The sequence below is a fragment of the Streptomyces sp. ITFR-16 genome (genome assembly GCF_031844705.1).
Taxonomy (GTDB): Bacteria; Actinomycetota; Actinomycetes; order Streptomycetales; family Streptomycetaceae; genus Streptomyces.
The window spans coordinates 622,058-677,290 of record NZ_CP134609.1 but is presented as its reverse complement, the minus strand read 5'-3'; the positions used below and the strand labels follow the sequence as shown (position 1 = coordinate 677,290).

The 55,233-nt window shown below is 72.6% G+C and carries 54 protein-coding genes and 1 pseudogene (2 of these 55 only partly in view); 26 read left to right on the top strand and 29 right to left on the bottom strand.

Going from position 1 to position 55,233, the window contains the following annotated elements:
• Nucleotides 1–60, bottom strand: the 5' end (the start) of a protein-coding gene (locus tag RLT58_RS03155) for a TetR/AcrR family transcriptional regulator (RefSeq protein WP_311308826.1). The gene continues 570 nt to the left of window position 1, outside the view; the window shows 60 of its 630 coding nt (coding positions 1–60); the start codon lies at nt 58–60; its stop codon lies beyond the left edge, outside the window.
• 175 nt (nt 61–235) lie between these two features.
• Here RLT58_RS03155 and RLT58_RS03150 point away from each other — a divergent pair, with 175 nt between their 5' ends.
• Both RLT58_RS03150 and RLT58_RS03145 read left to right on the top strand, forming a co-directional pair.
• Complete coding sequence (locus RLT58_RS03150; RefSeq protein ID WP_399130810.1) at nt 236–1,069, top strand: phosphatase PAP2 family protein; 834 nt, start codon at nt 236–238, stop codon at nt 1,067–1,069.
• Nucleotides 1,066–2,031, top strand: coding sequence for a DMT family protein (locus RLT58_RS03145; protein ID WP_311308824.1), 966 nt, complete (start codon nt 1,066–1,068; stop codon nt 2,029–2,031). Before RLT58_RS03150 ends, RLT58_RS03145 begins: the two co-directional genes overlap by 4 nt.
• Nucleotides 2,032–2,050: 19 nt before the next feature.
• Here RLT58_RS03145 and RLT58_RS03140 read toward each other — a convergent pair whose 3' ends face one another.
• Both RLT58_RS03140 and RLT58_RS03135 read right to left on the bottom strand, forming a co-directional pair.
• A complete protein-coding gene (locus RLT58_RS03140; protein ID WP_311308823.1) occupies nt 2,051–2,593 on the bottom strand; it encodes a PadR family transcriptional regulator in 543 nt (180 codons plus the stop codon).
• 62 nt (nt 2,594–2,655) lie between these two features.
• Nucleotides 2,656–4,671 (bottom strand): FAD-dependent oxidoreductase, encoded by a 2,016-nt coding sequence (locus RLT58_RS03135; protein ID WP_311308821.1) that lies wholly within the window; start codon nt 4,669–4,671, stop codon nt 2,656–2,658.
• A 237-nt stretch (nt 4,672–4,908) separates the two neighbouring features.
• On the opposite strand from RLT58_RS03135, the gene RLT58_RS03130 reads away from it, so the two are divergent.
• Nucleotides 4,909–5,448 carry a DoxX family protein gene (locus RLT58_RS03130; protein ID WP_311308820.1) on the top strand — a complete coding sequence of 180 codons (540 nt, stop codon included), beginning with the start codon at nt 4,909–4,911 and terminating at the stop codon, nt 5,446–5,448.
• Between the two features lie 32 nt (nt 5,449–5,480).
• Here the strand turns inward: RLT58_RS03130 and RLT58_RS03125 are convergent, their stop codons facing one another.
• Together RLT58_RS03125 and RLT58_RS03120 are read right to left on the bottom strand one after the other, a co-directional pair.
• Nucleotides 5,481–7,130: an FAD-dependent oxidoreductase gene (locus RLT58_RS03125; RefSeq protein WP_311308819.1), complete on the bottom strand. Its 1,650-nt coding sequence runs from the start codon at nt 7,128–7,130 to the stop codon at nt 5,481–5,483.
• A gap of 25 nt (nt 7,131–7,155) precedes the next feature.
• The gene (locus RLT58_RS03120; RefSeq protein WP_311308818.1) at nt 7,156–8,070 is read right to left on the bottom strand and encodes an AurF N-oxygenase family protein; all 915 of its coding nucleotides are present in this window, start codon (nt 8,068–8,070) and stop codon (nt 7,156–7,158) included.
• Between the two features lie 417 nt (nt 8,071–8,487).
• Between RLT58_RS03120 and RLT58_RS03115 the strand changes: the two genes are divergently transcribed.
• The 3 genes from RLT58_RS03115 to RLT58_RS03105 are packed head-to-tail and all read left to right on the top strand — an operon-like array spanning nt 8,488 to nt 12,530.
• Complete coding sequence (locus RLT58_RS03115) at nt 8,488–9,411, top strand: ABC transporter ATP-binding protein (protein ID WP_399130807.1); 924 nt, start codon at nt 8,488–8,490, stop codon at nt 9,409–9,411.
• A gap of 6 nt (nt 9,412–9,417) precedes the next feature.
• A complete protein-coding gene (locus RLT58_RS03110; protein WP_311308817.1) occupies nt 9,418–10,395 on the top strand; it encodes an ABC transporter substrate-binding protein in 978 nt (325 codons plus the stop codon).
• 2 nt (nt 10,396–10,397) lie between these two features.
• Nucleotides 10,398–12,530: an iron ABC transporter permease gene (locus RLT58_RS03105; protein WP_311308816.1), complete on the top strand. Its 2,133-nt coding sequence runs from the start codon at nt 10,398–10,400 to the stop codon at nt 12,528–12,530.
• Between the two features lie 144 nt (nt 12,531–12,674).
• On the opposite strand, the gene RLT58_RS03100 is transcribed toward RLT58_RS03105, so the two are convergent.
• Complete coding sequence (locus RLT58_RS03100; RefSeq protein ID WP_311308815.1) at nt 12,675–13,115, bottom strand: hypothetical protein; 441 nt, start codon at nt 13,113–13,115, stop codon at nt 12,675–12,677.
• Between the two features lie 151 nt (nt 13,116–13,266).
• Here RLT58_RS03100 and RLT58_RS03095 point away from each other — a divergent pair, with 151 nt between their 5' ends.
• Both RLT58_RS03095 and RLT58_RS03090 read left to right on the top strand, forming a co-directional pair.
• Entirely contained in the window at nt 13,267–14,523 is a 1,257-nt protein-coding gene (locus RLT58_RS03095; protein WP_311308814.1) for a sensor histidine kinase, read from the top strand.
• A complete protein-coding gene (locus RLT58_RS03090) occupies nt 14,511–15,158 on the top strand; it encodes a response regulator transcription factor (RefSeq protein ID WP_311308813.1) in 648 nt (215 codons plus the stop codon). Before RLT58_RS03095 ends, RLT58_RS03090 begins: the two co-directional genes overlap by 13 nt.
• Before the next feature lie 11 nt (nt 15,159–15,169).
• Here RLT58_RS03090 and RLT58_RS03085 read toward each other — a convergent pair whose 3' ends face one another.
• Complete coding sequence (locus RLT58_RS03085; protein WP_311308812.1) at nt 15,170–16,054, bottom strand: NAD(P)H-binding protein; 885 nt, start codon at nt 16,052–16,054, stop codon at nt 15,170–15,172.
• Nucleotides 16,055–16,195: 141 nt separating this feature from the next.
• On the opposite strand from RLT58_RS03085, the gene RLT58_RS03080 reads away from it, so the two are divergent.
• The gene (locus RLT58_RS03080; RefSeq protein WP_311308811.1) at nt 16,196–16,900 is read left to right on the top strand and encodes a TetR/AcrR family transcriptional regulator; all 705 of its coding nucleotides are present in this window, start codon (nt 16,196–16,198) and stop codon (nt 16,898–16,900) included.
• Between the two features lie 12 nt (nt 16,901–16,912).
• On the opposite strand, the gene RLT58_RS03075 is transcribed toward RLT58_RS03080, so the two are convergent.
• From RLT58_RS03075 to RLT58_RS03065, 3 genes are read right to left on the bottom strand one after another with little or no spacing between them, the layout of a single operon-like run.
• A complete protein-coding gene (locus RLT58_RS03075; RefSeq protein ID WP_311308810.1) occupies nt 16,913–17,164 on the bottom strand; it encodes a DUF6406 domain-containing protein in 252 nt (83 codons plus the stop codon).
• A 5-nt stretch (nt 17,165–17,169) separates the two neighbouring features.
• Complete coding sequence (locus tag RLT58_RS03070) at nt 17,170–18,312, bottom strand: C2 family cysteine protease (protein ID WP_311308809.1); 1,143 nt, start codon at nt 18,310–18,312, stop codon at nt 17,170–17,172.
• Nucleotides 18,309–21,095: an ATP-binding protein gene (locus tag RLT58_RS03065; RefSeq protein WP_311308808.1), complete on the bottom strand. Its 2,787-nt coding sequence runs from the start codon at nt 21,093–21,095 to the stop codon at nt 18,309–18,311. Before RLT58_RS03065 ends, RLT58_RS03070 begins: the two co-directional genes overlap by 4 nt.
• A gap of 536 nt (nt 21,096–21,631) precedes the next feature.
• On the opposite strand from RLT58_RS03065, the gene RLT58_RS03060 reads away from it, so the two are divergent.
• Nucleotides 21,632–22,504 carry a M48 family metalloprotease gene (locus tag RLT58_RS03060; RefSeq protein WP_311308807.1) on the top strand — a complete coding sequence of 291 codons (873 nt, stop codon included), beginning with the start codon at nt 21,632–21,634 and terminating at the stop codon, nt 22,502–22,504.
• Entirely contained in the window at nt 22,501–24,357 is a 1,857-nt protein-coding gene (locus tag RLT58_RS03055; protein ID WP_311308806.1) for a hypothetical protein, read from the top strand. The genes RLT58_RS03060 and RLT58_RS03055 overlap by 4 nt, the downstream gene beginning before the upstream one ends.
• A gap of 45 nt (nt 24,358–24,402) precedes the next feature.
• Here RLT58_RS03055 and RLT58_RS03050 read toward each other — a convergent pair whose 3' ends face one another.
• The 3 genes from RLT58_RS03050 to RLT58_RS03040 form a co-directional block, all read right to left on the bottom strand.
• The gene (locus tag RLT58_RS03050; RefSeq protein WP_311308805.1) at nt 24,403–24,906 is read right to left on the bottom strand and encodes a GNAT family N-acetyltransferase; all 504 of its coding nucleotides are present in this window, start codon (nt 24,904–24,906) and stop codon (nt 24,403–24,405) included.
• A 60-nt stretch (nt 24,907–24,966) separates the two neighbouring features.
• Nucleotides 24,967–26,241 (bottom strand): DUF1266 domain-containing protein, encoded by a 1,275-nt coding sequence (locus tag RLT58_RS03045; RefSeq protein WP_311308804.1) that lies wholly within the window; start codon nt 26,239–26,241, stop codon nt 24,967–24,969.
• A 94-nt stretch (nt 26,242–26,335) separates the two neighbouring features.
• Nucleotides 26,336–27,097 (bottom strand): maleylpyruvate isomerase family mycothiol-dependent enzyme, encoded by a 762-nt coding sequence (locus tag RLT58_RS03040; protein ID WP_311308803.1) that lies wholly within the window; start codon nt 27,095–27,097, stop codon nt 26,336–26,338.
• Nucleotides 27,098–27,347: 250 nt separating this feature from the next.
• Between RLT58_RS03040 and panD the strand changes: the two genes are divergently transcribed.
• From panD to RLT58_RS03025, 3 genes are read left to right on the top strand one after another with little or no spacing between them, the layout of a single operon-like run.
• Nucleotides 27,348–27,773 (top strand): aspartate 1-decarboxylase, encoded by a 426-nt coding sequence (panD, locus tag RLT58_RS03035; RefSeq protein ID WP_311308802.1) that lies wholly within the window; start codon nt 27,348–27,350, stop codon nt 27,771–27,773.
• Between the two features lie 31 nt (nt 27,774–27,804).
• Complete coding sequence (locus tag RLT58_RS03030; protein ID WP_311308801.1) at nt 27,805–28,167, top strand: GNAT family N-acetyltransferase; 363 nt, start codon at nt 27,805–27,807, stop codon at nt 28,165–28,167.
• A gap of 57 nt (nt 28,168–28,224) precedes the next feature.
• Nucleotides 28,225–28,863, top strand: coding sequence for an aspartate/glutamate racemase family protein (locus RLT58_RS03025; RefSeq protein WP_311308800.1), 639 nt, complete (start codon nt 28,225–28,227; stop codon nt 28,861–28,863).
• A gap of 345 nt (nt 28,864–29,208) precedes the next feature.
• Here the strand turns inward: RLT58_RS03025 and RLT58_RS03020 are convergent, their stop codons facing one another.
• The 8 genes from RLT58_RS03020 to RLT58_RS02985 form a co-directional block, all read right to left on the bottom strand.
• On the bottom strand, nt 29,209–29,661 hold the full coding sequence (locus tag RLT58_RS03020) for a winged helix DNA-binding protein (RefSeq protein WP_311308799.1): 453 nt from the start codon (nt 29,659–29,661) through the stop codon (nt 29,209–29,211).
• Entirely contained in the window at nt 29,658–30,143 is a 486-nt protein-coding gene (locus RLT58_RS03015; RefSeq protein WP_311308798.1) for a MarR family winged helix-turn-helix transcriptional regulator, read from the bottom strand. The genes RLT58_RS03020 and RLT58_RS03015 overlap by 4 nt, the downstream gene beginning before the upstream one ends.
• A gap of 36 nt (nt 30,144–30,179) precedes the next feature.
• Complete coding sequence (locus RLT58_RS03010) at nt 30,180–31,568, bottom strand: type III PLP-dependent enzyme domain-containing protein (protein WP_311308797.1); 1,389 nt, start codon at nt 31,566–31,568, stop codon at nt 30,180–30,182.
• Nucleotides 31,569–31,673: 105 nt separating this feature from the next.
• Nucleotides 31,674–33,317: a PucR family transcriptional regulator gene (locus RLT58_RS03005; RefSeq protein WP_311308796.1), complete on the bottom strand. Its 1,644-nt coding sequence runs from the start codon at nt 33,315–33,317 to the stop codon at nt 31,674–31,676.
• Between the two features lie 34 nt (nt 33,318–33,351).
• Nucleotides 33,352–34,149, bottom strand: coding sequence for a family 1 encapsulin nanocompartment shell protein (locus tag RLT58_RS03000; RefSeq protein ID WP_311308795.1), 798 nt, complete (start codon nt 34,147–34,149; stop codon nt 33,352–33,354).
• Nucleotides 34,146–35,219, bottom strand: a complete 1,074-nt coding sequence (locus RLT58_RS02995) for a Dyp-type peroxidase (protein ID WP_311308794.1) — start codon at nt 35,217–35,219, stop codon at nt 34,146–34,148. The genes RLT58_RS03000 and RLT58_RS02995 overlap by 4 nt, the downstream gene beginning before the upstream one ends.
• Nucleotides 35,220–35,380: 161 nt before the next feature.
• Nucleotides 35,381–36,127: an MgtC/SapB family protein gene (locus RLT58_RS02990; RefSeq protein WP_311308793.1), complete on the bottom strand. Its 747-nt coding sequence runs from the start codon at nt 36,125–36,127 to the stop codon at nt 35,381–35,383.
• Nucleotides 36,128–36,269: 142 nt separating this feature from the next.
• Entirely contained in the window at nt 36,270–36,791 is a 522-nt protein-coding gene (locus tag RLT58_RS02985) for a DinB family protein (protein ID WP_311314399.1), read from the bottom strand.
• A 180-nt stretch (nt 36,792–36,971) separates the two neighbouring features.
• On the opposite strand from RLT58_RS02985, the gene RLT58_RS02980 reads away from it, so the two are divergent.
• The gene (locus RLT58_RS02980) at nt 36,972–37,934 is read left to right on the top strand and encodes a MerR family transcriptional regulator (RefSeq protein WP_311308792.1); all 963 of its coding nucleotides are present in this window, start codon (nt 36,972–36,974) and stop codon (nt 37,932–37,934) included.
• Between the two features lie 12 nt (nt 37,935–37,946).
• Here the strand turns inward: RLT58_RS02980 and RLT58_RS02975 are convergent, their stop codons facing one another.
• Nucleotides 37,947–38,906, bottom strand: coding sequence for a LysR family transcriptional regulator (locus tag RLT58_RS02975; RefSeq protein WP_399130797.1), 960 nt, complete (start codon nt 38,904–38,906; stop codon nt 37,947–37,949).
• 143 nt (nt 38,907–39,049) lie between these two features.
• On the opposite strand from RLT58_RS02975, the gene RLT58_RS02970 reads away from it, so the two are divergent.
• Entirely contained in the window at nt 39,050–39,745 is a 696-nt protein-coding gene (locus RLT58_RS02970) for a type 1 glutamine amidotransferase domain-containing protein (RefSeq protein ID WP_311308791.1), read from the top strand.
• A gap of 72 nt (nt 39,746–39,817) precedes the next feature.
• On the opposite strand, the gene RLT58_RS02965 is transcribed toward RLT58_RS02970, so the two are convergent.
• Nucleotides 39,818–40,438, bottom strand: coding sequence for a DUF7691 family protein (locus RLT58_RS02965; protein WP_311308790.1), 621 nt, complete (start codon nt 40,436–40,438; stop codon nt 39,818–39,820).
• A gap of 180 nt (nt 40,439–40,618) precedes the next feature.
• Here RLT58_RS02965 and RLT58_RS02960 point away from each other — a divergent pair, with 180 nt between their 5' ends.
• The 3 genes from RLT58_RS02960 to RLT58_RS02950 all read left to right on the top strand — a co-directional run bounded on the left by RLT58_RS02960 (nt 40,619) and on the right by RLT58_RS02950 (nt 43,763).
• Nucleotides 40,619–41,854, top strand: coding sequence for a chitinase (locus RLT58_RS02960; RefSeq protein ID WP_311308789.1), 1,236 nt, complete (start codon nt 40,619–40,621; stop codon nt 41,852–41,854).
• A 152-nt stretch (nt 41,855–42,006) separates the two neighbouring features.
• Nucleotides 42,007–42,675, top strand: coding sequence for an RNA polymerase sigma factor (locus tag RLT58_RS02955; RefSeq protein ID WP_311308788.1), 669 nt, complete (start codon nt 42,007–42,009; stop codon nt 42,673–42,675).
• Nucleotides 42,672–43,763, top strand: coding sequence for a CU044_5270 family protein (locus RLT58_RS02950; RefSeq protein ID WP_311308787.1), 1,092 nt, complete (start codon nt 42,672–42,674; stop codon nt 43,761–43,763). The genes RLT58_RS02955 and RLT58_RS02950 overlap by 4 nt, the downstream gene beginning before the upstream one ends.
• A 48-nt stretch (nt 43,764–43,811) precedes the next feature.
• Here the strand turns inward: RLT58_RS02950 and RLT58_RS02945 are convergent.
• Together RLT58_RS02945 and RLT58_RS02940 are read right to left on the bottom strand one after the other, a co-directional pair.
• Nucleotides 43,812–44,180: pseudogene (locus RLT58_RS02945) on the bottom strand (VOC family protein); the annotation flags it as partial.
• A gap of 10 nt (nt 44,181–44,190) precedes the next feature.
• Nucleotides 44,191–44,802: a TetR/AcrR family transcriptional regulator gene (locus RLT58_RS02940; RefSeq protein WP_311308786.1), complete on the bottom strand. Its 612-nt coding sequence runs from the start codon at nt 44,800–44,802 to the stop codon at nt 44,191–44,193.
• Between the two features lie 95 nt (nt 44,803–44,897).
• Between RLT58_RS02940 and RLT58_RS02935 the strand changes: the two genes are divergently transcribed.
• The 4 genes from RLT58_RS02935 (at nt 44,898) to RLT58_RS02920 (ending at nt 48,785) form a co-directional block, all read left to right on the top strand.
• Complete coding sequence (locus tag RLT58_RS02935; protein ID WP_311308785.1) at nt 44,898–46,160, top strand: NADH:flavin oxidoreductase/NADH oxidase family protein; 1,263 nt, start codon at nt 44,898–44,900, stop codon at nt 46,158–46,160.
• A gap of 93 nt (nt 46,161–46,253) precedes the next feature.
• Nucleotides 46,254–47,456, top strand: coding sequence for an NAD(P)/FAD-dependent oxidoreductase (locus tag RLT58_RS02930; protein WP_311308784.1), 1,203 nt, complete (start codon nt 46,254–46,256; stop codon nt 47,454–47,456).
• Nucleotides 47,457–47,489: 33 nt separating this feature from the next.
• Nucleotides 47,490–48,389, top strand: a complete 900-nt coding sequence (locus tag RLT58_RS02925) for an RNA polymerase sigma-70 factor (protein ID WP_311308783.1) — start codon at nt 47,490–47,492, stop codon at nt 48,387–48,389.
• 57 nt (nt 48,390–48,446) lie between these two features.
• Nucleotides 48,447–48,785, top strand: coding sequence for a hypothetical protein (locus RLT58_RS02920; protein ID WP_311308782.1), 339 nt, complete (start codon nt 48,447–48,449; stop codon nt 48,783–48,785).
• Here RLT58_RS02920 and RLT58_RS02915 read toward each other — a convergent pair.
• The 3 genes from RLT58_RS02915 to RLT58_RS02905 form a co-directional block, all read right to left on the bottom strand.
• Nucleotides 48,745–50,373, bottom strand: coding sequence for a succinic semialdehyde dehydrogenase (locus RLT58_RS02915; protein WP_311308781.1), 1,629 nt, complete (start codon nt 50,371–50,373; stop codon nt 48,745–48,747). The genes RLT58_RS02920 and RLT58_RS02915 overlap by 41 nt on opposite strands.
• 14 nt (nt 50,374–50,387) lie before the next feature.
• A complete protein-coding gene (locus RLT58_RS02910; RefSeq protein WP_311308780.1) occupies nt 50,388–51,353 on the bottom strand; it encodes an acetoacetate decarboxylase family protein in 966 nt (321 codons plus the stop codon).
• 106 nt (nt 51,354–51,459) lie between these two features.
• Nucleotides 51,460–52,434 (bottom strand): alpha/beta hydrolase, encoded by a 975-nt coding sequence (locus tag RLT58_RS02905; protein WP_311308779.1) that lies wholly within the window; start codon nt 52,432–52,434, stop codon nt 51,460–51,462.
• A gap of 272 nt (nt 52,435–52,706) precedes the next feature.
• On the opposite strand from RLT58_RS02905, the gene RLT58_RS02900 reads away from it, so the two are divergent.
• The gene (locus tag RLT58_RS02900; RefSeq protein WP_311308778.1) at nt 52,707–53,666 is read left to right on the top strand and encodes an NAD(P)H-quinone oxidoreductase; all 960 of its coding nucleotides are present in this window, start codon (nt 52,707–52,709) and stop codon (nt 53,664–53,666) included.
• Nucleotides 53,667–53,700: 34 nt separating this feature from the next.
• Here RLT58_RS02900 and RLT58_RS02895 read toward each other — a convergent pair whose 3' ends face one another.
• The gene (locus tag RLT58_RS02895; protein WP_311308777.1) at nt 53,701–54,279 is read right to left on the bottom strand and encodes a dihydrofolate reductase family protein; all 579 of its coding nucleotides are present in this window, start codon (nt 54,277–54,279) and stop codon (nt 53,701–53,703) included.
• Between the two features lie 249 nt (nt 54,280–54,528).
• On the opposite strand from RLT58_RS02895, the gene RLT58_RS02890 reads away from it, so the two are divergent.
• Nucleotides 54,529–54,867 (top strand): BlaI/MecI/CopY family transcriptional regulator, encoded by a 339-nt coding sequence (locus RLT58_RS02890; protein WP_399130791.1) that lies wholly within the window; start codon nt 54,529–54,531, stop codon nt 54,865–54,867.
• A protein-coding gene (locus tag RLT58_RS02885) for a M56 family metallopeptidase (protein WP_311308775.1) crosses the window boundary here: on the top strand, nt 54,864–55,233 show its 5' portion. Its footprint extends 578 nt past the window's final position; 370 of the gene's 948 nt are visible here — the first part of the coding sequence; its start codon is at nt 54,864–54,866; the stop codon falls past the right edge of the window. Before RLT58_RS02890 ends, RLT58_RS02885 begins: the two co-directional genes overlap by 4 nt.

Sequence of the window (55,233 nt, the reverse complement as noted above, 5' to 3'; positions counted from 1 at the left end):
CGTGATCTTCGAGCGGCGCTGCGCGGGGGCCTGCTCCTGCTCGGTTTCCTGCGACGGCATGCGCTTTCCCTCTCTGCGACTCTGCGACGAGGTCCATCGATACGCCAGTGTACCGATACGCGAGTGTTCCGATACGTTCGCGTATCGGTACACTGGCGTATCGATACGGCACGGAACCGGTCCATGCCGCCGCAACACCGCTTCAACAGCTTCGTCAGCAAAGGGGCACCGGGTGATGTACGCCGGTAGCAAGCCTGCGGACCGGGAGCCGGACACTTCTGCCCGACCGCCCCTCGTCCGCGAGCTTCTTCTTGTCGTGGGTCTCTTCGTGATCTACAAGTTCGGCCGTCAGGCCGCCAACGGTCACGTCGACGAGGCCTTCCACAACGCCACGCACGTCTGGGACCTCGAACGCGCCGTGCACCTGCCCGGCGAGGGCGTCGTCCAGGGGCTGCTGCTCCACAACGAGACGCTGATCCACCTGGCGAACACCTACTACGCGACGGTGCACTTCCCGGCCACCCTGCTCTTCCTCGCCTGGCTGTACTGGCGCCGCCCGCTGCACTACGTCTGGGCCCGCCGCATCCTCGCCGTGCTCACCGGCGCCGCACTCGCCCTGCACCTGCTCTTCCCGCTCGCCCCGCCGCGTCTGCTCGCCGCCACCGGACTGGTCGACACCGGCCAGATCTACGGACCGACGGTGTACGGGGCGACGCCCGCCACCGACTCGATGGCCAACCAGTTCGCCGCGATGCCCTCACTGCACTTCGGCTGGGCCGTCATGGTCGGCGTCGGCCTGGTCGTCGCCACCCGCTCCCGGTGGCGCTGGCTGTGGCTGCTGCACCCCGCGGTCACGCTGCTCGTCATAGTCGGCACCGCCAACCACTACTGGCTGGACTCGATCGTGGTGGCCGCCCTGCTCTCCGTCGCCTTCGCCGCGCTCCGGCTGCCGCGCACGGAACCGGTCCGCGCCCACCTCCCGTGGCCGTCCACCGCCCCCGCGTACGGGACCGCCGTCCCGGCCCCCGCCCGCTCCTCGTCGTACGCCTCCTCCGGGGCCGGACGATGACCGCCACCCTGATCGCCGTCGCGCTGTCCCTCGTCTCGGCGGCCGCCTACGCCTCGGCTGCCGTGGCACAGGCCCGGCTCGCCGGGCGCACCGCACCGGGCACCGGCACGCTCCGGCTGCTGGGGCGCGCCGCCTGGTGGTCCGCCGTCGGGCTGAACGCCGGCGGCGCGCTGCTCCATGTCGCCGCGCTCAAGTACGGCCCGCTCACCCTCGTCCAGCCGCTCGGCGCCCTCACCCTGGTCGCCGCCGTCCCGCTGGGCGCCCGGGCCGCGGGACGCAAGGTCACCACGACCGAGTGGCGCGGCACCCTGCTCACCCTGCTCGGCCTCGGGGCGCTGCTGACGACCGCCGTCGGCTCGGCCCCGCACGAGACCCTGAGCCTGGCGGAGGCGCTGGCCGTCGGCGCCGGGACCATGGCCGTCGTCGCGGGCCTCGGCCGCCCCGGCGCCCGTCCGGGGCTCCGGCACGCCGCCGCCTCCGGCATCACCTCCGGGGTCGCGTCCGCGCTCACCCAGACCCTGACCGTCGCCGTCACCGACCACACGACGGGCCCGCTGCTCACCTGGCGGCTGGTCGTCGTCGCCGTGCTGGTCTCCGCCTTCGCGATGGGCGGGCTGCTGCTCTCGCAGACCGCCTACCAAGGGGGTCTGGGCGCCCCGCTCGCCGTCGTCACACTCGCCAACCCGGTGGCCGCCGCCGCCATCGGCCTGGCGCTGCTGGGGGAGCGGCTCCAGGGCGGCACCGGCGCCCTGATTCCGGCCCTGCTGGGGACGGCGGCCGCCGCGCGGGGCGTGATCCTGCTCAGCCGCGCCCAGGCCGGGACCGCGCCCGCCGTCGAGGCCGTCGTGGCAGGACCGCGTCCCGCCGCCACCCCGTCCCGGGTGGTCATCAGGAGCCCGCGGGCCCTCCAGCAGGAACACGGCCACGGACACCTGCGACGGATCAGGGCCGGGCGCTCCTGACGGTCCCCGGTCCGCCGCTTCACCCCTCCGTCGCGGCCGGGCGGTCCGCCAGGGCGCGGGTCAGCCAGCCGATCCAGAAGTTCTCCAGATCGATGCCGCCGCGCAGCACCAGATGGCGCAGCCGGTCCTCGGGCGCGTCCCGCCCGGGCGGGAAGTCCCGCTCCTCGATCGCCAGGTACTCCGCCAGTTGGCGCCGGTGCAGCTCCAGATGGCGCCCCAGCTCCGCGTCGAGCCCGGGCGCCCCGACGACCGCCGCCGCCCGCATCCGCAGCAGCAGCGGATCACGTACCTGTTTGGGGTCCTCCTGGCGGGCGACCCAGGCCGACAGCGCCTCCCGGCCGGCGGGCAGCACCTCGTACTCCTTCTTCCGGCCGCGGGCCGGCTGCGCCGGTGTCAGGGCCCTGATCTGCCCTGCCTGCTCCAGCTTTCCCAGCTCGCGGTAGATCTGCTGGTGCGTGGCCGACCAGAAGTAGCCGATCGACCTGTCGAACCTGCGGGTCAGCTCCAGCCCCGACGAGGGCTTCTCCAGCAGGGCCGTGAGGATCGCGTGCGGGAGTGACATGGGATGCATCCTAAGGACGGCCGGACGCTCCCACGGGCGGGCCGTCCGTGGGAGCGCGCGGGTCAGAGCGAGGCGGCCAGTTCGGTGCCCTGGCGGATCGCCCGCTTGGCGTCCAGCTCGGCCGCCACGTCGGCGCCACCGATCAGATGGGCGCGGCGGCCGGCGGCCAGCAGCTGCTCGTACAGGTCCCGGCGGGGGTCCTGGCCCGCGCAGAGCACGATCGTGTCGACCGGCAGCAGGTGCCGCTCGCCGTCCACGGTGACGTGGAGGCCCTCGTCGTCGATCCGGTCGTAGCCGACGCCCGCGATCATCGTGACGCCCCGGTGCCGCAGCTCGGTGCGGTGGATCCAGCCGGTCGTCCTGCCGAGACCCGCACCGACCTTGGTGGCCTTGCGCTGGAGGAGATGGACGGTGCGCGCGGACTTCGGACGCTCGGCGGTGCCGAGACCGCCCCGCTCGCGGTAGTCCGTGTCGACGCCCCACTGCCGGAAGAAGACCTCCGGGTCCAGGCTCGCCGCCTCCCCGCCGTCCGTCAGGAACTCGGCGACGTCGAAGCCGATGCCGCCCGCCCCCACGAGCGCGACCCGGTCGCCCACCGGCGCGCCGTGGCGCAGCACGTCGAGGTAGCTGACGACGCTGGGGTGGTCGACGCCCGGGATCTCCGGAGTGCGCGGGGTGACCCCGGTGGCGAGGACGATCTCGTCGAAGCCATCGAGGCCTTCGACGCCGACCGGGGTGCCGAGCCGGACGTCGACCTTCTCCTCGGCCAGCCGGGTGCGGAAGTAGCGCAGTGTCTCGTTGAACTCCTCCTTGCCGGGCACCCGGCGGGCCACGTTGAGCTGCCCGCCGATCTCCTCGGCCGCGTCGAAGAGCGTCACCTCGTGCCCGCGCTCGGACGCCGTCACGGCGCAGGCGAGCCCGGCGGGACCGGCGCCGACGACCGCGACGCGCCTGCGGGTGCGGGTCGGCGACAGGACGAGTTCCGTCTCGTGGCAGGCGCGCGGGTTGACCAGGCAGGAGGTGACCCGGCCGCTGAAGATGTGGTCCAGGCAGGCCTGGTTGCAGCCGATGCAGGTGTTGATCGCGTCCGCGCGGCCCTCGGCCGCCTTCGCGACGAAATCCGGGTCGGCGAGGAACGGCCGGGCCATCGACACCATGTCCGCGCGGCCCGCCGCGAGGATCTCCTCGGCGACCTCGGGGGTGTTGACGCGGTTGCTCGTCACCAGCGGTACGGAGACGGCGCCGCGCACCTTCTCGGTGACCCAGGTGAACGCCCCGCGGGGGACCGACGTCGCGATCGTGGGAATGCGGGCCTCGTGCCAGCCGATGCCGGTGTTGATGATCGTCGCGCCGGCCGCCTCGATCTCGCGGGCCAGCCGCACGACCTCGTCGAGGGTGGAACCGCCGGGTACCAGGTCCAGCATGGAGAGCCGGTAGATGAGGATGAAGTCGCTGCCGACCCGCTCACGGACCCGGCGCACGATCTCGACGGGGAAGCGGATGCGGTTCTCGTACGAGCCGCCCCAGCGGTCCTCGCGGTGGTTGGTCGCCGAGACGATGAACTCGTTGATCAGATAGCCCTCGGAGCCCATGATCTCGACGCCGTCGTACCCCGCGCTCTGCGCGAGCGCCGCCGCCGTGACGAAGTCCTCGATGGTCGCCTCCACCTCGTCGTCGGTCAGCGCGTGCGGGGTGAACGCGCTGATCGGGGCCTTGATCGCGCTCGGGGCCACCAGAGCGGGGTGGTGCGCGTACCGGCCGAAGTGCAGGATCTGCATGGCGATCCGGCCGCCCGCCGCATGCACGGCCGAGGTCACCCGGGCGTGCTCGGCCGCCTCCGCCGCGGTGGTCATCCTGGCGCCGCCGGGGAGCGAGCAGGCCTGCTCGCTCGGGGCGATGCCGCCGGTGACCATCAGGCCCACGCCGCCGCGCGCGCGGGCGGCGTAGAAGGCTGCCATCCGCTCGAAGCCGTTCTCGACCTCCTCCAGGCCGATGTGCATCGACCCCATCAGCACCCGGTTGGGGAGGGTCGTGAACCCGAGGTCGAGCGGGCTCAGCAGATGCGGGTACGGGCTCATGTGGCGGCTCCTCGCGCAGTGTCGTTCCGCCAGTTCTAGAGCACCCGGACGTCATTGTGCAACAAGTTGCACAATGACGTTCGTCGCACTGTGTCACGGCTCACGTCCCGGCCCGGTCCCGCCCGGACGGCGTAACAACGGGGCATGCCGGGGCCCCGGGGCGCGGAGAGTGGTTCCGTACGGCACCCGGGGCCGCTGTGCGCCAGGCCGGGCCCCCGAACCCTCCCGGAGACCCTCATGGGCAGCGTCAACCGTCGTGACCTCGGTCTGCTTCTCCTCCGCGTCGGCACCGGTGCGGTGCTGGCCGCGCACGGGAGCCAGAAACTCGCCGGCTGGTTCGGCGGCGGGGGCATCGAGGGCACCACCGCCGCCATGGAGGCCATGGGGTTCCACCCGCCGAAGCACAGCGCCATCGCGGCCGGGCTGGGCGAGGCGGGCGGCGGCGCCCTGCTGGCCCTGGGCCTGGCCACCCCGGCGGCCGGCGCGGCCGCCGCCGGCGCCATGGCGGGCGCCGTGGCCGTCCACGCGCCCGCGGGCTTCTTCGCACAGGGCGGCGGCTACGAGTACCCGGCCTTCCTCGGCTTCACCGCCGCCGCGATCGGCCTGACAGGACCCGGCCGCTACTCCGTCGACCACGCCACGCGCCACGCGTTCGACAAGCCGTGGATGGTCGCCCTGGCGTTCGCGGGCAGCGCGGTGGCCGCCGCCGCCGTGGTCGGCAAGCGGTCCAGGGGGCAGGCGGCGGCGCAGGAGATGCCGGAGCCGGAGGAGTTCTGATCCACCGGCCCCGGCGCAGAAGGTGACCCGGCTCAGCCCGGAGTCCGCCAGCGGCCGGATTTGGCCGCCGCGACCAGCGCCGGGACCGTGCCGAACTTGACGCGCGGGCGGCCTCGGTCCCGGCCGCGCGCCCGCTCCGCCCGGTCGATGGCGGCCAGCCCGCGGGCGTCCACGACATGGCGGCCCCGGCTCCGGACGAGACGCGGGAACGCCTTGGCCGGGTGCGCGGGGGAGGGGAGCGCGCCCGCGACGGCGTCCGCCAGGAGCGTGCCCACGGTCTCGGCCGCGCAGGTGCGGTTGGCCCCGATCCCGCCCGAGGGCCCGCGCTTGATCCAGCCGACGACATACGTCCCGGGCAGGCCCGTCACCCGGCCGCCCGCGTGCGGGACGGTGCCGGTCGCCTCGTCGAAGGGCAGGCCCGGCACCGCCAGGCCCCGGTAGCCGATCGCGCGCAGGAAGAGGCCCGCCGGGATCTCCCGCTCACCGTCGGCGGCCGTGACCCGCAGCCCCTCGACACCGGACTCGCCGAGCACCCGCACCGCGGCGGAGTGGAACCGCAGGACGATGCGCCGCCCCTCGGCCGGCGACCGCGCCCAGTCCACCCGCTCGCGCGGAACGTCCCGCAGCAGAGCCGCCGCGCTCCCCGGGGCCGCGCCGTCGATCGCGGCGCCGGTGCGCGGGTCCTCGTCGTCCACCACCAGTTCCACACCCGGCAGATGCTTGAGCGCGAGCAGTTCGGAAGCCGTGCAGGCGGCGTCCTGCGGGCCGCGCCGGCCGAGCAGGACGACCTCGCGCACCGCCGAGTTCCGCAGCGCCGCGAGGGCGTGGTCGGCGATGTCGGTGCCCGCCAGCGCGGCGGGATCGCTCACGAGGATGCGCGCCACGTCGAGCGCCACATTGCCGTTGCCCGCGACGATCACCCGCTCCGCCGACAGGCCGACGGAGTCCGGTGCCACCTCCGGGTGGGCGTTGTACCAGGCCACGAACGACGTGGCCGCGATGCTCGACGGAAGGTCCTCGCCCGGGATGCCGAGCCGGCGGTCCGCACCGGCGCCGACCGCGTAGATCACCGCGTCGTGATGGGCGGCGAGCTCCTGGGCGGTGATGTCCTTGCCCACCTCGACCCCCAGGTGCATCCGGACCCGGGGGTGGGAGTGGAAGCGCGCGAAGTTCTCGCCCACGCCCTTCGTCCCGGGGTGGTCGGGCGCCACCCCGTACCGCACGAGGCCGCCGGCCACCGGCAGCCGGTCCACCAGTGTCACCTCGGCGTTGGTGTGCAGGAGCAGGTCCTCGGCGGCGTACATCCCGGCGGGTCCGGTGCCGACGACCGCCACCCGGATCGGCGCGAAGTCCGAGGGCAGGCTGCGCGTGAAGGAGGGCTCGCCCCAGGTGTGGAAGTTCGGCCCGTCGGCGGCGGGCTCGGGCTCCCGGTCCGCGTAGTACGCCGCGTTGATGCCGGCGTACTCCTTCTGCGCCCCGAAGAGGCTGTCCACCGGGAAAATCGCGTCGACCGGGCACGCGTCGGCGCAGGCACCGCAGTCGATGCAGGTCTTCGGGTCGACGTAGAGCATCTCCGTGCTGCCGAAGGCCCGTTCCTCGGGCGTGGGGTGGATGCAGTTGACGGGGCACACGGCGACGCAGGTGGCGTCGCTGCAGCAGGTCTGGGTGATGGCGTAGGTCATGGTCGGCTCGGGCTCTCGGCTCGGGTCAGATCAGGTGGGCGCGCTTGTAGAAGAACAGGGCCGGTTTGGTCAGGAGGCGGGCCGAGGCCAGGAACTCCATCAGGCCCGAACAGCTGGACCTCATCAGGGACTTGTGGTGCTCGTTGGCCTTCGCCTCGGGCAGGGCCCGCGCCGGGTCCAGCCCCGCGTTGGCGTAGACCTCGCGGTTCACCATGCTGGTGACGATGTAGTACGAGGCGATGGCGATCACGAGCGAGTTGATCTGCCGGCGCACCGGGCCCGCTCCGCGCAGCCGCTTGCGGGTCTCGTCGCGGGCGAACTTCATGTGGCGCGACTCCTCCACCACATGGATGTTGTTGATCGTGCGGACGAACGGCGCGACGCGCTCGTCCCGCATCCAGTCGCGCTGCATCACGTCGAGCACCTCCTCCGCCACGAGGATCGCGGCGTACGCGGCCTCGCCGAAGGCAAGTGTCTTGAAGGCGCGGCCCAGTTCGACCACCGGTCGGCGCGGACGGTAGGCGGGGGCGCCGAGCTTCGCCGCGCCGCGCGCGAACATGATGGAGTGCCGGCACTCGTCGGCTATCTCGGTCAGCGCCCACTGGAAGCGCGCGTCGGTCGGGTCCTTGGCGTAGATGTCGCGCAGCACCATCTGCTGGAGGATCATCTCGAACCAGATGCCCGTGCTGGCGACCGATGCGGCCTCCTGGCGCGTCAGCGCCTTGCGCTGATCCTCCGTCAACTCCTGCCAGTACGCGGTGCCGTAGAGCGTGCTCCACTCGGGGCTCGCGCCGTGGTGGTCCGTGTCGAGCGGGGTGTTCCAGTCCACCTCGGTGGCCGGGTCGTACGACAGCTTCGCGGCCGAGTCCAGAAGGCGCCGGGCGACATCCTGCTCGGCGAGCCGGTCCTGGTCCTCCGGCCGGACGGTGCTGCTTGCCATGCTGCGACTCCTTGAATCGAGAAATCGACCCGACGCCGCCCGCCGCCTGCCTCTCACCCCGGGCCCCGCCCGATGAGATCGAAGGCCGCCGAGCGCCGTCCCTCGCTTGTTAGACGTGACGTCTAGCAAGCTGTTAGACGGAAGGTATAGCAAGAGGGGCGCGCGAGCCTACCCCCGCGTAGGAAATCCGTACGATCTCTCCACGGCGCGGCCCTGCGCGCGGGGTTGGGGGCTCGAGGCCGCGACTCCTCCGGGCGTCCCGAGCGTCGGATCGGCAGGACATCGGCAGGACTCGACAGGGCTCGGAGGGGAGGGAATCGCGCCTTGTGAGGTGATTTGACGGGCTCAAAATCAGCCAGAAAGGTCAGTCGGGGGCTCGTTTTCGCCTTTCATTAAGGGTAGGCTAACCTCACCTCCGTGAAGGTGACAGCACTCGACCGAGAAGGCCGTCCGGGGCACCCCCCTGCGACGGACAGCCAGGGTTCCCCCGCCGCGGAGCCCGCCACCGCCCCGGGCCCCGGCCTCGACGCGGCCGGCATCACGGTGGCCTACGACGGCGTCGACGTCGTGCACGAAGCCGACCTGTCCCTGCCGCGCGGACGCGTCACGGCGCTCATCGGTCCGAACGGCAGCGGGAAGTCCACCCTGTTGCGCGCCATCGCCCGCCTGCACAGGGCGCGCACCGGCAGCGTGACGATGTTCGCCGAGGGCGACGAAGCGGACGGCACGGTGGACGCCCTCGCCCTCTCCCGTACCGAGTTCGCCCGCCGCGCCACGCTCCTCGCGCAGAGCCGCACGGCGCCCGCCGGGATCAGCGTCCGCGAGGTGGTGGGCTTCGGCCGCCACCCGTACCGCCACCGCTTCCGGGGCACCGACCCGGACGGCACCCGGCTCGTCGAGCACGCGCTCGCCGTCACCAACACCACCGGACTCGCCGACCGGGGCGTCGAGAGCCTCTCCGGCGGCCAGTTGCAGCGCGTCTGGCTCGCCTGCTGCCTCGCGCAGGACACCGATGTGCTGCTGCTCGACGAACCGACCACCTATCTCGACCTGCGGTACCAGGTCGAGATCCTCGACCTCGTCCGTGAACTCGCCGACACCCATGGCGTGACCGTCGGAGTCGTCCTGCACGACCTCGACCAGGCCGCAGCGGTGGCGGACAAGGTCGTCCTGCTCTCCGCCGGCCGTGTCGTCGCGGCCGGCACTCCGGCCGAGGTCTACGACACCGAGCGGCTGACCGGCACCTACGGCATCCGCATCGAGGTCGACCTCGACCCCGCCACCTCCATCCCCCGCACCCGCGCGGTGGGCCGGCACCACCTCCGCCCCGAAAGGCCCTGAACGACCATGACGACCAAGTACAGAGCAGCGTGGCCCGCGATCGTGGCGGTCGCGGCGGTCTCCCTCACCGCGTGCGGCACGACCGAGGCGCCCAAGAAGGAGGCCGTCGCGGACTCCACGCTGACCGTCACCGACAGCCGCGGCAAGCAGGTCAAGCTCGACGGACCCGCCAAGCGCGTCGTCGGCACCGAGTGGAACGTCGTCGAATCCCTCGTCACGCTGGGCGTCGACCCGGTCGGCGTCGCCGATGTGAAGGGCTACCAGGCATACGACAAGGGCGCGCCGCTGACCGACGGCGTCAAGGACATCGGCACCCGGGGCGAGCCGAGCATCGACACCGTCGCCGCGCTCAAGCCCGACCTCGTCGTCGCGACGAACGACCTCACCGACGCCGCCATCGCGCAGCTCTCCAAGGTCGCCCCGGTCATCGTGGTCAAGGCGGCCGACGCGAGCCGGCAGATCGACCAGATGGTCGACAACGTCAACCTCATCGCCAAGGCGACCGGCACCGAGGACAAGGCCAGGACCGAGATCGCCTCGTTCCGCAAGGCGATGGCCGAGGGCAGGAAGAAGCTCGCGGACGCGCACCTCGGCGGCGCGAAGGTCGCCTTCGCCGACGGCTGGAAGGAGGGCAACCAGGTCTCGGTCCGGCCGTACGTCAAGGGCTCGCTGCTCTCCGACGTCAACACCGAACTCGGCCTGGTCGACCCGTGGTCGATGAAGGGCGACAAGGGCTACGGGCTCGCCGCCACGGACGTCGAGGGCCTCACGAAGATCGGTGACGCGCAGTTCGTCTACATCGCCAACGACTCGGACGGCGGCGACCCGTTCGCCGACGGCCTCAAGGACAACGCGGTGTGGAAGTCGCTGCCCTTCGTGAAGAAGGGGCAGGCCCACCGACTGCCCGACGGCATCTGGATGTTCGGCGGCACCACGGCGATGAAGCAGTACATCGACGCGCTCGTGGGCGCACTGACCAAGTGAAGGTGAGCACCCCCGCGAAGCCGGTCGCGCCCGCGCCCGTGCCCGGTCCGGCCGGGGCGGCGGCCCCGGCCGCCCCCGGCCGGTTCCGGCGCCGCGACCGGACCGTCCTCCTCGCACTCGCCGCGTTCGTCGCGCTGGTCGTGCTGAGCGCCGTGCACGTGAGCCAGGGCACGGCCCCCGTCGGGGTCCAGACCCTCTGGCGGGCCTTCGCCACCCTCTGGTCCGACGGCCACGGATCCGGCCAGGCGGACGCCGTCCTGGTCTCCTCCCGGCTGCCCCGGCTCGCCGCCGGACTGGTCGTCGGCTGCGCCCTCGGCGCGGCCGGCGCGGCACTCCAGTCGGTCTCGCGCAACACCCTGGCCTCGCCGGACACGCTCGCCGTCAACGCGGGCGCCTATCTCGCGGTCGTCGCCGTCGCCGCGTTCGGGATCCAGCTGCCGCCGTTCCTGGCCGGCGGCACCGCCTTCGTCGGCGGACTGCTCGCGGCCGGCATCGTGCTCGGGCTCTCCCGGGCCGGCGCGGGCCCCATCCGGCTCGTCCTCGCCGGCTCGGCCCTCACGCTCGCGCTCAGCGGACTGAGCGAGATGCTCCTGATCCTGCGCGCCCAGCAGACGACCGGGCTCTACGCCTGGGGCAACGGCTCCCTCGCACAGATCGGTATGCAGACGGTCGACCGGCTCGCCCCCGTCGCCGTCCTGGCCCTGGCCGGACTCGTCCTGCTCGGCCGACGGCTCGACATCCTCGCGCTCGGCGACGACGGAGCCGCCGTCGTCGGCGTCAGCCCCCGGCTGACCCGCGCCGGCGCGGTGGTCCTCTCGGTGATCCTGACGGCCGTCTCCGTCACGATCGCCGGCCCCGTCGGCTTCGTCGGCCTGTGCGCCCCGGCGATCGTCCGGCTCGCCGGCGCCTGGGCGCCCGGCCTGCTGCGGCACCGGGTGTTCGTCCCGGCCTCCTCGGTGACGGGTGTGCTCGTCGTCCTCGGCGCCGACGTGCTGCTGCGCGCCCTGTTCGGCGCCCAGGCCGGGGCCGCCGTGCCCACCGGAATCGTCACGAGCTTCTTCGGCGCGGTCGTCCTGGTCGCACTCGCCTACCGGACCCGCGACATGGGCTCCACCGAGGAGACGACCGCCTTCGCACGGCTCCGCAGCCGGCGCGCGTACCTCGTGACACTGGCGGTCACGGGCACGGCCCTGGTCGTCGCGGTGATCGCCGCGACGCTCCTCGGCGACGCCCGGCTGCTCCTCGGCGACGTGGCCAACTGGCTCACGGGCCGCTCGGGCGGGCTCGTCACCTTCGTGCTCGACACCCGGGTCCCGCGTATCGCCGCCGCCCTGCTGGCCGGGGCCGCCCTCGCGGTGGCCGGAGCGGTCGTCCAGGCGGTCTCCCGCAACCCGCTCGCCGAGCCCGGCATCCTCGGGGTCGTCGGAGGGGCCGGAGTCGGTGCCGTCATCACGATCACCGCGATCCCGCTCGCGAGCTTCTGGCTGATCGGCGGCGCGGCGCTCGCCGGCGCCGGCGCGGCGGCTCTGCTGGTCTTCGGTCTTGCCGCACGCAACGGCCTCGAGCAGAACCGGCTGGTGCTCATCGGGATCGGCGTCTCCGCCGGCGCCGCCGCCCTCGTCAGCCTGCTGATCGTGCTGACCGACCCCTACAACGGCACCAAGGCCCTGACCTGGCTGTCGGGTTCGACCTACGGGCGTACGTTCCCCGAGGTGGTACCGGTGCTCGTCGCGCTCGCCGTCTCCCTGCCGCTGCTGGCCGCGATGCGCCGCGAACTCGACCTCATCGGGCTGGACGCCGACACACCGCGGCTGCTCGGCATCCGGCTCGGCTCGACACGGCTGGTGCTGCTCACCGTCGCCGTCGTGCTGACGGCCGCCGCCGTGGCGGCGGTCGGCGTGATCGGGTTCGTCGGCCTGGTGGCACCGCACGCGGCGCGGGCCCTGGTCGGCCGGCGCCATGCGCGCGTCCTGCCGGTCACCGCGCTGCTCGGTGCGCTGCTGGTCGTCGTCGCGGACACGATCGGCCGGACCGTCATCGCACCCGGGCAGATTCCGGTGGGACTGGTCACCGCCGTCATCGGCGCGCCCTACTTCGGGTGGCTGCTGTGGCGTTCGGGAGCCGAGAAGCCGTAGGCCGCCGTCCTTGCGGAGGGCCAAGCCCCCGCTGACCGCGCGGGACAACGGCCGAAGTGGGCCTGCCCGAGGGACGGTTGTCCTCGGGCAGGCCCACTTCGCCGTGCCGGTCGTGTCGCACCCGGGGCCGCACGGCCCGGAGCCTCAGCCCACCTTGGGGAAGGCGGCGCGCAGTGCGGAGCCGCGAGTGAGGAGGGCGACCCGGACAACGGGCAGCATGCAGACCACCTGCATCGCGGCGTACCAGTGCGGGCACACCCCCGGGATCAGGTCGACGCCGACGATGGCGACGGGCATGATCACCGCGAGGGCGCTCACCCGCTCGAAGGCCCGGCGGGAGCCCCGCGAAGCGGCGACGGCCAGCCGGTGGAGCAGCACGGCGACCACGGGCAGCAGGACCGCCCGGACCCACATGAACGTGTTGACCGTATGGCCGCTGCCCGCCGCGGCGACGACCGCCGCGAGCGAGAGCGCGCCGAGTGCGCCGTAGACCCTGACGCTGTTCTTCGCGGCACCGAAGGCGCTCCGGGCGGCGGGGGAGTCGAGGCGGGCGGTCGCGGTGGCGGTGTGCTCGTTGGTTTCCATGGCATCGACGCTACGAACGGCCGGCCGGGGGCGGTATCGGTCTGGACCCACAGGGGGGTGGGCCCAGACCCACTCCCTCGCTGATCAGGCCGGAAGCGGGCGCCGTGCGGTGCAGAGTGGGGGCATCGGAGACGGAGTGAGGGGCGAGATCATGAGACAGCCGGGAACGTGGGCGGCACACGCCGGTGCGGGTTTCGTACGGGCCTGTGCGGTGGTGGCCGTCACGATGCTGATCCCCGCGGTGTGGGCCGGTGCGGTGGCCCTGGGCATCCTGTGGGGCGCGGGCAACCCGTGGTCCTGGGTCGCGCCCGTCGTACTGGTGGGGGTGGGCACGCTCGGCCTGTCCCGGCCGGTCTGCCGGACAGTCCGCTTCCTCGTCGCGCGCTGGACGGCCACCGGGATCCCGGCCGGATACCGCGAGGCCCCGCCGGTGACGCGGATGTCCACCGGCTACTGGTGGAACGGCTTCGGTTACGAACGCACCCGCCGCGACGCCCTCCTGGACCAGAAACGGCGCGTGCGCTGGAGCGACCCCGCCAACTGGCGCGACCTGCGCTTCACGGCGATCGCCCCCTTCACGGCCGGCCTCGTCGCGTGCCTCCCGCCGGCCGGTGCGGCGGCGGCCGCCATCGGGCTCGGACGGCAGGGGCCGGCCGGACTCCTCGTCGGTCTGTCCGGCTCGGCCATCGCCGTCGCCACCGCCCCGTACGCCTGGCGTGCGCTCCGGCCGGTCGCCGTCCGCTTCCTGCGCCCGTCACCGGCCATGGTGCTGGCGGAGCGGGTGGACGAGCTGTCCGCCCAGCGCGCGGACGCCACGGCCGCCCAGACCGCGGAGATCCAGCGCATCGAACGGGACCTCCACGACGGGGCCCAGGCCCGCCTGGTCGGCCTGGGGCTCTCCCTGGCGACGGCGGAGAAGCTGATGGAGACGGATCCGGAACGGGCCAGGGCCCTGATGAAGGACGCGCGCGCCGGAGCCACGGCGTCCCTGGCCGAACTCCGGGAACTGGTCAGGGGGATCAACCCGCCCGTCCTCAACGACCGCGGGCTCGTGGACGCCGTCCGTGCCCTCGCCCTGGACAGCCCGCTCGAAGCGACGGTCAGCGCGGACCTGCGGCGCCGCCTGGACCCGCCCGTCGAGTCCGCCCTCTACTTCGCCGTCGCCGAACTGCTGACCAACGCGGTCAAGCACGCCCGTGCCACCCGGGCCCGGATCACCCTCACCGAGCAGGACACCGCCCTCGCCATCGATGTCGAGGACGACGGGCGGGGCGGAGCCGTCGAGCGGGCCGACGGCGGGATCGCGGGGCTGCGCCGCAGGCTCGCCGTCTTCGATGGCACCCTGGAGATCACGAGTCCGGCAGGCGGCCCGACCCGCGCGACCATGGTGGTGCCATGCGAATCGTAGTAGCCGAAGACCTCTATCTCCTGCGTGACGGCATGGTGCGCCTCATCGAGGCGTACGGGCACGAGGTGGTGGCCACGGCCAGCACTGGCCCGGAGACCCTGCACACCCTGCTGACGGTGCGTCCGGACGTGGCCGTGGTCGATGTCCGGATGCCGCCGACCCAGAAGGACGAGGGGCTGCGGGCGGCGCTCGCCGCGCGCGGCGAGATCCCCGGCCTGCCCGTCCTCATCCTGTCCCAGTACGTCGAACAGCTCTACGCCCGTGAACTGCTGGCCGACGGCACGGGCGGCATCGGCTACTTCCTCAAGGAGAGCGTCTTCGAGGCCGACCAGTTCATCGACGCACTGGAACGCGTCGCGGCCGGCGGGACCGCCATGGACCCGGCCGTCATCGCCAAGCTCCTGTCGAGCGGCACCTCCAACCGCCGGCTGGACCGCCTCACCCAACGCGAGCACTCCGTGCTCGCCCTGATGGCCGAGGGGCTGTCCAACCAGGCCATCGCCCAACGCCTTTTCCTCAGCGACAGCGCGATCAGCAAATACACGACATCCCTGTTCGGGAAGCTCGGCATCACCGACGACGACTCCGGTAACCGCCGTGTCCTCGCGGTCCTCGCGTACCTGAACAACCCGTGACCGAGGGGGAGTCAGCCGGTCAGGGCCGGCTTCAGGACCTCCTGGCACCACTGGCGGAAGCCGGTCCGGCCCGGGGTCTCCAGGGCGCGCTGCTCGGCGTCGTAGATGCCGTCGTTCTGGGCGGCGGCCATGTCGACGAGGTCCTGCGCGAAGGCGTCGGACAGCCCGTACCCGAGCATCGTCGCCCGGTGGGCGTCGTAGCCGACCTGCTGGAAGCGGACCGGCCGGGCCAGGACCTCCGACATGACCTCGGCCATGCCGTCGGGGGACAGGGTGTCGGGCCCGATGACCGGGACGCTGCCCTGTCCGCTCCAGGAGTCGTCGAGCAGCAGACCGGCGGCTGCCTCGGCGATGTCGCGGGTGGCGACGGTGGCGAGCGGCCGGTCCGCGGTGTTCGGCAGGAAGAACGTCCCCTGGCTCCTGATCGCCTCGGCCTGGCCGAGCAGGTTGTCCATGAAGAACGGCATGGCCAGTGACCGGTAGTGCACGCCGGTGCTCTCGATCAGCTCGTCCATCGCGAACGCGGGGTTCAGCAGCCCGGCGGGCTTCCCGTACGTGCGGCCCAGGCTGGAGACGCCGACGACGCGCTGCACTCCCTGGCTCCTGATCGCGTCGCACGCGGGCCGGGTGAAGTCCACGTAGTAGGCCGTGTTGTCGTCGACGTGGGGGTTCGGGGGCACCAGCCACAGCACGCTGTCCGCGCCGCTGAACGCCTTGGTGACGACGTCGGCGTCACCGTGCGAGCCCTGGACGATCTCGGCGCGGTCGTGGACCTGCGGGGAGAGCCGGGCGGGGTCGCGGGCGATCACGCGGACCGGGGTGCCGCCCGCGGTGTCGAGCAGCCGGGCCAGGGTCTGGTGGCCGATCTGTCCGGTGGGAGCGGTGATGACGATCATGGAAACCTCCGGGATGTCGCTTGCGGGGTGGGGTCGGTACGCCGGTGGGTCGCTGTCCGGCCAGACTGTTTCCACTGATAACGAAAACACGATATCGCTGCCCCGGCAAATCGATAACGAGATTCCGTTAGCATTGGAAACATGGAGACCGATCGTCCCGCCCCCGCGGACAGCCCTCGTGACCGGATCATCGCCGCAGCGGCCCGGCTGCTCGCCGAGAACGGACGTGAGGCGGTGTCCACCCGTGCGGTGAGCGCGGCGGCCGGCGTCCAGGCCCCGACCATCTACCGGCTGTTCGGCGACAAGCAGGGCCTGCTCGACGCCGTCGCCGCCCACGGCTTCGCCACGTACCTGAGTGAGAAGGCCGATCTCACGCCGAGCGGCGACCCGGTCGAGGACCTGCGCACCGGATGGGACCTGAATACCGGCTTCGGCCTCGCCAACCCGGCCCTGTACGCCCTGATGTACGGCGAACCCCGCCCGGGCTCGGTGACCCCGGCCGCCCTCGCCGCGGCCGAGGTGCTCGCGGCCCACATCCACCGCGTCGCCGAGGCGGGACGGCTCCGGGTCGACGAGGAACGCGCGGCCCGCCTCGTCCATGCCGTGGGCGGCGGCACGACGCTCGCCCTGATCGCCACCCCCGAGGGCCAACGGGACCTCACGGTCTCCACCCTGGCCCGCGAAGCGGTCATCGCCGCGATCACCACGGACACCCCCGCCCCGGCCGCACCCGGCCCCGCCGGCGCCGCGGTGGCCCTCCGGGCGGCCCTCCCCCAGACCTCCGCCCTCAGCGCCGGGGAGAAGGGGCTGCTGGGGGAGTGGCTCGACCGGATCGCGCGGGGCTGATGCGCGGGGTGACTACTCGACCTTGCGGAGAACCACCCGCCAGTCCGGCCTCGGAAGGTTCTCCACGCGGTCGAGGGCCCAGGTCTCGTTGCGGACGGGGAAGGTGTCCCCGATGCCCAGGTCGTAATTCTCCTCCCCGTCGGCGAGAACGACGAGAGCCACCGAAACCGGACGCTCCTTCGGGGTGCGGACGCGACGCACGATATACCTGACCCCGTTCAACTCCCCGGGAACTCCATGGCGGAGGGATACTTCATGGGTCATCACATTCACCCCAATGTTGTGTAGCGGTTCTTGACGCTGCTTTTGAACTCTGTGAGCGTGAGCAGCTCTTCCGGAGTCTCGCCATTGTGCGGGTTGCGCAGATGGATCATTCCCTGGTCATCGACCTCGGTCACTTCATAGGCGTGACCGTCGATGAGTCCGCCGGGGAGGTCGTGCTCGTCGTCGGTCTTCAGATTGATCGTGCCGACCAGCACCGGGCACCCGTCGGCAAGCTTCTCCCTGAAGGTTTCCACGAGCTGACGGTCGGGGCTGCGCCCGTCCATGTCGTAGTGGGTCGGGAAGTCGTCCGTGTAGGCGAGCTCGCCGGTGAGTTGAGTGAGTAGTTCCGCCCGGTGATTGGGGAGGCTCCCCAGGTCGAGGCGCATATAGCCCTCGGCCGGTTTGGGGCGGCTCTCGCTCCATGTCTCGTCGACGCCGGCGATGGCCTTCTCCAGGATCGGCACCCATGCCACATCGTGGGCAGCCGACCTCGCATAGGCCGGTCGGTCGGGTGAGTCGCTCGTAACCGGCAGGTCGGGTGTGACGGTCAGGTGGATGACCGCCCCGGTCGGCTCGAAACGGCTCCAGTCGCCGTAAAGGGATCGCTTCGTCCGGTGGAGCGTCACCTCGTATGTGCCGTCACCGTTCTCCCGGATGCGTTCGGAAATCGCTTGGGGCCGGTGTCCGGCAACCGCACCCATGGTCGACACGATGCCGCAGTCTCCGAGGCTCCCCTGCTGGGTCTGCTCACGGGTGGGCGGACCGTCGAACAAGGGGAGGCGTCTTCCGGTGGGGTCGTCGAGCGGTGTTCCGTAGCGGTATGTGCCCTTCTCCGCGTCGAAGGCCGGGCGATCGACCGTGGCATGCAGGTCGACTGTCCCCTCGGCCGGGCCCATCCACCATGACGTGCCATCGAGCGCCCGCCCACGGATTCCCCCTTCAGGGCCCTCCTCCCGGGCGGACGGCTCCAGTGGCTCCCGTCCGCCGGGGTCGTCCGAATCGGCGGGAAGATCGGCCGTACCGGTCAGGTCCTCCGGTTCGGTGGGCTCCACCGGCTCCACCGGATTGACGTCGACGTCGACGGCCGTGGAGGCCGCCGAGTCGGCACCCCGCTCCGCTCCGCCGTCATGCGCGTACAACTCGCTCATGTGCTCTCCTTCGCGGGCGGAGGGGACGCCACGGGCCTGCGCGGCTTGCGCTCGAAACACGCGAGCGCGCGGGCGAAGCGGCCGGCCCACTCCTCGGACGGGTCCGCGCAGCCGACCGCCTTCTCCAGGACGGACGGCGTGTGGCGGCCGTGGTAGTACTGCCGTGTTCTGACGCCTTTCCCGGCCTTCCACCGCGGCTCCGCGACGGGGCAGGGGTCGTCGCCGTCGAGTTGGGCCCGCATCAGTGCGGCGACGTGCCCGGCCAGGGCGTGCGGTGTGCCGACGGCTCCGACCCGGCTGTGCACCGCCCGGTCCACCGCCTGGCCGATGGCGCACTCCACCAGGCGCCGGTCCACGGTCCGGCGCTCCGCCAGGGCCTGGCGCATCGCCTCCCCGGGGAGGGGCGTGGTCCAGCCCAGCGGATGCGAGGCCACGGCCATTTCGGCCCACAGCGCGATGCGCAGCCCGTCCTCCTCGGACAGACGCTGAGCCGTACGCAGTTGCCGGAGCGTGCAGGGAGCCGCCGCGCAGTCCGGGCCGCAGGCCCCGCTGCGGGACGCGACCATGGATGCCGGGGACGCCGGGCGGACGGTCCCCGCCTCCTCGCGCGGTGTCCCGTCCTCCATCCGGACCAGGAGCGGGTAGTCCATGCCGTCGGTGAACACCGCAGCCTCACCCGGTCTGAGGGTGACCAGGTACTCGGACTGCGCCTCGGTGATGTTCATCGTGGCGCCGACGGCTTCCCGGTCGTCCCGCGCCGGGAGGCGGTGGACGATTTTGGCCGCGGTGTTCTTGATGACGTCCGGGATCAGTCTGGCGGGGATCTGGTCGGCGATCACCAGGCCCTCCCCGTACGCGCGGATCTCTGCCAGCAGACCCGCGAACATCTTTACGGCGTGAGCGGCCCCCGTGCCGCCCTCCTCCGGACGGCGAAGCAGCCGGTGGGCTTCCTCGAACACGGTCAGACGGCGCAGGGGGGAGGAGAGCCGGCGCGTCGTGCGCTGTTCGGTCCGCAGGTACTCGACCAGCCGGATCAGGATGGTCCCCATCAGGAACGCCTTGTCCTTGTCGTCCCCGACGTCCTCGAGTTCGAAGACGACGTTGCGCCGGAGCAGTTCACCGAAGTCGATGGGGTGGCCGCCCTCCAGGAACCGGCCGGTGGTGCCGAGCCGCAGGCTCGCGAGTCTGATCCTGATGAAGCCCCGGACGTTGTCGGTGATGTCCTTGCCGTAGCCGATCTCGGACACGACCTGGAGCGCGGTGTGCTCCAGGTCTTCGAGGGTCGGGTAGCGCGGCTGGGTCCCGGCGATCCACGGTTCGCCGAGCGTCAGGTCCCACCCCAGCTCCTCGTAACAACGTGTCAGTGCCGCGCTCAGCACCTGAGGGAAGGGCTCCTGAGGGTCGAAGGAGGCCAGGAAGAGCGCGCGAACCATCTCCAGGTGGGTCTGCAGGGGGAAGCGCTCGCCGGTCGCGAGGACGGACGGCTCCAGGGGGTTCAGGCCCGCGGGAAGCCCGTCGCGGTCCCCGGGCCTGATGACGACGACCTCGTCCGTCTCGCCCAGCCGCGCGGACATGGACCGGTACTCGGCCTTGGCCGGTTCGACGACCAGCCAGGGCAGCCGCTCCCGGGTGGCCGCTTCGAGCAGGCCTCGTACGGTCTGGGACTTGCCCCCGCCCGTCGCCCCGCAGACGAAGGTGTGCCGGTTGAGCGTGGCACGGGCGAGGTCCAACTCGCCCACCGGGCTGCGGTTCCGGTCCAGGACCGTGCCGAGCCGAAGAGGACCGGCGCCCGGACCGGAGTGCTGGGTGCCGCTCTCCGGAGTGACGTCGAACTCGGGCCGGAGCGCGAAACGGACGCCGGGGACCTCCTGGGCGGGAGGCCGGGCCAGGGCTGCCAGCAGCTCCGAACTGCCATGGAACGGGAAGGCGGTGGGCCCGGGCAGACACAGGTCGAGTGTGGACCGCAGACTGCTCGCCCGGCCGGCCGGTCTGAGGGCGTACGGAAGCCCTTCGAGATCCGCCGACGCGCAGACGAGGGCGGCGACCCGTTGCGCGTCCTCGGGTGTACGACCGCCCGCCAGGAGACGGATGCGCCACAGACCGGTCGCCGACGCCGTGGCCAGCTCCTGGTGCCTGCGTTCCCACCGCACGGCCTCCAGGGCGTTCTCGGGCGAGGACGCCCCCTTGGACTGCGCTCGCCGCTGCCGGTCGGCGGTGTCCGCGACGAGCTCGTCGAGCGCGTCCGGTGCCACCGGCTCGGCCAGCACGAACCAGGCGAACGCGCCCTGCCAGACGCCCAGAAGGCTGTCCTCGACCGTGGGGCGCAGCATGGACGGCCCGCGTTCCCGGGGACCGTTCTCGACCAGCAGTGCGTCGGAGACCCCGGCGATGGCGCTCCAGTACGCGAAGCGTTCCATGGCGGCGGCGACGGCGCCCTCGGGCAGGCGCCGTGCGCGCGCACCGGCGGGCAGGCTGAGCAGGGCCGTGTCCCGCTCGCCGACGGCATCACCGCCGATGAGCGACGCGCCACCGAGATGGATCTCGACCGGGCCGGACGGCGAGAGACGCGACCACCCGAGCAGGACACATCCCCGGGCCGGGACGGCCGGACCGCCCGCGTGGAAGGCGGAGACCAGGGCGGCGAAGCGGTGCGGGAGCAGTGCGTCGCCGGGGCCGGGCGGCCGGGAGACGTCCCGCCCGAGCCGAGGCACCTCGGCCAGCAGGAAGCCGGGCATGCCCGCCATCCACTGCCACGCCTCGCCCGGAGGGCCCGACCGCGTCATGCGCGTCCAACGGTGTGGTCAGCGGCCCGATTTCGTTGGGGGAGGCCGGGCCGGACTGCGGGGCACGGGATGCGGTGTCCCCTGGCGCGCACCACGTCGTGTGCGCACATCGCGGCCAACACGGAACAGTCCCCCCATGGATCGATCGTGTGGCAACATCCTAGGGTTGATCGGAGTCGGGCCCAAGCCTCACCGGTGTCAGTTCTGCCCAACCTTGCTGATTTCGGAGTCTCTTGAGTGCCTGTCACCAACAGGGTGGAGTTTGCATGGACCACCCCGTCGGCCCCCGGCCTCCGCATCAGCCCTCGGGCGGTGGCGAAGTCCCGGACGAGAACACCTCCCAGGCGCCGCCGCGGCGGCCGCCTGCCCCGCCGCCCTACGCACCCAGGGGCTTCGCGCCGCCGGCGTCCTCGCAGGGGTTCCAGGGCGCGGCCCAGCCGCAGCCTTCCGCGGGACAGCCCGGGCAGCCGTGGATCCCCGGTGCGCGGCCCGCGCCCGCGTACGATCCGGCCGCGCCGCCGCCCACCCGCCGTGGCGTGGACTCGCCTGCCGTCACCACGCTCCTGCTGAACCTGCCCCACTTCCTGGGCAGTCTCCTGGTCGTCTGGGTGGTCTCCCGGATCTTCCCGACCTTGCTGGGCAACTTCCTCGTCCTCGCCTGGCTCGCCTCCGGCGCGCTGATGTTCCACCGCCCCACCGAGCGGGTGGTGGCGAAGTTCGTCTACAAGGTCCGCGCGCCCACCGGCGCCGAGCTCGCGAAACTCCAGCCCCTGTGGGACGAGGTAGCCCGCCGGGCGGGCGTCGACGGCTCGCGGTACGACCTGTGGATCGAGGACAGCGACGAGGTCAACGCCTTCGGCGCCGCAGGACACATCGTCGCCGTGACACGCCACTCGCTGGACAGGTTCCCCAGGGACCGGCTCTCCGCCGTCCTGGCCCATGAGCTGGGACATCATGTCCACGGCCATGCCTGGTCCGGGCTCCTCGGCGTCTACTACTCGCTGCCTGCCCGGATTGTGATGACCATCGTGAAGTACGTCGTGATCTTCGCCGTCGTCCTGGCGGCGGAGTTCGCGATCCTGGGGGCGGTCGTCCTGGCCCTGCTGATCGTCATTGTCGCCATCGCCGTGGCCCTCGCCTTCCCTCCGGCGCTCGCCCTGTTCGCGATTCCCCTGCTGCTGCCCTGGGCGTCCCGGCGCGGCGAGCTGCGTGCCGACAGGTTCGCCGGCGAGATCGGGTACGGCCCGCTGCTGATCGCCGTATTCACCGCTGAACTGAAGCAGGGCGCCGCCACCGAGGAGGAGCAGGGTGCCCTGGCCCGGCTCATGTCCACGCACCCTCCGCTCCACACCCGCATCGTCGCGCTGGAGCCCTTCGCGGCCGGACCGCCCGGAAGCCGGTCCTCATGACTCCTCCCGGTCCCGGAGCCACGCCGGCCGACCCGTCGCTGCGCCTCTTCGAGCCCGGGCAGCGGCTGGGCTGGGTCTACCGGGACCCGGAGGCGCTGCGCCGGCCCTTCCCCGAGCCGGAACCGCGGCGGCAGCCCGTACCCGTGGTGTACGAGAACCGGGCGGCCGCCGCCCGTATCGCGCACGAGAACCGGAAGCAGTCCCTCACGAAGGCCGGCGGAGTCCTGGCGCTGGGGTGCCTCCTGCTGTCCCTCCTGGCGGGCGGCTCCCTGGCCGTGCTCGCCCTGGTCGTCGCGGGGGTGTGCGTGGCGCTGGTGGTTCATGCCGGCCAGTCGGCCGACGAGGCGGCCCGCGTCCTGGAAGCCAAGCGCGCCGAACTGGAGCAGCACTTCCAGTACACGTGGCAGGCCTGGTGGGAGCGGGGCAGGCAGCATGCGACGGAGCAGGACGAGCGGGTGCGGAACCTGGGCGCCTGGGGAGCACTCCCGGTCCGCACCGGAACCCGCAGGATCGATGTCTTCGGCGGGAGCCGGCGGGGCCGGGAGGGGTTCCTCACGGTCTTCGGCACGTCGACGCTCCGGCAACGGCCCGTGATCGTGGTCGACCTGACCCAGGCCCTCGTCTGCCAGGAGCTGTCCGCGCTGGCCGAGCCGGCCGGATTCCCCCTGGACGTACAGCTGTTGCCGAGCGGAATGGCCGGCAGCGACATCCTGAGCGGCCTCACTCCGCAGGAGCTGGTCAACAGCCTCGTGGAGGCTGTCCACGCCGAGGACTCCCAGACGGGCCGGGCCGCCCGCACCGTCGACACCATGATCCTCGACCGGCTGTGCGGAGCGCTGGGGGAGGACATCACCCCGGCCCGCCTGGGAGCGGGTCTGCGCGCTCTGATGGGCGAGGCCGAGGACACGAAGGCCCTCACCCGCGCGGAGCGCAACCGGATCGCGGACGATCTGCTGGCCGACAGCAACAAGGACCGGGTGCGGGACAGCCTGGTCCGGCTCGCGGCCTTCCTGCACCCGCTGGAACGGCTGGGCGCGGACCGCGCCGGGCATGGCCCCGGACACTTGACCTGCATCGCGCTGGACCCCGCCGCGGGGTCGGCCGGAACGGAGATGCTGGCAGACCTGGCGGTGCAGAGCGTGACCCGGCGCCTGGCCTCCTCGAAGGAGACCGTCCCGGCGGTGGTCGTCGCGCTCGGCGAACAGGGTCTCCAGCGGCGCTGCCTCGAACAGCTGGCCAACGTCTGCGAGCACCGCGGGGCCCAACTCACCTTCCTGCACCCGCATCTGCGGGAGGGCTCGGTCGAGATGATCGGCGGCGGAACGGTCGCCTTCATGAGGCTCGGCAACCACCAGGAGGCCGGTGTCGCCGCGGACTTCCTCGGCCGCCGGCACTCATTCGTCCTGCACTCGCTGACCGACACCGAGGGCGAGGTCGTCAACACCTCCGTGGCCAGGACGCTCGGCTCGTCGACGAGCAGCGGAACAACCCACAGCGACTCGGTGACCGACGGCTCGAACTGGGGACGCGGCGAGGGCTCCCGCACCCACGGCGGCAGCCGCAGCCGGACGTCCGGTACCTCGACCAGCACCACCCGCACGACGAACGAGTCCACCACACACACGACGGGCGACAGCCGGAGCACCGGCACGGCCCATAGCGAGCAGCGCGTCTACGAGTACGTGGTCGAACCGACCCGGCTCCAGGCACTCACCGACTTCGGCCTGCTGCTGGTGGAGCGCGGCCCGGACGGTTCCGTGTCGGTCCACCCGGCGGACTGCAACCCGAACATCGCGCTGCTGGACCAGGTCGGCACCCAGCCCCTGCCGCCCGCCGGGGCGGCGGGCGCCTAGACGCTGTCCCAGGCCGGCTCGTCGAGGACACCCCGGCGTCGCTGCCTACGCGTCGGGGTGCTTCGGCAGGGTGAGCCAGTCCGACCAGGAGATCTCGCGGCCGAGGAAGCGCGGCTGCTCGAACGGCCAGTCGGCGGCGATCCACTGCGGCACCAGATCGTCGAGGGCCCGCTCGACCTCGCTGTCCACCAGCTCGTCCACCACCCACCAGGCAATCTCGCCGTCCGCGCCGGCCCTCTCCGGCGGGTCGATGTAGACGCAGCCGAGCAGAGCCGTCTCCGCCGCGTCGAACAGCGCGTAGTTGAAGGACTCGTGTGCGGCGATCTCCTTCTCGTGCCGCAACAGGTCGGCCTGGTCGGCCTCGTAGGTCATGGTGGCCGCAGGCCAGCCCCAGGCCGGGCCGAAGACGGTCCACAGCCGCTCGCGCGACCCCATCACAGCCGGATAGTCGAGCGCGGTGTCCGCCTCCCGGATCGGCCGCAGGTGATGACCACCGCCCGGCAGCGGTACCAGGACGGGATGGACGAAGGTGTCGGGAAGCCAGCTCATGGGCCCGACCGTAGCAGCGCGCGGCCTCCGTGACCTTCGGACCGGCAGGGCAGCGGCTTCTCAGGTCCAGGGGAGCGTGTGCCACGGGCCGGCCGGGTCACTGGTCAGGGCGCGGTGGGTCGCGAGGGCGGTCTCGTACCACTCGCCGAACTCCTCTTCGTCGAAGTGGAGGCAGCGGCCAAGAATGTAGGCGGCCGAGAAGTTCTCCCACGAGCGGTAGTTGAGCTGGACGAGACGGCCGGCGCGGACCACGGCCTCTTCCGCCTCCCGCAGGGAGCACAGGCGGGCGGCGAGGCCCCAGCGGGCCATGCCGGAGGCCCTGCCGTAGTCCCAGGCCTCGACGCTCTGGACGAAGCCCGCTTCGGGGAGCAGGCCGTCGGCGCGGAACCGAGCCTCGTAGCGGGCGATGCGGCCGATCAGCCGCTGCACGCCGGTTACTTGGCCCTCCAGCTCCGCAGCGGTGACGGTGCGGCCCTGGGTGACGCCGTCCGCGCTCAGGCGGGGTTCGCCGGCGGCCTCGGTGCGCCGGCGCACGACATGTGCCGCGGCCTGGCGCCAGTGGTCGACGTCGACGGGGCCCGCGAAGTCCAGGGCCATGGAGCGGCGCAGTTGCAGGACGAACTCCCAGACGCCGCTGACCATCTCGGCGCTCAGCAGCCGCTCCTGCGTGTCCTGCCAGTCCTCGCGGGTGCTGACGCCCCACCAGCGTTCCAGCGTGCGCTTCTCCGCGCGGTAGCCGCTGCCGTGGTAGGCCATCGAGTTCCAGTAGTGCCCGTTGCGCACGTTGATGTGCGCGCCGACCGCGAGGCCGAAGGCGACGGGACCGCTGCGCGGCCCGCCCGTCGTCAGGGTGTGGACGGCGTCCTGGGCCAGCCCCGGCCGTTCGACCGGGGCGGAGTGGCGCTGCCACAGGGCGCGGCCCTCCGGCCCGGCCGGCAGGATGCCCTCGCAGGGGCTGCCGGGGTTGACGACGAGGTAGGGCGGGTCGTCCGGGTGCCAGGCCTGCGCGAACCAGCCCAAGTCGTAGCAGTTGTAGACCGGGTCGGCGACGGGCGGCGGCAGCATGCCGCCGGTGTACACGGCCAGGCACATGGTCCGGGTCTGCGGGCTCCAGTAGGGGTGGAAGCGGGTGTTGCCCGGGTTCGCGTCGACGTACGCCCGTGACTGCATCATGTAGAGGTCGGCCCGGGCGACGAGGTCGTAGTACGCGGGCCAGTCGCCGCGCACCTTTGCCTCGTACAGCCCCGATTCGACCGCGCTCGGCGCCTGCCAGCCCTGCGCCGGGGCCGCCGGACCGGGCAGGACTCCTCCGTCGTGACCAGCTGTCAAACCCATGGGCAAACCTTAAGGGGTGGTGTGGCACGGCCGGTGTGCCGGACTCCTCGGGCAGGACCGACAGCCCCAACCAGCCGCATGGGACGACCGCCGGCTACTCCCCGGGCTCCCAGGTGATCAGCCGCTCGAAGACCTGCGGGTCGCCCTCGATCTTCAGGTCGCCCGGCGTGAGGCGGCCCCAGACGAAGAGGAGCAACTGCTCGGCCGTGCCCGTGGCCGAAACGGAGGCGGGCGCGGCGTCGTTGGTGAGGGGTGCGGGCCAGGCGCCGGTGCCGTCCAGCGCGAGGAGCCAGGAGCGGCCCTCGGCGGCGTGGTAGTGGACGGTGGCGGCCTCGTGCGGCCAGGCCGCGGGGGTGGAGTTGCAGGTGTCGAGAAACTCGGCCACGCCGTCGAGCGCGACGTCCGCCGGCATCGGCTGCACGGTCCCTGCGGCAAGTTGGGCGTCGTAGGTGTGCACCAGCACCTCGTGCACCCGGCGCCGGGCAACGCCCCGGGCGTTCGCCGGCGACACGCCCGCGCTCCACCACGTCCAGCACGCGCGCTCCGGGCCGGCCTCGCGCAGCGTACGCAGCAGCAGTTCGTTCGACTCGGCGTACCAGGCGAGCAGTGCATCGAGCTCGCGCGGCGCCTTGGCGGCATCCTTGGCCGGCGGAGCCTCGGCCGGACCCGCGGCGACGATCGCGGCCCACCAGCGCTGGCCCGTACCCAGGTGCTGCACCAGGTCGAACAACGTCCACCCGGGGCAGGACGGCACCGGCGCGTCGAGGCCGGGCGCGGCGGCAACCGCACTCCCGAACGCGGCCGACCGCTCCCCGATCAGTCGCAGCAGGGCGGAAAACTCAAGACTCTCTGTCACATCGTCTGCCTATCACCCCGGCTCAGCCGACCGCACCCTGTTTTCGGTCGTCGCAGGGCGAAGCCGTCGACCGGTGACCACGTCGTGGTGCGGTCCGGAGTCCGGGTGATGCGCGGACCTCGCCGGACGTACGCGGGGCAGACGGTCCACGCCCAAGTGCGGGACTCGGACGGGCGACTCGTTGTAAAGTAGGGAAACAGCCCTTGACCTGCAAGAACGCAGGCAGGGAGCCGTCTTCGAGGAGTCCAGAGTGCTGCGCACCATGTTCAAGTCCAAGATTCACCGCGCCACCGTGACCCAGGCCGACCTGCACTACGTCGGTTCCGTCACCGTGGACGCCGAGCTGATGGAGGCGGCGGACCTGCTGCCCGGGGAGCTCGTCCACATCGTCGACATCGACAACGGCGCCCGCCTGGAGACGTACGTCATCGAGGGTGAACGCGGCTCCGGCGTCATCGGGATCAACGGCGCCGCCGCCCACCTCGTGCACCCCGGTGATCTGGTCATCCTGATCAGCTACGCGCAGGTCGACGACGCGGAGGCGCGCGGGCTCGTGCCGCGTATCGTCCATGTCGACGCGGGCAACCGGATCGTCGCGCTCGGCGCGGACGCCTCGGCGCCCGTACCGGGGACCGACACCGAGCGCAGTCCGCACGCCGTACCCGCGGCACGCTGACGCGCCTCATCCAGCGAGGGAGCAAGCCGCCATGGCAGACCAGGCCGGACAGACCGGGCCCGAGATCCGTGACGACCGGGCGGCCGGGCGGCTGCTCGCGTACGAGGACGGCGAGGCCGCCGGTGTCATCGCGTACTTCGTGATGGACGGCGAGCCCGCCGCGCTCGTCGCCGTGCACACCGTCGTCGAGCCGGGGCACGAGGGCAAGGGCATCGGCGGTTCCCTGGTCAAGGAGTTCTACGCGATGGCGGCCCGCGCGGGCGTTCCCGTCGTGCCGCTCTGCCCGTACGCCGCCAAGTGGGCCTCGCGCCACCCCGACGAGGCCCCCGGGGCGCCGGCCGATCTGGTGGAGCGGGCCGAGGCACAGCTGGCCTCGCACCCCGAGCTGTACTGAGCCGGCCGTACCGGGCCGGGGGCGGACGGTGGGTGCGGCGCCGGTAGCGTGTCGTCGGTGATCCTCACGCTGCTGCACACCTCCGCCGTCCATGTCCCGGTCTTCGACGCCCTGCGCGACGCCGACCACCCGGGCCTCGTCCTGCGGCACGTCGTGCGCGAGGAACTCCTCGACCGGGCCGGGGCGAGGGGCCCCGAAGCGGTGGCCGGGGATGTCGCGGACCTGGTCGCCGGGGCCGTCGCGGAGGGTGCGACGGCCGTGCTCTGCACCTGCTCGACGATCGGTGCCGTCGCCGAGTCCGCCGGGGCTGCGCTCGGTGTCCCGGTCCTGCGTGTCGACCGCCCGATGGCGGCGGAGGCCGTCCGCGCCGGACGGATCACCGTCCTCGCCACGCTCCCCTCCACCCTGGCGCCGACCCGTGCGCTGCTCGTCGAGGAGGCGCGGCGGGCGGGGCTGCCCGCCCCGGACGTGCGGACCGTCCTGGTGGAAGGCGCCTGGGAACGATTCGGGGCCGGCGACCGGGACGGGTGCCTGGATCTCGTGGCGGCCGCGGCCGACGCGGTGACGGACGCCGAGGTGATCGTGCTGGCCCAGGGCTCCATGGCCGGTGCCGTCACCCGCACCACCACCCGGATCCCGGTGCTGTCCAGCCCCCGCCCGGGTCTGGCCGCCGCGGCGGTGGCGGCCTCGCGCTGAGCCGACCGGATCATCCGTAGCCCGTACGTATGGACTCGCCGGGCGCGGGCAGCCGCTCCGGGAGACGGTGGAAGAGATCCACCCCCGACCGTTCGGAGGCCCGAGATGACTCATCCGTTCCCCGACCCCGTGCCGCCCGCGCCCACGCCCGGGCCGATTCCGGGGCCGCCGCAGCCGCTCCCGGAGCCGACCCCCACGCCGCCGGGACCGGGGCCGACGCCGCCGAACCCCACACCGCCAGGCCCGGCGCCCGACCCGATCCCCGAGCCGCCCTCGCCGAACCCCGAGCCGGTGCCGCCGCCCGAGCCGGAGCCCTCGCCGGTCGGCTGACCGGCGGCGGTGCGCTCAGCCCTCGGCCAGTACGGCGTTGGCCCGCGCGGTCACCTCGGTCAGCACCCGGCCCGCCGCGGCCAGGTCCTCGGCCGGCAGGTCCGCGTACAGCGCGGCCGTGATCCCGGCGAGGCCGGTGCTGTGCGTACGTTGCAGCTCGGCGCCCGCCTCGGTGAGGGACAGCAGGGAAGGGGCCTCGCCCTCCTCCGCCAGCAGCCCGGCCGACGTCAGCTCGGACACGGTGGTCTCCGCCGCCGACGCGTCGATCTTCAGAGTGCCGGTCATACGCGCGACCAGCGCGTTGCGCTCGACGGTTCCCTCGCCGCCGGCCACGGCGTTGAGTGCGACGGACTGGAGGAAGGTGGTCCCGGTGCCCGCCAGTATCCGTTCCAGCACGGCGCGGGTGGCGTAGTGGGCCTGGCCGATGATCTGGCCGTTGACCGGGGGTGCGAGGGGTGCGGTGGTCATGATCGCTCCTTGGTGGAAGAACCGTCGACTGCGGGGACCGGCGCGTCGAGCAGCGCCGTCAGTGCCTGGGTGAACACCTCGGTGGCCGGGCCGTCCAGGCCGCCCAGGGGTGCGAGCAGCCCGTCCACGAGCTCGCGGACCACCTCCACCGCCCGGCCGGTGACGGCACGGCCCTCCTCGGTCAGCGACAGCCGTACCGCCCTGGTGTCCGAGGGGTCGGCGGCGCGCTCGACGAGCCCGGCCGTCTCCAGGCCGCGCGCCAGCTTCGACACATAGAGCGCTTCGAGCCCCGTGTGGTCCGCGAGTGCGCGCTGACTGGGCCGCAGCCCCGCACTCTGCATCCCGAGCAGGGACGCCACGAGCGAGTACTGCGCATGGGTCAGTCCGAGCGGTGCCAGCGCCCGGTCCAGCGCGACCCGCCATTTCATCGACAGACGCCAGACCAGGAAGCCGGGGGTCGGACCCTCAAGTGTGTTGCTCACGAGAGATACAGTACATAGATACTATGTACATGGCTACTAAAAAGATTCCCCCAGGTCCACCAGGGCATCGGCGTGGGCCAGCCCGCTCTCCGCCGAGACCGAGTCCAGCGACTGGGCGTCGCGTACCGGCGCGAAGCGCACCGCCGGTCCCTCCGGCCCCGGCCCCTCGGTCACCTCGAATCCGTACACCGCCGGCCTCGGCAGGCTGTTGTACGACCACGGTGAGGAGAAGTAGTACGCGCCGGTGTCGTACAGCACCACGAAGTCGCCCGACCGCAGCTCGGGCAGCTCCCTGGCGTGGGCGACGACATCCCCGGCGAAGCAGCACGGACCCGCGATGTCCTGCACGAGCGGCGGCCCGCCCTTGGGCAGCCCCTCGGCGTCGAAGGCCCCGACCCGCAGCGGCCAGGCCTCGGGCATGAAGACGGTACGGGTGGCCGTCTGCGCCCCCGCGTGCGTGAGCGCGATCCGGCGGCCGCCGGCGTCCTTCGTGTACTCGACCAGCGCGCCGATGAAACCGTTCTTGGCCAGCAGCGAGCGGCCGAACTCCGTCACCAGCTCGTACCGCCCGTCGAAGAGCCCGGGGACCTCGGCCCGCAGTGCGGCCGCATAGGCGGCGAAGGTGGGCCGGACGTCGTCGTCCTCGAAGTTGACCGGGAGGCCGCCGCCGATGTCGAGACCGGTGATCTGCCGGCGGCCGATGGTGCGGTTGATCTCCTCGGCCAGCCGATAGGTCTCCCCGATACCGGCCGCGATCAGCTCCAGGGAGCAGCCCTGCGAACCGACATGGGCGTGCAGCCGAGTCAGCCAGGGGTGCTGTGCGAAGGCCTGCACCACGCGTTCGCGCGCGCCGGGATCGCGCAGCGCCACGCCGAACTTCGAGGTCGCCGTGGCGGTGCTCATCGCCCCGATGGAGCCGCCGCCCACCTGGGGATTGACCCGCAGCCCGATCGCGGACACCGCGTCCGCCGGACGCAGCGAGGCGATCCGGTCCACCTCGTCGAGGTTGTCGGCGTTGAGCGCCACGCCGACGGCCAGCGCCCGGCGGATCTCGTCCCGCGTCTTGGCGGGGGAGTCCAGCACTATCTTCGACGGCGCGAACCCGGCATCCAGCGCGAGCCGAAGCTCACCCGGGCTGGCCACCTCGCAGCCCATGCCGCACCGGGCGAGCAGCCGCAGCACGGGCACGAGCGACGCGGCCTTCGCCGCGAACGTGTGCAGGACGGCGGGCACCCCGGGGAACGCCTCATGGAGGGCGGCGACCGAGGAACGCACCCCGTCCGTGTCGATGAACCCGGCGATCGGGCAGTCCTCACCGAGCAGGCCGGAGACGACGGCGTGGCGGACCGCCGTCGCGACACGCGCGGAGGGGGAGAGGGCGGTGGGGGAGGAGGCGGGAGCGGCGGGCGACGGGGGAAGGCTCATGGAGCCAGATTCGGTGATGGTTGCCCCACAGGTCTCTGTCCGGGCGGACAATATCGGTGCGGGACCTTGGCCGGGCGGCCAACGGCCGTACGAACAGACGGAAACCTACCCGGTGAGACGGACGGCGAGGGTGATGAGGAGCCGGGTGTCGGGATCGTCCAGGTCCACCCCGAACCGCTCCCGGGCGCGCCGCAGCCGGTAGCGCAGCGTGTTGGGATGGACGACGAGCCGCGCCGCCGCCCGGGCCACATCGCCCGACGCGTCGAGATAGGCCGCCAGCGAGCGGACCAGGTCGCCGCCCGCCGCCAGATCGGCCCGGACGAGCTCGTGCACCGGCCCGTCGCCCGCCTCCCAGACCGGCCGCGCGGCATCAAGGACGCGCAGGACATCCAGCGAAGGGCCCACGCCTGCGGCGTCCGCGTACCGGAGTGGCTGTGTCCCGTCCGCCCGTGCGGCCCGCTCGTGCAGCACCCGCACGATCAGGGCCGCCTCCTCGCGCGAGGCCCGTACGTGCGACGCGCCGGCGGCCACCGGACCGGCTCCCGCCAGGACCACCGGGCCGCCCGGCACGGCCGGGCCCGCCAGTTCCCGCGCCAGGGCCAGCGCCTCCCGCCCCGGCCCGCCGTCCACGGGCAGCAGCACCAGCAGCCGGTCCCCGTCGCGCAGCACCTGGACGGAGGGGCGGTACGTCACCGCCTGGAGGGCGAGGACGTCCAGGGTGCGGTCGCCCGGGCCGGGGGCGGCGCCGGCGCGTTCGGCCACCACGACCGCGCACGCCGCGTCGGGGGACAGCCCCAGGGACCAGGCGTGCGTGCGGGCGTCCCCGTCCCCGTACAGCAGGCCGCGCAGCGCCAGTTCGCTGCGGCGGGCGGCTCCGCTCTCGCGCAGCCGGTGCCGTACCAGGAGCGGGGCGGCGACCTCCGCGGCCCGGCGCAGCGCGTCCGCCGCCTGCGGGGACAGGGCCCGCCCGTCGCCGGCCGCCCAGATGGAGCCGAGCACCTCGGGGCCGCTGCGGACCGCGATGATCAGCCGCTCCGGGCCGTCGGCGTCCGCCGCGCGGTGGATCACGTCCCGGGACGTCCACAGAGCGCGTAGCATGCCGCTGCGGCGCAGCTCGGCGACCCGCCACTCGGGTACCCGGCCGCCCAGGATGGTGGACCGGCGCAGCACATCAACGTCCGGTCCGGTGGCGGAGTGGGCCAGCACCCGCAGCCGGGTGTCCTCGATGGTGATCGACCCGCCGGTGTATCCGGCGACAGCCGCCGCGAGGGCCGTCAGGCTCTCCGCGCCCCCGGCCGTGAACCCCGTCGCCTCCCCGTCCCGGCCGGCCCGGGCGCAGGCCAGCGCGGAGCGCAGCAGCGCGGCGGTGTCCGTCCAGTCGGCCCACGCGGCCCGGGTGAGCAGGGCGATACCCGCCTCCTCGGCGGCGGCCGGCACCTCGGGCGCGGCGGGCACCCCCTCGGCCTCGCGCAGCACCACGCCCGACGCACCGCGCCCGGCGGCCTCGCGCACGGCACCGGCGGCGTCGGGGGACGAGGCGGGCACTCCGGTCACCAGCACCAGGCAGCCGTCGAGCGGCCGTGCGGGCCCCTCGTCGCCGACCGCCACCCCTCGGACGCCGACGTCCCGGCCCGCCGGGGCCAGCAGCAGCCGCAGCGTGCCGCCGTCGTCGAAGGCGAGCAGCTCGCGCAGCGCGACCGACGGTTCCGGGACCCGGGGCTGCGGCGGGGTGGACCTACGGCTCGTCATGGCAGCCGAGCATACGAGCGCACCGCCGGACTGTTCAGGCGATGATCGGGACGGCCGCCTCCGGGGTCAGCATCCGGAAGGTGAACGACTGCTGGAAGTACAGCCGGATCTCCGTCGCGTCATGGTCCTGGTAGCCGATCGACAGGTCCTCGCCCAGGCACAGTTCGAAGTCGCCGCCCCGGGTGGACAGCAGCACCCCGCCCGCGACGGCCGGCGCCCACAGGATCTTGTCGTCCAGGATGCGGGCCAGGTGCGTGGAGACCGGGTAGCCGTGGTCGGACGTCTCGGTGGCCTCCGTGTACGCGTCCGCGCCCAGCAGCAGCCGGTAGGGCCCGTCCACACCCGCCAGCCGAAGCTGCGTCATGGCCTGGCTGACGGTGGCCGGGTAGTCGCGGGCGTCGGCGGGCAGCGGCAGCGCCGTGTGCGAGGAGCCGTCCCGGAGCCCCGCGATCCCCGCCGCCGCGTACCCGTCGATGATCGTCATGTCCTCGGCGAACGCACAGGTGCGTGCCGCGTCCTTGACGGGCTGCCAGTCGCTGTCGTCCGAGCCGCGTTCGACGTCGTCGACGGCGGCCCGGGTCACCGTGAACGGCACCCGCCACTCGATGACCGGCATCGACGTCCGGGCACGGGCCAGGACATCCGGCGTGGGCGGGTCGATGTCGCGCAGATGGCCGTCCCCGACCGCCGCCAGCGCGGGCCCCTCGGGCCCGCTGACGTCGATGACACGGCGCCCGGCCACATGACGGCTGAAGGTGCGCCGGGCCTCCTCCTCGATCTGGTCCCAGGCGGCCGGGGTGACGGGGGCGAGTTCGCGGTGCAGGTTGTTCATGACGAGGCGCTTTCTTGCAGGCTGCCGATACGCAGCGAACCGTCCCCGGCGTCCGGTGCGGCCACGGCCTCCGGCACCGGCGCGGACACCGGCTCCGGCAGGTGCGCGGCCCCGGCGGAGGCGGGCGACGGGGGCGGGGCGTCGAGGAAGTCGGCGCTCGGGGCGTGGAAGAGGGTGCCGGTGACCGCCGTCGAGAAGTCGAGGATGCGGTCGTGGGTGCCGGGCGGACTGCCGAGGAACATGTTGCGGAGCATGCGTTCGGTGACGTCCGGATCGGCGGCGTACCCGATGAAGTACGTACCGAACTCGCCCTCGCCGAAGCGGCCGAACGGCATGTTGGCGCGCAGGATGTCGCGCTCGGTGCCGTCCGGCTCGGTGATGGTGTTCAGCGCCACGTGCGAGTCGGCGGGCTTGACGTCGTCGGGCATCTCGATGTCGGTGAACTTGCTCCGCCCGATCACCCGCTCCTGCTCCTCGACCGGCAGGGCGTTCCACGCGGTCAGGTCGTGGAGGTACTTCTGTACGACGACATAGCTGCCGCCCGCGAAGTCGGGGTCCTCGTCCCCCACGAGGGCCGCCGACCGGGCGTCGTCGCCCCTCGGGTTCTCGGTGCCGTCGACGAACCCGAGCAGATCGCGGTGGTCGAAGTAGCGGAAGCCCTGGGTCTCGTCGACGATCCGCACCGCGCCGCCCAGCCGGTCCATCAGCTGGGCGGCCCACTCGTAGCAGGCGTCCATCCGCTCGGCCCGGATGTGGAACAGCAGGTCGCCGGGGGTGGCCGGGGCGTGGTGGCGGGGGCCTCGCAGCTCCTGGAAGGGGTGGAGCGAGGCGGGCCGGGGGCCCGAGAACAGCCGGTCCCAGGCATCGGAGCCGAACCCCGTCACACAGGCCAGCTCGGACGTGGGAAAGCGGAATCCGATCGAGCGGGCGAAGGCCGCCAGGTCCGGCAGCACCTCACGGACGGCGTCCTCGCCACCGGGTTCGATCGTGGCGACCAGGATCAGGGCCGAGGTCGTCAGCGGGGCGACGACGGGCTGGGCCGCGGCCGGTTCCTCGGTGGTCTCGGGCATGCGGCGGCTCCATGAAGTGGCGTCGGAGGTACGGCGGGGTCCCGGCCCCGCCACGCGGGCGCACACCGGGACCCGCTGCCACTAATCCATACGCCGGGGCCCGCCGCACGCCGGGGCGTCCGACCGGGCGGTGCCCCGGTCCCCCCGGGCCCGGTGCGCGCTCACTCGTCCGAGAGGTCGCTGCGGCTGCACGCCAGGACCCCCGTGGTGGCCGAGAGCCGCGCCATCAGCGCGTCGGGGTCGCCCCGGCCCTGCACACTCAGCGCGACCTCGACGGTCCGCTCGGCGTCCGGCTGCGACCGGCGCCGCCGGAACATCCCCGTCCCGTCGGCGGCCAGCGTGGTCAGCTCCGAGACGGCGAACCCGGCCTCCGTGCAGTGGTTGACCAGCTCCCGCAGCGCGCCGACGCCCTCGGTGTAGGTGATCCGGTAGCCGATGGAGGCGTTGCGCAGGGCCGGCAGCCGGTGGGCCAGGGGCCGGACGCCGTAGGAGACCAGGAAATACGCGAGGGTCGCCAGGGTGGCCAGGACGGGCAGCCCCGCCCCGGCCGCGCAGCCGACGGCGGCGGTGAGCCAGATGGAGGCGGCCGTGGTCAGGCCCCGCACCGAGCCCCGGTGGACGAAGATGACGCCGCCGCCGATGAACCCGAGCCCGGAGACGATCTGCGCCGCGACACGGGACGGGTCCAGCTCTACCTGTCCGGTCACCACGACGTCGGAGAAGCCGAACTTGCTGACCAGGGTGAACAGCGCGGCGCCGAGCCCGACGATCGTGTACGTGCGCAGACCGGCCGCCTTCTGGCGGATCTCGCGCTCGATCCCGATCGCGCAGGACAGGGCGAACGCGATGCCGAACTGGGCCGCGTGGGTCCAGTTCTGACCGAACGGCTCGTTGATGTCGAGTGCCACGAAGCCCTCCGATGCCCGTAGGTCTTCCGGGCGGCGGCCCCGGAAGCGGAAGCGCCGCGGTTCCGCCGCGCCCGGTGGGAGCGACGGTGCGGCGGCGCGGACACCACCGTACCCGCCGCTTTGGTACGGAATGCGCCGGCGGCTACTGACCCACCCGGCCGTCGATCCGTTCACGCAGAAAGTCGGCGTGCCCGTTGTGCCGGGCGTACTCCTCGATCATGTGCGCCAGGACGCCCCGCAGCTCGATCGGCTCGTCGCCGCCGACCGCCATGAGGCCGAGCCCGGGAGCCCCGGCGACGAACGCCTCCGCGAAAGCGACCTCGGACCGCCAGCGCGCCCAGGCATCCGCGACGACCCCGGGATCGGGCACCGCCCCGTTGAACTCGGCGTCCCGGTCGGTGGCGGTGCGATATGGCCGCCGGACGTCCTGACCCGCCATCACACGGCGGAACCAGTAGACCTCCACGCCGGCCAGATGCCGCACGAGCCCGAGCAGCGACAGATTCGACGGCGGAACGGACCGACGGGCCAGGGCCTTGGCGTCGAGCCCGGAGCACTTCATCTCCAGGGTGAGCCGCTGATCGCGCAGCAGACCCACCAGCGTCTCCCGCTCACCGCGGAACCCGCCGTCGTCCCGGGGGTCGTCGTCCGGGCGGGCGAACATGTTGTCCCAGCCGAACGTGCGGGGGAGCGGGGCGTCGTCGGGAGCGCCGGCGCCGGAAGAGGAATCGGTGTCGTTCATGCCCATGATCCTGTACAGGCTGCGGCCCGGAAGCCACCGGATTCGGCGGCTGTCGCCCGGCCGCTTGAGTCTCCCCCGGAGGGAGACGGGAGAGTGTGGCCCATGAACGGCGACACGCACGACGGGGCGAGCGGTGGCACGCGGCTCTCGATCGGTGAGCTGGCCCGGCGGACCGGGCTCTCCGTCAAGACCGTCCGCTTCTACTCCGATCGCGGGATCGTGCCGCCCGCCGACCGCAGCCCCGCCGGCTACCGGCAGTACGACCCGGACGCCGTGGCCCGGCTGAACCTCGTGCGGACCCTGCGCGAACTCGGGCTCGGCCTGTCCACGATCGGTGACGTCGTGGCAGGCCAGGCCCGGCTCTCCGACGTCGCCGCCGCGCACGCGGAGGCGCTGGAGACGCGGATCCGGACGCTGAGCCTGCGGCGCGCGGTGCTGACGGCCGTGGCCCGACGTGGTTCGACACCCGAGGAGATGGAACTCATGCACCGATTGGCCAGGCTCTCCGAGGACCAGCGGCGGACGCTGACCCGCGACTTCCTCGACGCCGTCTTCGGCAGCCCGCCCGGGGACCCGGGCCTGGACGGCGTCCTGCGGTCGATGACGCCCGAACTGCCCGACGACCCCGCCGATGACCAGGTCGAGGCATGGGCGGAGCTGGCCGAACTGACCCAGGACCCGGAGTTCCGCGCCGCCCTGCGCCGCAGCGCCGAGCACCACACGGCGGACCGGGCCGCGGGCGGCGGGAGCGTCCCCGTACGCGACCCCGAGGCGGTGATCCGTGACCACGCGGCAGCCCCCGCGGCGGCGGGCACCGACCCGCTCGCCCCGCAGGCGGACGGCGTCGTGGACGCGGTGACCGCCTCCTACGCGCGGCTCTGCGGCCTCCCGGACGACACCGCTCTGCGCCGGCGGCTGCTGGCCCGTCTCGACAGCGGCGACGACCCCCGCAGGGAGCGGTACTTCCAGCTGCTCGCCGTGATCAACCGGTGGCCGGCACCGGAACCCGTCGCGCCCGCGCTGGACTGGTTTCGCCGCGCGCTGCGCGCCCGTACCGCCGGCTGACCGGGTCCGGGCTCACCAGACCCGGCCCGCCCGCAGCAGGTGGTCGCGGACCAGCTCGACGTGCGGGTTCGTCACCGGGCCCGGCCGTTGCACGAGGTAGCCCGTGTTGATCGGCGGGTCCTCCGGATCGGCGAGCAACGTCAGTGCGCCCGAGGCCAGTTCGCCCGCGCAGAGATAGCGGGGCAGCACCGTGAACCCCGCCCCGGCGACGACCAGGGCCAGCACGCCCCGCAGATCGGGGACGGTCACGGCGGCCGGGCTGTTGAGCCGTCTGCCGAACACATGGCGCCAGTAGCGGCGCGCGATCGGCAGGTCCTCGGCGTACGTGATCAGCGGCAGCGCGCGCAGGACGGAGGGGCCGGCGGCGGCGACCTGTTCCGCCCCGCCGATCCGCTCGGCCGCCTCCGGGGCCGCGACGAGGACGAACTCCTCGTCCATCAGGGGCGCGGCACTCCAGGCCCGGCCGCGCGGCCGGGCGGTGGCGATCACCAGGTCGTGGCGCCCCGCGCGCAGCTCGTCGAGCAGTGGATCGGTCAGCCCCGGGGCCGCGCGCACCTGCACCCCCTGGGCGACGAGCGGGGCGAGCGCGGGCAGGGCGCGTACGCACAGCAGCTCGGCCGGTCCGGCCAGATGGACGGGCCCGGCCGCCTCCGCCCCGCCGGGCCCGCCGTCGCCGGTGACCGCCGCCAGCGCGTCGAGGGGCGCGACCACCCGGGCCGCGAGCGTGTCCGCGAAGGGCGCCGCGACCACGCCCCGGGCCCGCCGCTCGAACAGCTCCCGGCCCAGCTGGCGCTCCAGGGCACGGATCTGGGTCGTCACCGTCGGCTGCGACAGACCGAGCAGCCGCGCGGCGGCGGTGAACGATCCGGAGCGGTGGACGGCCAGAAAGGTACGCAGCAGATTCAGGTCCGCCGGGCCGGTCGCCGCCGTCTGCTCCGCTTGCGTCATCCCATTGGATTGCCTATCGCTCATACAGGCGATTCTATTGGAATCCCGTGGGTCTGCGGACGTAGCGTGAAGCGGTCGGCGCGACGGCGGCCGGGGTACGGCCCGCCCGACCGCCGTACCGCAACCCTCCCGGGCGGACGACGGCCCGGCCTCGCGAAAGATGTGACATGGCAAAGATCCTTTTCGTTCTGACCGGTTCCGACCACTGGACGCTCGCCGACGGCACCGCGCACCCGACCGGCTTCTGGGCGGAGGAGGCCGTCGCGCCCTACCAGGCGTTCAAGGCCGCCGGCCACGAGATCGTCGTGGCCACGCCCGGCGGCGTGGTGCCGACCGTCGACCGGGGCAGCCTGGCCCCCGAGTTCAACGACGGCCAGGAGAACGCCGACAGGGTGGCCGCCGCGGTCGAGGGCATGGCGGAACTCCGGCACCCGCTGAAGGTGGAGGACGTGGATCTCGCGGACTACGCGGCGGTGTTCTACCCGGGCGGGCACGGCCCGATGGAGGACCTGGCGGTGAACGCCGACTCCGGCAGGCTGCTCGTGCGCGCGCTGGAGTCGGGCAGCCCGCTGGGCATCGTCTGCCACGCCCCGGCCGCCGTGCTCGCCGCCACCAAGGACGACGGCACCAACGCCTTCGCCGGCTACCGGCTGACCGGCTTCACCAACGACGAGGAGACCCAGGCGGGCTTCGCCGACAAGGCCAAGTGGCTGCTTCAGGACCGTCTGGTGGAGATCGGCGCCGACTTCCAGGAGGGCGAGCCGTGGGCCCCGCACGTCGTGGTCGACCGCAACCTCGTCACCGGTCAGAACCCGGCGTCGGCCGCGCCGCTCGCGGACGAACTCCTCAAGAAGCTCGGCTGACCCCCGGCGGGACGGGGGTGCGCTTCCGGGGCCCGCGTGCCCGCGGGCCCCGTACCGCCGGCCGGCCGCCCCTCAGAAACGGAAGCCGATCACGCCGAAGCCCGGCCGGCTCGCCGCGCTCCGCATCCAGCCGACGCACTGCATGACGGCGTCCACCACCTCGGGCTCCAGCGGCGGCGCCTCGCCCGCTTCGTCGACCGCCCGCTTCGTGGCCTCGAACTGCTCCAGGGCCCGGGCTATGTCCTCGGGCGTCCACTCGCCGCAGCCCGGTATGTACGTGTACGGCAGGGGAGCGGGCAGGTCGCTGTAGCCGAACGCCTCCACGGACACGGCGGTGACACCGAGCGCCTTCAGGCCCTGGTCGACCACCGACAGCCAGTCGCCGCGATGCGGGGTGAAGGAGTCGTTGTGCAGGAACGACCCGGTGAGCGAGCACAGGCGGGAGTAGGCGTAGCCGTACTGGAACGCGTGCTCCCCGTCCTCGCTGAACGGCCCTCCGTGGACGACGGCGCGCAGCGCCTCGAAGGCCGTGGGGGCGCCGTCCTGGATCGCATCGCTGAAGTAGTCGTCGTCGCGGGCCAGATCGTCCCCGAAGGACTCGCGGACGACCTTGAGCAACTGGTCGTCGCGCGATCCGACCAGGGCACGGGTGGCGGCGACATCGAGCAGATAGACGCTGAGGGAAGAACTCATGGAGCCAAACCTAGGGGACGCCACTGACAACGCAGGAGGCTCCGTTCACCCCCGCCCGGGCTCTGCGGGGCGGCGGCCGGCGCGGCAATCTTCAAGATAGCGCAATGGTCTAGGCCAACTCATTGACGTGAATGCGCCATCCCTCGATTCTGGCGGCACCTTCTCCCGACTGGAGTCCCCATGAAGCGACTTCGCGCTCTGCTCTGTGGTGCGGCCACCGCCGCCCTGGCCACCACAGGTCTCGCCGCCTTCACCGCACAGCAGGCTTCGGGCGCGTCCGCCGACGCCACCGCGCTCAGCAACCGGTGGTACGCCGCCGCGCCGTATCTGATGCCGCACGACAACAACCCGCCGGACGCGGGCGCCATCATGGACGCCACCGGCCTCAAGGCGTTCCAGCTCGCGTTCGTCCTCGCGCCCAACGGGGGCGGCTGTACACCGACCTGGGACGGTACGTCGCCGGTCTCGTCGGACACCGCCGTGGGATCCGTCATCAGCGCGATCCGCGCCAAGGGCGGTGACGTGTCGGTCTCCATCGGCGGGTACGGGGGCACCAAGCTCGGCCAGACCTGCTCCGACGCGGCCTCCACCGCGGCCGCCTACCAGCAGGTGATCACCAAGTACCAGCTGAAGGCCATCGACTTCGACCTGGAGGAGCCGGAGTACGAGAACACGGCCGCCATCGCCCGCGAGATCGGCGCGGCCAAGATCCTCCAGCAGAACAACCCGGGCCTCTACGTCTCGGTCACCACCGCGGGCACCGCCGACGGCACCGGCTGGTTCGGCAAGCAGATGCTCAACGAGGCCAAGGCGCAGGGCTTCACGCCGAACAACTTCTCCATCATGCCGTTCGACGGCGGGTTCAACGGGGCGGCCGCCCAGACGAGCGCCCTGACGAACTTCAACGGGATCCTGCAGTCCACCTTCGGCTGGGACGCGGCGACCGCGTACGCGCACGAAGGGTTCTCCGGCATGAACGGCCGCAGCGACACCGGCGAGTACTTCAAGCAGGCCGACTTCCAGACCGTCCTGGACTACGCCACCAGCCACCACATGGACCGCTTCACCTTCTGGTCCCTCAACCGCGACCGTCAGTGCACCCCGCCCGACAACAACGGCCAGACCTCCGGCACGTGCAGCAGCGTGGCCCAGGCGGACTGGGACTTCGCGAAGTACTCGGTGAAGTTCGCGGGCGTCACCCCGCCCACCACCCCGCCGACCACCACGCCGCCGACCACCCCTCCGCCGACCGGCGGCAGCTGCACCGCGTCGGCGTGGAGCAGCAGTGCCGTCTACACGGCCGGCAACACCGTCTCGTACGGGGGCCACACCTGGAAGGCCAAGTGGTGGACGCAGAACGAGACGCCCGGTACCACCGGCGAATGGGGTGTCTGGCAGGACCTCGGCACCTGCTGACCTGACCCGGTCCGACCTCCGCCCATCGGGCCGGCACGCCGCGTGCCGGCCCGATGGGCGTGTGTGCGGTGTGGCGGGGGTCACGGGAACCCCGAGGTCCGGCCGGAGAGCAAGGTGGTGTGAGATGTGATGAACAGGAAGACCGGGAGCGCATGCGCGCACGAATCAGGGCGGGCGACCGCGAGGCGTTCGCCGCGCTCTACGAGGAGTACGCGCGGGCGGTCTACAACCATGCCTACCGGCTGACCGGCGACTGGTCGACGGCCGAGGAGGTGCTGTCCGACACCTTCCTGGCCGCCTGGCGCACCCGGCACGCCGTCGAGGCTGAGGGCGACTCGCTGCGGCCGTGGCTGTTCGGGATCGCCACGAACAAGGCCCGCAACGCCAACCGCGGCCTCGGCCGGCGCCTCGCCTTCCTCGCCCGCCGCCCCGCACCGGAACCGGTGGCGGACATCGCGGAGGCCACGGCCGGACGCGTCGACGACACCCGGCGGCTCGCCGCCGTCCGGCAGGCGCTGGGCGGACTGCGCCGTCAGGAACGCGAGGTGCTGGCCCTCTGCGTCTGGGCCGGGCTGGACTACGCCGAGGCCGCCGAAGCCCTCGGGATCCCGGTGGGCACCGTGCGGTCGCGGCTGTCGCGCGCCCGCGGCCGGCTGCGACGGCTCACCGACGAAGAGCTCGGCCGGACACCGGACGGGGCCGCGCGGGAGGGGCGCCCCGGGGAAGCGGCCGGATCCGGGAGGGAACCCCGTCCCCGCCGCGGAGAGGTAGAGAGCAGGGCCCCATTCGTGGCCCTGCCCGTCCAGGAGGAAGCCCGATGAACGACCGTACCTCCGGCCCCGAGCGGGCCGAACACGAGGAACTGGCCCGGCTGCTGCCGGCCCCGGCCGAACGGGACCTGCCCCCGGGCCGTCATCTCCACCACAAGGACACCCTGATGCGTCTGATCGACCAGGACGGCGACCGCGCCACCGCACGCCCCCGGCCCCGCCTGCCGCGCCCCGCCGTCCTGTTTCCCGCCGTCGGACTGGCCCTGGGCGGGGTGCTGCTGACCACGCTCGCCGTCACCGGCCAGGACCACGCTCCGGCACCGGCCGCCGCAGGCACGGGTACGCGGGCCACGGCCCCGCACGGCGCGGCCGTGCTGCTCGACCGGGTCGCCTCGGTCGCCGCGAAGAAGGACGAACAGAAGGTCACCGACGGTCAGTTCGTGTACGTCAGGACGCTGCGGACCGAGAACGAGGGCGCGTTCGACGGACCGGTGAAGCTGACCGGGCCCCGCGAGCGCGAGGTCTGGACGGCGCAGAAGGCGGGACCGGTGATCGACGAGGGCCTGATCCACGAGGACGGCTCGTACGTCCCGATCACCGTCGGGGTCCCGGACGGCGAGCCCGCCGTCGGCTACCCGGCGGGCCTCAACCGGCCGACGTACACCTGGCTGGCCTCGCTTCCCACCGAACCGGACGCCCTGCTCCGGCGGCTCGCCGCCGAGATCACCCGGGACCAGGACGCGCGCGACACCCCGGCCGAGGAACGGGACCCGGCGCAGGACGCCTTCGACGCCATCGGTGAGCTGCTGCGGGAGACGCTGATGCCGCCGAGGACCGCGGCCGCCCTCTACAGGGCCGCGGCGAGGATCCCCGGTGTGACCGTGGACTCCGACGCGGTGGACGCGGCCGGCCGGCACGGGATCGGCGTGGCCCGCGACAACACCCGGGCCGGCTGGCGCACCGCCTGGATCTTCGACCCGGCGAGCCTGGAGTACCTGGGCGAGCGGAGCTACCTCGTCAGGGACACGATCATGGGCAGGAAGGGCACTCTGATCAACAAGTCGGCGGTGCTGGAACGCGGGGTCGTCGACGCGCTCCGCGAAAAGCCGTCGGCCGGGAGGCCGTCGACGACGACCTGATCCCTGCGGGGAGCCGCCGGGGCGGCCGCTCGATGCCGCTCGGGATCAGCGGGGCGTGAGGAGGCAGAACTCGTTGCCCTCCGGGTCGGCCAGGACCGTCCAGGGGACATCGCCCTGACCCACGTCGGCCGGTGTCGCGCCGAGCTCCCTCAGGCGCGCGACCAGCTCCGCCTGGTGGGCGGCCGACGTGCTGGCCAGATCGAGGTGCACCCGGTTCTTCGCCGTCTTGGGTTCCGGGTCGGCGACGATGTCGATGCAGACGGCCACGGGGTCGGGGTAGGTGAAGCCCACGGGTTCGAGGTTGGTGACCCCGGGTCCCTCGCTGTCGACGCCCCAGCCGAGTGCCTCCGCCCAGAACCGGCCGAGCGCGGAGTCGTCCTGTGCCTTCATGGTGATCTGTACGAGTCGTGTCGCCATGCCGCAGATCCTAGGAGCCGCCGCCGGCGCCGGCCTGCCGGGACAGGGCCGGGGAGGCGTCGAACAGGGCGCTGACGGCCGCGCGGACCTGGGTGGCGACCACCTCGGGGGTGGAGGTGTCGAGCTTGCCGTCGAGGTGCAGGAACGCCAGGCCGTGGACCAGGGCCCACACCGTCGTCGACAGGGCGTCCGCGTCCACGCCGGGGAAGGTGGCGCGGACGATGGCGCGGACGTACGCGGAGATGGCCTCGGTGGCGGCGACCCGTTCCTCGCTGGTCGGGTCGCAGGGCTCGGCGAACATCACCCGGAACAGGGCCGGATGCTCCAGCGCGAACCGTACGTAGGCGACGGCGACCGAGGCGAGTTCGTCGGGCGTCGAGGGTGCGGGATGGGCCTCGGCCAGATGTCCGGCGAGTTCGCGGTAGCCCTCGGCGGCCACGGCGGAGACGAGGGCGTCGCGGTCGGCGAAGTGGCGGTAGGGGGCCGTCGCCGACACCCCGGCGCGCCGGGCGACCGCGCGCAGCGAGAGGCCGGCGCTGCCGTCCGCTTCGAGGAGCTCGTGTGCGGCACGCAGGCAGGCAGCGCGCAGATCGCCGTGGTGATACGTGCTGGCCTGCGGCACAGGTCACACTCCTCAATGTTCGCAGTGCTTACATCGTCGTCTAATGTGAACGATGCATACATCGTAAGCGACAGAGACGACAGAGAGGAGTTGGGATGACCAGCGAGCTGTTCTCGCCGCTGCCCCTGCGCTCCGGGCAGGTGCTGGCCAACCGGATCGCGAAGGCGGCGATGGAGGAGAACCTGGCAGGGGTCGGCCAGCTGCCCGGCCGGCGGTTGCTGACGCTCTACCGGCGCTGGGCCGCCGGCGGCACCGGACTGCTGATCACCGGCAACGTCATGGTGCACGCGGAGGCGCTGACGGGCCCGGGAGGTGTCGTGCTCGACGAGCACGCGCCGCTGAAGCCGTTCGCCGACTGGGCCGAGGCGGGCAAGTCCGGCGGCGGCAAACTGTGGATGCAGATCAACCACCCCGGCCGGCAGGTGGCCTCCGGCATGCCGGGCGTCGTGTGGGGCCCCTCGGACGTCGGCGTCGACCTGGGCCGGCACAGCGGCCGCTTCGGCCGCCCGAGTGCCATGACCCCCGACCGGATCGACGCCACGGTCACCCGCTTCGCCGTCACGGCCCACCGTGCCGAGAAGGCCGGCTTCGACGGCGTGGAGATCCACGCCGCCCACGGCTACCTGCTCTCGCAGTTCCTTTCCCCCCTGGTCAACAAGCGCACCGACCGGTGGGGCGGGTCGCTGGAGAACCGCGCCCGGCTGCTGCTCGACGTCGTGCGCGCCGTCCGTGCCGCCGTCTCGCCGTCCTTCGCCGTCGCGGTCAAGCTCAACTCCGCCGACTTCCAGCGCGGCGGCTTCGACGCCGACGACGCCCGCCAGGTCATCGAGATGCTCGAACCCCTCGGTGTCGACCTGGTCGAACTGTCCGGCGGGAGCTACGAGAGTCCGGCCATGACCGGCCGCTCCGCCGACGCGCGCACCCAGGCGCGCGAGGCGTACTTCCTGGACCTGGCGAAGGACCTGGTGAGGACCAGCCCGCTGCCGCTGATGCTCACCGGCGGAATCACGCGGCGCGCCACCGCGGAGCGGGTCCTCGACAGCGGTGTGGCGGTCATCGGCATGGGCACCGCCCTCGCCGTCACCCCCGACCTGCCCGACCGCTGGAGGGGCCACAGGGAGGCCGGCCGGCAGCCGGCGCCGGTGACGTGGTCCGACAAGGTCCTCGCCTCGGCCGCCGGCATGGCTCAGGTCCGCCACCAGATGGCCCGCCTCGCCCGTGGAAAGCACCCCAGGCCCCGGATCCATCCGGTGTACGCGCTGCTCTCCGATCAGTGGAAGCAGCGCGGGGCGCTGCGCCGCTACCGGGCCTGGCTGTCGGCGCCGCGCGGCGCCGGGGCGGCGGGCCCTCCCGCGTAGCCGTCCCCGGTGTGTTCTGGATCACATGCTGTCACAGGGGGCGTGCGGGTGGTGTCTTGAGCTCGAACCGCTCGAAACGAGGGAGACATCATCATGGTGGAGAACACCGACGTGGTCGTGATCGGCGGCGGGTACGCCGGCGTCATGGCGGCCAACCGTCTGACGCTGCGCGGCGACGTGACCGTGACGCTGGTCAATCCGCGCCCCGGCTTCGTCCACCGGCTCCGCCTGCACCAGATGGTGGGCGGGACCGGGACCGCTGCCGTCGACTACCGGGAGGTCCTGGCGGAGCGCGTACGGCTGGTGGTCGACAGCGTGACGCGGATCGACGCGGCCGGGCGTGGTGTGGAGCTGGCGAGCGGTGCCACGGTCGGCTACGACTACCTGGTCTACGCGGTGGGCAGCGGCAGCGCCGATCCGCAGGTGCCGGGGGCGGCCGAGTTCGCCCATCCGATCGCCGTCCTGGAGGAGGCGCAGCGGCTGCTGCCGGTCCTCGACGCCGCGCCCGCGGCGGCCCCGGTGACGGTCGTCGGAGCCGGTCCGGCGGGCATCGAGACCGCCGCCGAACTGGCGGAGCAGGGCCGCCGTGTGACCCTGGTCTGCGGTGGGGTGCTCGGTCCGTACCTCCACCGGCGGGGGCGGCGGTCGGTCGCCCGGCGGCTCGCGGCGCTCGGGGTGAAGGTCGTCGAGGGTCCCACCACGGAGGTGACCGCGGTGACGCGTGAGGCGGTGCGGCTCGCCGACGGCCGGGAGCTGCCGAGCGCGGTGACCGTCTGGACCGCCGGCTTCGGGGTTCCGGACCTGGCCACCCGCAGCGGGCTGAGTGTCGATGCCCTGGGTCGGCTGCTCACGGACGAGACGCTGACCAGTGTGGACGACGACCGCATCGTGGCGGCCGGGGACTCGGCGGCGCCCTCCGGCCTCCCGCTGCGGATGAGCTGCCAGACGGCGATGCCGCTGGGCGCGCGGGCCGCCGACACGGTGCTCAGCCGGCTGTCGGGGGAGCGGCCCGAGACCCTGAACCAGTCGTTCGGGGCGCAGTGCATCAGCCTGGGCCGGGACACCGGCATCTTCCAGTTCGGCAACCGGTCGGACGTGGCGGTGTGGCTGCACATCGGCGGTCGCCTCGGCGCGAAGATGAAGGAGACCGTGTGCAAGGGCGTCGTGAAGCACCTGGCCGATGAGGCGCACCGGCCCGGCGGGTACGGCCTGCACCGGATGAAGGGCGGGGCCGGACGCCGTGAGGCGTTGGCGGCCCTGCGCGCCGAGGCGCCGGCCGTCGAACGGATTTCCTAGATCCGGCCCGGCCGAGGGGGAGATGATCGCGTCATGAGTGATGATCGCGCTGTCGACCGGGCGACCGAGACCTTCGTCGCCCACCGCAACCTGCTCTTCACCGTCGCGTACGAGATGCTCGGCTCGGCGGCCGATGCCGAGGACGTCCTGCAGGAGACCTGGCTGCGGTGGGTCGAGGTCGACCTCGGCCAAGTGCGCGACCAGCGGGCGTACTTGGTCAGGATCACGACCCGGCAGGCGCTCAACCGGCTGCGCGCGATGTCCCGGCGCAAGGAGTCGTACGTGGGCCCGTGGCTGCCCGAGCCGCTGCTGACCACGCCGGACGTGGCGCAGGACGCCGAACTCGCCGAGAGCGTGTCGATGGCGGTGATGCTGGTCCTGGAGACGCTGTCACCGACCGAGCGGGCCGTCTTCGTGCTGCGCGAGGTCTTCGACGTCGGGTACGACGAGATCGCCGAGGCGATCGACAAGACCCCGGCCGCCGTCCGCCAGATCGCCCACCGGGCCCGGCGGCACGTGGACGCCCGGCGCCCTCGCGCGGTGGTTTCGCAGCGTCAGACACGGGCGGCCGTGGAGTCGTTCGTGCGGGCGCTGGAGGGCGGGGACCTGCAGGGGCTGCTCGACGTGCTCGCGCCCGAGGTCGTCTACATGGGCGACGGCGGCGGGCTGAAGCACGCCGCGCTGCGGCCGATCGTCGGCGCCGGCAAGGTGGCCCGGCTTCTGACCGTCGGTCTCGGCAGGAACAGGATCCCGATCACCTTCGTCCCCGCCATGGTCAACGGCAGCCCCGCACTGGCCCTCCACCTGGACGGCGAGCTGGACAGCATCCTGGCGGTCCATGTGGAGGCCGGCCGTATCACCGGCCTCTACGTCGTCCGCAACCCCGAGAAGCTGTCCCGCATCACCTCCGAGACCCCGCTCACCCTGCGGTGAACTCCCCGGAGTTCGTGAACCGTCAATCCGTTGCGACTCTGGAGAGAGACCACCGGCATGGAGATTCTTCGGTACGTGTTCCTCGTCTTCCACCTCTTCGGGTTCGCCGCCCTGCTGGGCGGCATCTTCTTCCAGCTCAGAGGCAAGGACCCGGTGGCCGGCAGCTACATGCCGACCAGCGCGGTCGTCCAGCTCGTCACCGGCGCGGGTCTCATCTGGACCCGGACCTCCCTCGACCTGACGGTGATCGACGCCAAGATGGCGGTGAAGCTGGCCCTGGACGTCCTGGTGGCGGTGACGGCGCTGGTGGGTATGCGCAACAAGCAGCAGTGGGCCTTCTACGCCGTGGGGACGTTCACGGCCGGCGCGGCCGTCGTGGCCGTCGTGTGGACGTAGGTCCCCGGAGGACCTTCAGCGAAGCCGTCAGAAGCGCTGCCCAGGTCTCGGGGGAGACGCGGGCCGGCGGTGTGAAGCCCTGGAGACGCTGGTGGGCGACGGTCTGGGGCTCGGTGTACTTGAGGATGCCGTCGGCGCCGTGACGCCGGCCCAGTCCCGAGTCGCCCATGCCGCCCATCGGCGCGTCGACGCTTCCCCAGGCGGCGGCGAAGGCCTCGTTGACGTTGACGGTGCCGGCGTGCAGGCGGGCGGCGACGGCCCGGCCGCGTGCTCCGTCGCGCGACCAGACACTGGCATTGAGGCCGTAGGGCGAGGAGTTGGCCAGGGTGACGGCCTCGTCGACGTCGCGGTAGGAGTAGACCGAGACGACGGGGCCGAACGTCTCGTGGTCGTACACCTTCATGTCGGGGGTGACCCCGGTGAGGATTGTCGGCTCGTAGAACAACGGCCCCAGATCGGGGCGGGCCCTGCCGCCGGCGAGGACGGTGGCGCCCTTGGCGACGGCGTCCTCGACGTGTTCGGTGACCGTCCTCAGCTGGGAGGGCGTGGTGAGGCTGCCGACATCGATGCCGTAGTCGTACGCCGCACCGATCTCGAGGGCCTTGGTACGGGCGACGAAGGCGGCGACGAACGCGTCACGGACGGACTCGGCCACGTACAGCCGCTCGATGGAGACGCACAGCTGGCCCGCCGAGGGGAAGCAGCCGGCCACGGCGCCGTCGGCGGCCTTGTCGATGCGCGCGTCGTCCAGCACGATCATGGCGTTCTTGCCGCCGAGTTCGAGGGAGGCGCCGATGAGGCGCCGGCCGGCGTCGCTCGCGATCCGGCGTCCGGTGGCGGTGGAGCCGGTGAACATCATGTAGTCGGCGTTGTCCATCAGCGCGCCGCCGATGGAGCTTCCCTGGCCGATCACCATCTGCCACACGCCGGCCGGCAGCCCGGCCTCGTACATCAGGTCCATGGACCACAGAGCGGTGAGGGCGGTCTGGGTGTCGGGCTTCTGCACGACGGCGTTGCCGGCCATGAGGGCGGCGATGGTGTCGCTCGCGGCCATGCTGAGCGGGTAGTTCCACGGCGAGATCACGGTGACGACACCCTTGGGGTGGCGCAGTTCGGTGGTGTGGGTCAGCAGGGGGATCGCGCCGCGGCGCCGCTTGGGGCTCAGGTACTTGGCGGCGGCGCGGGCGTAGTGCCGGGAGACGACGCCGATGTCGACGACCTCGAGGAACGCGTCGCGGCGGGTCTTGCCGTTCTCGGCCTGCATGAGGTCCAGCGCCTGGTCCTGACGGGCCAGGACGAGATCGTGGTAGCGCAGCAGGACCCTCTTGCGCTCGGCGACCGAGGTGGCGGCCCAGGACGTCTGAGCCGTACGGGCACGGGCGAACGCCTCCTCGACGTCGGCCGGGGCCGACACCGGCAGGTCGGCCAGCGGGAGGCCGTTGTAGGGGGTGGTGGTGGTGACCCGGGCCGCTTCCGGCCCGGCCGACACCCGCGCGGCAAGCCTCTTGAGCAGGGCCGGGGTGAGGGAAGCGGGCAGGCCCGGGCGCGGGGAGGCGGTGCGAGGAGTGGCGTGTCCGGTGGTGGTCACGGCGGGGGCCCTTTCTACTTGTCCCGGCTCGGGACCGAGGTGGGGACGGGCATGTGGAGGGCGAGCTGGCCCTCGGTCATGGCGTCGAACTGGATGGTCCTGATCGGCCTGAGGGAGCGCAGGTCGTCCGCCATACGGCCCTTGCCGACCTCGAGCGAGATGCCGCGGGCCGAGCGGGTCGTCCCGGCGCTGAGCACGTTGGTCTGGCTCAGGGTGGAGTGCCAGGCGCCGTCGATCGAGGTGTACGACGTGAGGGAGCCGACGCGCTCACCGCTCGGAAAGGCCGTCTGCTTCGGCGTGCGCGCCGAGAGCGCCAGGTCGACGCCGCCGGAGTCGGTGGCCACGCGGGCGGTCGTCCGCTGGGCGTTGACCTCGACGTCGAGGTCGGTGACCCACTTGGGGAAGCCGTAGCCTTCGTGGCCGCGGACCTGGGCGATCCGCGTGCTCACGGGCAGGGACAGCACATAGGAGTCGAGCTGCTCGTTCTTCAGGCCGGTGACGAGGTCGAGGAATCCGAGCTTTCCGTGCCGGGCGGGCCTGACGGCGATGCCGACGGCGGCCTCCGTGTAGAAGTCGATGTCGCACACGTCGTAGCGGAAGAACATCACCGAGACCAGGCCGAGTCCGGGCGCCACCTCCAGCGGGGCCAGCTCCTCGGGCAGGCGGGCGCGGATCGCCCGGGAGCGGGCCAGCATCGTCAGCCGGGCCGTCGAGATCCGGTAGTAGAAGTTGGGGGTGAGGGTGGGGCCGATACGGGAATCGACCCGGGACTTGGGCAGCTTCCGGAAGAAGTCCACCCCGCTGACACGGGGGTCGCGGGCGACCTCGTCGAGGTCGGTGTCCATCCGGTACCGGTCGTACAGACCCCCTCGGGGGACCTTGACCGTACGGCCGCCCAGGTCGGCCTCGACCGTGTCCTTAAGGCCGGCCGTCGCCCGGCCGGCTTCCCGCCCGCCCGGTTCCTGTCGGTTCGATGACATCGCGGCTGCTCCCTTGCGCTCATGTTGACGGTGCTCACATGAACCTAACGCGCCATGTAAGCACCGTCAACACTGGAGCCCGGGCCGCCGGGCCGAGGGGGTGGTCTCAGTCGTCGTGCAGGGCCGTGCGCAGGGCGTCGACGGCGAGTTTGCGGGCGACGTCGGCGGCGCGGGTGTCGCGGAGGCTGTCCAGGAGGAGGAAGTCGTGGACCATGCCCGCGACGCGTACGGAGGTCACGTCCACGCCGGCCTCGCGCAGCTTGTTGGCGTAACTCTCGCCCTCGTCGCGCAGGACGTCGGCCTCGTCGGTGATGACCAGGGTGGTGGGCAGGCCCTTGAGCTGGTCCAGGGTGGCCCGGAGCGGGGAGGCGTGGTGTTCGGCGCGCTGGGCGGGGTCGGTGGTGTAGGCGTCCCAGAACCACTTCATGGCGTCGCGGGTGAGGTAGTAGCCCTCGGCGAACTGGAGGTAGGACGGGGTGTCGAAGCCGGCGTCGGCCACCGGGTAGAGCAGGACCTGTGCCTTGAGGTCGATGCCGCCGCGCTCCTTGTTCATGAGCGCGAAGACGGCGGACATGCAGCCGCCGACCGACTCGCCGGTGACGGCGATGCGCGAGGTGTCCAGGCCGTGTTCGGCGCCGTGCCGCGCGACCCACTGGCCCACTGCGTAGTTCTGTTCGACCTGGGTGGGGTACTTCGCCTCGGGTGCGCGGTCGTAGACGGGGAAGACGCCCGCGGCCCCGGCGCCGACCGTGAGTTCGCGGAAGAGCCGGTCGTGGGTCTTCTCGTCGCCGAAGACCCAGCCGGCGCCGTGGATGTAGAACACCACCGGCAGCGGGCCGGTGACCCCCTTGGGCCGGATGATGCGGGTGCGGACCGTGCCCCACTCGCCCGCGTCCACGTCGACCCACTCCTCGTCGACCTCGGGGCGGGGCACGCTCGCGTCGCTCTGCAGGCCGAGCAGGATGTCGCGGCCCTTCTCCGGGGGGACCTCGTAGATCCGGGGGTGCGGATCCGTGGCCTCGCACAGCTCCTTCGCGGCGGGTTCGAGGTAGGGGGTGATCGGAGGGGGAAGGTCGGTCATGTCGACTCCATGTCGCGGGCACGCGAGTGCCCTGTTCGCACGGCCTCGCCGGCCGCGGCTGCTGTTCACCCCGAGTCCGCCCCCCGAACCATCGTCGTCTCCCGCTCCTGAAGCGCAACCGCGCCGCGGCGGCCCTCCCCGCGCATCGCGCGGTGCGCCGGGCGTGCATGTTGACGCCGTAAACATGGACGGCTAATGTGTGCACCGTAAACATTCGAGGGTGGCGGGCATTCCCGACCCGTCCGCACCCCGATCCGGAGGAACGGAGCGTCATGAAGGCGATAACGATCAGGGAACCCGGTGGCCCCGAGGTATTGGAGTGGAGCCAGGTCGAGGACCCGGAGCCCGCCGCCGGGGAGGTGGTCGTCGACGTGGTGGCCGGCGCCGTGAACCGTGCGGACGTGATGCAGCGGATGGGGCTCTACCCGCTGGCGCCGGGTACCTCGCCCTACCCGGGGCTCGAAGTCTCCGGCCGCATCGGCGCCCTGGGCCAGGGGGTCACCGGATGGCGCGTGGGCGACGAGGTCTGCGCCCTGCTGACCGGAGGCGGCTACGCGCAGAAGGTCGCCGTCCCCGCCGCGCAGTTGCTGCCCGTCCCCCGGGGGGTCTCCCTGGTCGAGGCGGCGGGCCTGCCGGAAGTGACCGCCACGGTCTGGTCCAACCTCGTCACGACCGCCGGTCTCCGGGAGGGCGAGACTCTTCTCGTGCACGGCGGACTGGGGGGTGTGGGCTCCATGGCCATCCAGGTGGCCAAGGCGCTCGGGGCCCGTGTCGTCACCACGGTGGGCGGGCCGGAGAAGGTCGCACGGGCGCGCGCACTGGGCGCCGACACGGCCGTCGACCACCGGACCGAGGACTTCACCGAGCACGGCCCCTTCGACGTGATCCTCGACGTCATCGGCGGCGACTACCTCGAACGCAACATCCGCTCCCTGGCCGTCGACGGGCGCCTGGTCGTCATCGGCCTGCAGAACGGCCTGGACGGCAGGATCAACCTCGCCGACCTGGTCTTCAAGCGCCTCTCCGTGTACGGCACCACCCTGCGCACCCGGTCCGAGGAGCAGAAGGCCGCCGTCGTCACCGAAGTCCGGGACAACATCTGGCCGATGGTCGAGAACGGGTCCGTCCGCCTCCTCGTCGAGGACCGGCTGCCCCTGCGCGAGGCCGCCGAGGCGCACCGGCGGATGGAGGCCGGCGGCCACACCGGCAAGATCCTGCTGGTCGGCGAGTAGCGGGCGCTGCGCCGGTCGCCGTGCCCGGAGGGCTTCAGGTGTGCAGGGTGGGCCGGTAGGTGAGCTCCTGGATGCTGCCGTCGAACGTCCGGCTGTCGAGCAGTTCGAGGTCGAAGTCGGCCGCGTCGTGGAAGACCGGGTGATCACCGGTCCGCCCGGTGATCACGGGGAAGATGGTCAGCTGGACGCGGTCGACGAGTCCGGCGGCCATGAGCGCCCGGTTCAGCGCGATGCTGCCGTGCGAGCGCAGCGGCACCTCGGACTCCTTCTTCAGCCGGGCGACGGCGTCCACGGCGTCGTCGCTCACGAGGGTCGCGTCCGGCCAGTCGAGCGGTCCCTCCAGGGTGGCCGACAGCACCGTCGCGGGCAGGTTCATCATCCGGGTGACCCAGGCGTCACGCCCCGACTCCGCGAAGGCGGGCGTCAGCACCTGCGCGAACGCCCGGAACGTGTGGGCCCCGAAGACCATCCGCTGCTCGGCCTCGTACAGCGAGAGACGGTGGTCGAGCAGCTCGGGGCCCTGCTTGCCCCAGTAGCCGCCCCAGTCCGGAGTACCGGGACGGCCGTAGCCGTCGAGGGTGGAGAAGACGTCGAAGGTGTAGGTGGCGGTCACGGTGCGCTCCTCGGGTCCGGTCGAGCGGGTACGTGGAGGTGGACGGGGCGTCACAGCGAAACTCATCGCCCGCCCCGGGTGACGTGTCCCGGCCCGGTAGATTAGGTATGCCTTACAGTCGCCTGTGCGCTTCTCGTACGGCGTTGTCATCGGCTGGGGAGGTAGTCGCCCGGCTCGCTGTACTCGGGTGAGGGAGGATGGAGAGCCTTGGCGAAGCGCCGGGACGAAAGACGTGGACACGGCGAGCTCGTGGCAGAGGTGCTGGCGGTGCTGTGGGAGGCCGGTGAGCCGATGACCGCGCAGCAGGTCAACGCCGCTCTGGACAAGGGGCTGGCCAGGACGACGATGGCCACCATCCTGGCCCGTCTGTACGAGAAGGGCACCCTGCGCCGGGTCCCTGCCGTGCGCGGCTTCGCCTACGAGCCCGTCGAGGACGCGGCAGGACTCGTCGCGGGACGCATGCATCGCGAGCTGGCGAGCGAGCCGCACCGTGACCTGGTGCTGAAACGGTTCGTGTCCTCGCTGTCCGAGGACGACGAGGAGACACTGCGCCGCCTGCTGCTCGATGCCGAGGAAGAATCCGGGTGACGTACGTACTGGTCCTGGCCGTGCTGGCGCTCGCGTTCCCCTGGGCCGCCGCCCCGGCCGCCCGGCGTCTGGCCGGGGTGCTGCCGCCGCGTGAGGCCTCCTGGGCGCTGACGGGTGCGGCGGTCCTTCTGGCGGGTGGGACGGTGGCGGCGCTGATCGGACTGTTCCACGTACCGTTCCTCGCCTCGCTGGAGCGGGTGCCCCTGCCGCGCGTGCTGGAGGTGTGGCCGGCCGCGGTGCCGTTCGCCTGCGCTGCCGGAGCCGTCCTGCTCGCCCAGCTCGTGCTGCTGATCCGCCGCCGGCTCCAGCACTGGTCGCTGATCCGGCGGGCCTGGCTGGCGGCTGCCGGAGGGACGGGCGAGGGAG

Coding starts and splice junctions, on each gene's coding strand:
- RLT58_RS03130 (WP_311308820.1), top strand. CDS start 4,909: ATGGGCAGCGTCAACCGTCGTGACCTCGGTCTGCTTCTCCTCCGCGTC.
- RLT58_RS02950 (WP_311308787.1), top strand. CDS start 42,672: ATGAACGACCGTACCTCCGGCCCCGAGCGGGCCGAACACGAGGAACTG.
- RLT58_RS02910 (WP_311308780.1), bottom strand. CDS start 51,353: ATGTCATCGAACCGACAGGAACCGGGCGGGCGGGAAGCCGGCCGGGCG.
- RLT58_RS03075 (WP_311308810.1), bottom strand. CDS start 17,164: ATGACCCATGAAGTATCCCTCCGCCATGGAGTTCCCGGGGAGTTGAAC.
- RLT58_RS02930 (WP_311308784.1), top strand. CDS start 46,254: ATGGTGGAGAACACCGACGTGGTCGTGATCGGCGGCGGGTACGCCGGC.
- RLT58_RS03100 (WP_311308815.1), bottom strand. CDS start 13,115: ATGGAAACCAACGAGCACACCGCCACCGCGACCGCCCGCCTCGACTCC.
- RLT58_RS03000 (WP_311308795.1), bottom strand. CDS start 34,149: ATGAACAACCTGCACCGCGAACTCGCCCCCGTCACCCCGGCCGCCTGG.
- RLT58_RS03120 (WP_311308818.1), bottom strand. CDS start 8,070: ATGGCAAGCAGCACCGTCCGGCCGGAGGACCAGGACCGGCTCGCCGAG.
- RLT58_RS03150 (WP_399130810.1), top strand. CDS start 236: ATGTACGCCGGTAGCAAGCCTGCGGACCGGGAGCCGGACACTTCTGCC.
- RLT58_RS03135 (WP_311308821.1), bottom strand. CDS start 4,671: ATGAGCCCGTACCCGCATCTGCTGAGCCCGCTCGACCTCGGGTTCACG.
- RLT58_RS03125 (WP_311308819.1), bottom strand. CDS start 7,130: ATGACCTACGCCATCACCCAGACCTGCTGCAGCGACGCCACCTGCGTC.
- RLT58_RS03055 (WP_311308806.1), top strand. CDS start 22,501: ATGACTCCTCCCGGTCCCGGAGCCACGCCGGCCGACCCGTCGCTGCGC.
- RLT58_RS02985 (WP_311314399.1), bottom strand. CDS start 36,791: ATGTTCGCCCGCCCGGACGACGACCCCCGGGACGACGGCGGGTTCCGC.
- RLT58_RS03090 (WP_311308813.1), top strand. CDS start 14,511: ATGCGAATCGTAGTAGCCGAAGACCTCTATCTCCTGCGTGACGGCATG.
- RLT58_RS03065 (WP_311308808.1), bottom strand. CDS start 21,095: ATGACGCGGTCGGGCCCTCCGGGCGAGGCGTGGCAGTGGATGGCGGGC.
- RLT58_RS02925 (WP_311308783.1), top strand. CDS start 47,490: ATGAGTGATGATCGCGCTGTCGACCGGGCGACCGAGACCTTCGTCGCC.
- RLT58_RS02920 (WP_311308782.1), top strand. CDS start 48,447: ATGGAGATTCTTCGGTACGTGTTCCTCGTCTTCCACCTCTTCGGGTTC.
- RLT58_RS03145 (WP_311308824.1), top strand. CDS start 1,066: ATGACCGCCACCCTGATCGCCGTCGCGCTGTCCCTCGTCTCGGCGGCC.
- RLT58_RS03050 (WP_311308805.1), bottom strand. CDS start 24,906: ATGAGCTGGCTTCCCGACACCTTCGTCCATCCCGTCCTGGTACCGCTG.
- RLT58_RS03005 (WP_311308796.1), bottom strand. CDS start 33,317: ATGACGAGCCGTAGGTCCACCCCGCCGCAGCCCCGGGTCCCGGAACCG.
- RLT58_RS03070 (WP_311308809.1), bottom strand. CDS start 18,312: ATGAGCGAGTTGTACGCGCATGACGGCGGAGCGGAGCGGGGTGCCGAC.
- RLT58_RS03080 (WP_311308811.1), top strand. CDS start 16,196: ATGGAGACCGATCGTCCCGCCCCCGCGGACAGCCCTCGTGACCGGATC.
- RLT58_RS03095 (WP_311308814.1), top strand. CDS start 13,267: ATGAGACAGCCGGGAACGTGGGCGGCACACGCCGGTGCGGGTTTCGTA.
- RLT58_RS03085 (WP_311308812.1), bottom strand. CDS start 16,054: ATGATCGTCATCACCGCTCCCACCGGACAGATCGGCCACCAGACCCTG.
- RLT58_RS03010 (WP_311308797.1), bottom strand. CDS start 31,568: ATGAGCCTTCCCCCGTCGCCCGCCGCTCCCGCCTCCTCCCCCACCGCC.
- RLT58_RS02960 (WP_311308789.1), top strand. CDS start 40,619: ATGAAGCGACTTCGCGCTCTGCTCTGTGGTGCGGCCACCGCCGCCCTG.
- RLT58_RS02955 (WP_311308788.1), top strand. CDS start 42,007: ATGCGCGCACGAATCAGGGCGGGCGACCGCGAGGCGTTCGCCGCGCTC.
- RLT58_RS02980 (WP_311308792.1), top strand. CDS start 36,972: ATGAACGGCGACACGCACGACGGGGCGAGCGGTGGCACGCGGCTCTCG.
- RLT58_RS02975 (WP_399130797.1), bottom strand. CDS start 38,906: ATGAGCGATAGGCAATCCAATGGGATGACGCAAGCGGAGCAGACGGCG.
- RLT58_RS02900 (WP_311308778.1), top strand. CDS start 52,707: ATGAAGGCGATAACGATCAGGGAACCCGGTGGCCCCGAGGTATTGGAG.
- RLT58_RS02995 (WP_311308794.1), bottom strand. CDS start 35,219: ATGCCCGAGACCACCGAGGAACCGGCCGCGGCCCAGCCCGTCGTCGCC.
- RLT58_RS02965 (WP_311308790.1), bottom strand. CDS start 40,438: ATGAGTTCTTCCCTCAGCGTCTATCTGCTCGATGTCGCCGCCACCCGT.
- RLT58_RS03030 (WP_311308801.1), top strand. CDS start 27,805: ATGGCAGACCAGGCCGGACAGACCGGGCCCGAGATCCGTGACGACCGG.
- RLT58_RS02970 (WP_311308791.1), top strand. CDS start 39,050: ATGGCAAAGATCCTTTTCGTTCTGACCGGTTCCGACCACTGGACGCTC.
- RLT58_RS03020 (WP_311308799.1), bottom strand. CDS start 29,661: ATGACCACCGCACCCCTCGCACCCCCGGTCAACGGCCAGATCATCGGC.
- RLT58_RS02935 (WP_311308785.1), top strand. CDS start 44,898: ATGACCAGCGAGCTGTTCTCGCCGCTGCCCCTGCGCTCCGGGCAGGTG.
- RLT58_RS03140 (WP_311308823.1), bottom strand. CDS start 2,593: ATGTCACTCCCGCACGCGATCCTCACGGCCCTGCTGGAGAAGCCCTCG.
- RLT58_RS02905 (WP_311308779.1), bottom strand. CDS start 52,434: ATGACCGACCTTCCCCCTCCGATCACCCCCTACCTCGAACCCGCCGCG.
- RLT58_RS03110 (WP_311308817.1), top strand. CDS start 9,418: ATGACGACCAAGTACAGAGCAGCGTGGCCCGCGATCGTGGCGGTCGCG.
- RLT58_RS03045 (WP_311308804.1), bottom strand. CDS start 26,241: ATGGGTTTGACAGCTGGTCACGACGGAGGAGTCCTGCCCGGTCCGGCG.